Raw genomic sequence first — 51,866 nt, 5'->3', positions numbered from 1 at the left:
CGACATCGTCTTCCTGGCGGATGGCGGGGGACTCAAGCAGGCCGCCCCGACCCCCATCGTCGGCGCCGACCAGGTGGCCCACCTGCTGAGCAGGCTCGCTCCCGCGGCCTCACTGCAGCCCGCGCACGTCAACGGCCACCCCGCACTGATCATCCGGGCCGACGGCCACGTCGACACCGTCATCACCGTACGTATCGACGACGGCCTCATCACCGGCCTCTACGCCGTACGCAACCCGGAGAAACTGTCACACATGGAGCGGGAGATCACTGTCACCCGCTGAACCCGCCGCTCACGCGGGGGAGAGGACCGCACCGGTACGGCGAATCACGTCGTAAGGCTCGGTCGCCCACCCGATCAACCGCCTGACGATCTCGTTCAGGCCGCGGCCGAGCGCGTACTCGACATGCGGCGGCACCTCGGCACACGCGGCACGGCCGATCAGCCCGGGGGAGAGGTCACAGTACGTAACCGACCGGCCGGCCGCACCGCAGCGGGAGGCAGACAGAGGGAGCGGCCGGCCGGTTGCCGGGCTCGCCGTACGTCCCCGGCTTCGGCGCCACACCAGCCGACGCGGGCGCGGGCCCGCTCATCGCGAGCACGCGAGCGCGAGCACCGGTCGGATCGTGGGAGACGGCGACGCCTCGAGACGCGAACCGGAGGAACCAGAGGAGTGGCCGAACCAGCCAACTTGACATAATGTACATTATCGAGCAACGCCGGAAGGGGCTGTGGCCTGGGATTCAGGTGCGCGTGACGCCCATGCCCGCGCGGTCACCGCGGCGGAGGCCGTCAGCCGAGTTCCTCGGCCAGCGCGACGACGATTCCCTCGGGCCCGCGCAGGTAGCAGAGCCGGTACGCGTCCTCGTACTGCACGACGTCGCCGACGAGTTCGGCGCCGTGAGCACGCAGGCGCGCGATGACCTCGTCGATGTCGTCGACGGCGAACATGATGCGGCGGATGCCCAGCGTGTTCGCCGGGGCGTCCCGCGGCACACCGGCGATCGCCTCCGGCGTGTGGTATTTCGCCAGCTCGATCCGCCCGTGGCCGTCCGGGGTGCGCATCATCGCGATGTCGACGCTCTGGTCGTCGAGCCCGACGAGGCGTGCCGCCCACGGCCCTTCGATCAGCGCCTTTCCCTCCAGCTCCATGCCGAGTTCCACGAAGAAGGCAATGGCGGCCTCCAGGTCGTCGACGACGATGCCGACGTTGTCCATGCGCTGGATCGTCACGGTGGTCCCTCCTCTGTCGCGGTCACGGGCACCCCTGGGACGGAGCCGGCGCCGAATCCTCGACACCCAGATCCAAGATCTTTCCTGCCGGACGTATACGCCTCCACGGATGCGACAAATGCCTCATCTATCCCTATACCGGACAGAAGGTGAATTCTGTCCGGTATAGGGAGTGATGTCCGCTCTTTCCATCGATGGCCGGATACTGACTGATCAGCCTCATGGTCCGCTTATGGTGCGACCATGAGCACCCACGACAGCGATCCGTTGCCTCAGGGAAGAGAACCCTTCGATCTCGCCGGCTACGTCCGGCGCACCAGAGGCCGTCCGTGCTTCATCTGCGCCATCCTGGCGGGCGCGCCCGGCTACGACCTTGAGCAGATCGTCTTCGAGGACGAGCACCACGTCGCTTTCCTGGATCGCTACCCCACGATGCCCGGCAAGGTCCTGGTGGCTCCCCGCGCCCACGTGGAGCATGCCGTCCGGGACCTTGACGAAGACGCCTACCTGCGGCTGATGCGGACGGTCCGCCGAGTCGCCCTGGCGGTCGAGGCGGTCGTCCCCTCCGAACGCACCTATCTGTTGTCCTTGGGCAGCCAACAGGGAAACGCCCACCTGCACTGGCATATCGCTCCCCTGCCTCCAGGAACTCCGTATGAGCAGCAGCAGTATCACGCTCTGATGACCGAGAACGGCGTGATTCCCTGGTCGGCGCAGCAGGCGGCCGACCTTGCCGGCCGCCTGCGCGCCGTCCTGTCCGAGGCCGGCGTGGACAGGTGACGACCGGCACGCGGTTGCCCAGTGCGCGTCGCTCCCCCGCAGCCCGGCCTGCTCACACGTGACGAGGCGGTGGGTTCAGGCGAGGTGCCGTTGGAAGAAGCGCAGTGAGCTGTCGATCTCGGACTCGGGGAGCTCGCCATGCCTGCCGGGGTTGGCGTGCAGGGTCTTGTCGGCCGAGGCGAAGGCGTCGAACAGTGCGAGGCCCTGGGCCCTCGGCACCCGTTCGTCGTCCCATTGCAGCAGGAACCGCACCGGCACGGTGACCCGTGCGGCGGCCTCGGCCGGCGCCGGCGCGCCGCCCAGGCCCAGCACCGCACACCGGATCCGGGGCTCGGCGGCGACGAACGGAACGCCGAGGCCGCATCCCAGCGACACGCCCCAGTAGCCCACCGGGCCGCCGCCGACGTGGTCGAGCCGGCGGAGCGCCCGGAGCACCGCCCGCCATTCCGGGACGGTCTGGCGGGCCACGAGCGCCTGGAAGGCGGCGATCAGCGGAGCGAGCTCCTCCCCCGCCGCCACGCGAGCCTGATTCTCAGTAGCGATCTTGTCGTACCTCTCGTCCGTCGGACGGTCGCCGTGGCCGGGCACGTCCACCGCGGCGACGGCGAAGCCGCCCTCGGTGACGTAGCGGTGCGCGCGGGCGAGGATGTCGGGGTCCTTCTTGTGCCGGCCGCCACCGTGGCACATCAGGATGAGAGGACGAGCGCCTGTGGCGTTTTCCGGTGTCCAGAGCACGCCGGGGAGTTCATCGAGGGTGAAGAGTTGTTCGGTGACGCCGCCGGACGACGTGCAGGAGATGAAGCGCACAGCGTTTCACGCCTTTCGAGGATGCCTTTTCGCGGGCACTCCCCTAGGCGATGAGAAGGAGGGAGTCCCGACCTGTCACAGCGTTGATCGGTCTCACCTCCCTGGTTCGCCGCGATGCGCGGTGACGGTGAACATATCATGGCAGGACGGGCCTGTCCCCCGCCATGTTGTGAACCGGGACGGATGCGATGTTGCCGCATTCCCGAGGTGGCGATAACGTGAGCTTCGTGACTGCCGGGTCGGCCATGGGCCACAAGCGAGTGAGGCACCCGGCCACGGCGTGAGGGCCGGGCGGGCGCGAGGCCCGCCGCATCTTCGACCTCGTGATCTGAAATTCTTTCGACCGCGTATCGGCGCGGCCTGTCGCGTCGGCGCAATTCGCCGCCGCGCCGTCTCCTATGCCGCCGCGCGCGTTTCCGTCATTCCTTCACCACCGCCTGCGCTGATGCGGCGAGGCGGTCGGTTCGCCATGCCCGGAAAAGCCCCGCATCAAGAAAGTCCGGCATCAAGAAAGTCCGGAACAAGAAAGCAGACAATGCCGCACGACTTCAATCAGCAGATCATCAAGGAATTCCGCGCCAACCGTGGCAAGGTGGGCGGCCCTTTCGAGGGGGCCAGGCTGCTCCTCCTGACCACCACCGGCGCACGTTCGGGGGTCCGCCGTACGGTCCCCCTGGGCTACCTGGATGACGAGGGAGGCCGGATGCTGGTCATCGCCTCGGCAGGCGGTGCGCCGCGCCACCCGGCCTGGTATCACAACCTGCGTGCCGATTCCCGCGTCACCGTGGAGACCGGCATCCTCACGATCGAGGCGGAGGCCGCCGTTCTGGAGGGCGAGGAACGCGATCGGCTGTTCGCCCGGGCGGTCGAAGCCGATGCCGGCTGGGCCGACTATGAGGTGCGGTCGGGCCGCGTGTTGCCCGTCGTGGCGTTGACCCCGCGCTCCGTTTCCTTCTCGGACCTGCCGGAAGGCGCCCCTTCGCCGCGTGACGGGGATCGTCTGCGCGTCGCTCAGGTCCCCGCCGCCTCCGGCGACCGCGCGGCCGTGATGACCGCGATGCAGTCCCTGTTCGCCGGTGCACCGGCGCTCGGTGGCGATGTGACGCCCGCGCTGGCGCACACCGGAGGCGTTCCGGGGCTGTGGGTCAGCGCGGCGGGAGGGTCGGCTGCCGGGGACGGCGTCACGCTGTACGTGCACGGAGGCGGTTTCGAGCGTGCCCAGCCGGCGCTGGAGCCTCTCATGGCCTGGCGGCTGTCGGAGGCCACCGGGCGTCCCGTGTTCAAGGTGGACCAGCGGCTGGCGCCCGCCCATCCGTATCCCGCCGCGTTGGACGACGTGGTGGCGGTGTATCGGAGCCTTTTGGAGCAGGGGGTGCCGGCCGATCGGGTCGTCGTGTGCGGCGAGTCGTCGGGCGGGACGCTCGTCCTGTCGGCGTTGCTGGCGCTCAAGGAGGCGGGTGATCCGCTGCCCGGTGCGGCGATCGCGGTCTCCCCGCTGACCGATCTGACCTTGTCGAGCCGGTCCCTGGACGTCAACGAGGGCGGGGATGTGATCGATCGCCGGGTGGCCGAACACGTCACCGTGCAGTATCTGGCCGGAGCGCCCGCCGATCGGGCGCCCCAGTCTCCGCTCCACGGGGATCTGCGCGGCCTGCCGTCGCTGCTGCTCGTGGCCGGGACCGCCGAGGTGCTGCTGGACGACACGCGGCGCTTCGCGGCGGCCGCCGCGGCCGCTGATGTCGACGTGACCGTGGACCTGTACGAGGGCATGCCGCATGCCTTCCATGCGAGCGTGATGGCGCAGGACCCGCCTGCTGTGGCCATGACGTTCCTGCGCCGTCTCGCGGACTGGGTCGCCGGCACCCGGGCGGGGAGGGCGAGGTGACGCCGATCCGCCCGTGAAGACGCCTCTGACCGCCCGATCGGGACGAGCCGGCATCGTTCCCGGCCGATCGGGCGGCCGGGGCTCGTCTCAGCCTGTGGGCATGCCGATCTGGCCGCGTTCGAGCAGGGAGCGCAGCGTGGCGAGGACCTGCCGGGTGGCCTCCCCCGGGGAGCCGTCGAGGGTGTCTGCGACCAGGTCGGCCAGCGCGCCGGTGACGGTGGCCTCCGCCGCGTCGGCGAGCCGCGTGCCGTCGTCGGTCAGGGCCAGCAGGGAGGAGCGGCGGTCGGCCGGGTTGGGCCGGCGGACGACCCATCCGCGTTGTTCGAGGCGGTCGACGCCCTTGCTGGTCGCGCCGATGCCGACGGCGAACTCGGCGGCGAGGTCCGCGACGCGGGACCCGGGGTGGTCGCGCAGATAGCGCAGGGCCTCGAACTGGGAGGTGACGATGCCGTGCCGTTCCCGCAGCCGGTCGTTGAGGGCGTTGTAGAGGCGTGTCTCGCATCGGACGAGATCGGAGAAGAAGCTCTGGAGGCCGGCTGGGTCCCCGTTCGATTTAGATGCCACGGCATATAGTGTACGGGCATCTACTTCTGGCGGGAGCACCCATGAGCAAGCAACAACGCGCCCGGATCGACGCGATACTGCGACGGCCACGGCCCGAAGGGCCCCGGTCGGTCGAGGCCCTCCGAGCCGGCTTCACGGCGCTGATGGCGCAGATGATCGTGCCGGACGCCGTTCGCGTCACGCCGACGACGCTCGGCGACCGGCCCGCACTGCATGTCGAGCCGGACGAGGAGCGCCGCGCCGGGACGATCCTCTACTTCCACGGCGGCGGCTGGGTTTTCGGATCCCCCGAGACCGCGCTGTCGCTGACGGGAAACCTGGTGGTCAGGACCGGCTTCGCGGCCTATTCGGTGGACTACCGGCTGGCCCCCGAACATCCGTTCCCTGCCGCGATCGACGACAGCGTGAGCGCCTACCGCGCCCTTCTCGACAGCGGGGAGGACCCCTCGGCCATCGCATTCGCCGGGGACTCCGCGGGCGGCGGGCTCGCGGTCACCACCTGTCTCGCCGCGCGTGACGCGGGTCTTCCGCTGCCCGCCGCCATCGTGGCGTTCTCCCCCGGCCTCGACGCCACCCGTACGGGCGAGAGCATGGACACCAAGGAGGGCATCGACCCGATCTTCACCCGGGAGGCCCTCGAACACACGGGGGCCATGTATCTCGGCGGGGCCGACCCGCGGCAGCCTCTGCTCAGCCCGGCCGTCCTCGCCGATCTGACCGGGTTTCCCCCGATGCTGCTTCAGGTGGGCACCAACGAGGTCCTGCTGGACGACTCCACGCGCCTGGCCGCGCGGGCCCGGGCGGCGGGAGTGGACGTGATCCTGGACGTCACCGCGGGCGTGCCGCATGTGTTCCAGTCGTTCGCCGGGGTCCTGGACGAGGCGGACGAGGCACTGGACCGGGCGGCCTTCTTCCTCGGCCAGCGCATCCGCGCCGGGGGCGTGCCGCGCGTGTTCTCCCCCGCCGGGAGCCGCTCGGCCGGGTCGTGATCGGCCGGGTCGTGATCAGCCGGGTCGTGATCAGTGGGTGTTCACGCCCGGTCGGCCGTCTGCGCGGGGGCGGACGCCGGCGCGTCGCCGAGGACGGGGCGGGTGGCCCTCCGGCGGGTGGCGAGGGTGAGGAGCAGCGAGGCCGCGGTGAGCGTCACGCCGAACCAGACGACGCTCGTGACGCCGAGGTGATCGGCGAACAGACCGCCGAACAGCGCGCCGAGTGCGATGGAGGTGTTGTACGCCATGGTGTTGAGCGACATGGCGGCTTCGAAGGTGTCGGGTGCGGCGGCCTGGGTGAGGTTGACCTGGGAGAGCTGGACGACGCCGAAGGAGACGCCCCAGAGCACCAGCGTGACGACCGCTCCTGCCTGCCCGTGCGCGATTGTGAGCAGCAGGAGCAACGACGTCACGAGTCCCGCGCAGCCGGCGATGAAGCTGCCTCTGAGGCTCTTGGTCACCGTGTAGCCGGCGACGAAGTTCCCGGCCGCGCCGCCAGCGCCGTACACCATCAGCGGCGCGGTGATGAAGAAGGGCGTGGCGGACGCGCTGTCCTCCAGGTAGGGGCGGACGAACGTGTACGCGCCGAAGTGGCCGAGCACGAAGAGCACGATGGTGAACAGCACCAGGCGCAGCGGCACGTTCTTCAGCGGGAGGCCGAAGACCTCTCGTACGGAGACCGCGTTCGTCGACGGCAGTGACAGGATGACGGTGACGACGGTGAGGAGGACCAGCGCGCTGAGGCCGGCCCAGATGAGGAAGGTGGTGCGCCAGCCGGTGAGGCTTTCCAGGACGGTTCCCAGCGGGATGCCCACGACGGCGGCGATCGAGATGCCGGACATCACGATCGCGGCGGCCCTGCTCGCGTGGCGTTCGGCGACGAGGCGCATGGCCATGCTCACGCCGATGGCCCAGAACACTCCGCTGGCGAAGCCCATGACGAGCCGGGTCGTCAGGACCAGCGGATAGTTCGGGGAGATCGCGGTGATCGTGTTTCCCACGGTCAGGATCGCCAGGAGCGTGGACAGCAGGACGCGCCGGTTGACGCGCCTGGTCCACGCCACGATGAAGGGCACGCCGAGCCCGGCGGAGACGCCGTACAGGGTGACCATGAGCCCGGCGGCGCCCACGGATATGCGCAGGCTCGTGCTCATCGGGGTGAGCAGGCCGACGGGCATCAGCTCGGTGGTGAGGAAGGCGAAGAGGCTGGCGGTGATCGCCGCGACGCCGAGCCATGCTCTGGCGGTCGAGTGCGGGTGTGTGCCTTGGGTGGCCATTGGTGTTCTTTCTGGTTGGTCGATCGCCTGCCGGCCGGGTGCGTCGTTCGGCCACGCGGCGCGGCGGGAGAGGAAGTCGGCGGCGCGGGGCCCGGTGGCCGCCGCCTTCAAGGGTGCGCGATCATCGATTGATGAGTCCAACACATAGTTTTCATCGACATCGATCGTTGTTCATCATGGTCGGGTGGAGCTGCAGCAACTGAGGTATGTCGTGGCGGTCGCGGAGACCAGGAACTTCACCCGGGCGGCCGAGCGCTGCCGTGTGGTGCAGTCGGCGCTCAGTCATCAGATCGCCGCGCTTGAGCGGGAGCTGGGCGCGCGGCTGTTCGAGCGGACCAGCCGGCGGGTGCGGCTGACGCCTGCCGGGGAGGCGTTCCTCACGGCGGCACGGGAGTGCCTGGAGGCCGCGGACCGCGCGCGGGCCGAGGTGGCGTCCGCCGCCGGGGAGATCCGCGGGCGGCTCGCCGTCGGCACCATCCCCACGGTGGCGGCCGTCGATCTGCCGGTCGCCCTGCGGGAGTATCGGCGGCGTTATCCGAGGGTGCGCATCACGCTCACGGCGGCGGGCAGCGACGAGCTGGTCGAGCGGGTGCGGCAGGGCGCCGTCGACGTCGCGTTCCTCGGCCTGCCGCCGCGTGCGGAGCCCAGGGGCGTCAGGAGTCGCCGTCTCGGTGGCGGCGAGCTGGTCGCGGTGGTCGCGCCCGACTATCACCGGGTGGAGACCGAGGCGGACCTGCGGGGGCTGGCGGACGAGCCGTTCATCGACTTCCGTGTCGGCGCGGCGGGCCGGGCGCAGTCGGACGAGGCGTTCGCGGCCGCGGGGGTGCGGCGTGAGGTGCCCTTCGAGGTGTCGTCCGCCGATCTCATGGTCGATCTCGTACGGCAGGGCCTCGGCGTGGGCATGCTTCCCGCCGCATACGCGCCGCGCTTTCCCGACCTGCGCGTCATCCGCCTCCGTGACGCTCCCACGCGGGTGGAGCACATGATCTGGGACAACCGGCCGTCTCCGGCGGCCACGGCCTTCCTTGAGCTGATCGACGCCGATCACTCCGCACTTTTGCCAGTTACATGATTACGCTCGAAGGCGGAGCGGCCTCGTCCTGCCCGGCGATCCCGACTTCCGCGCCGTCTTCGCGAGTTACATCGAGTGGGGCACCCGTCTCGCCCTGGCGAACCCCCAGCCGGGCGCCCGTCCCCCGCTGGGGCTGGGGTGTGGCCCCGCCCTGCTCCCCCGCCTCCTGATCCCAACCTTCTGATCCCACGTCGTGAGATCCTCGGCGGGTCACTCGGGCGGCACGCCGAGCTGGGACAGCAGTTCCATCTGGTCGAGATAGACGCGCATGCTGACGATCAACCCGTTTTCGACCGTGCAGACGTAGCAGGAGCGGATGTTCACCGGACGGCCCGTCGGCGGGATGACCTTGCCGCCCGGCCCCCGGTAAGGCCCCTTGTGGGTGCCGACGAACACGACCTCGTCGATCGTCGTGTCGTCGGTGTCGAACGACTCCAGGACCACGGTGTGCACGTCCGGGAACGCCGCCCAGAACTCCTCCAGGTAGGAGCCGAGTTCCTCGCGGCCCTCGGCGAGGCCTTCGGGGCTGAGGATGGCCGCGTCGGGGCTGACCGTGCTGAGCAGCGCGTCAATGTCATGCGCATTGAACGCGGCGTTGTATCTGTCGCGCACCCGGCGGGCTTCACCCACGATGTCGGCCCTCCCTTATCGGTGGATGCCCTGTGAGCGCGCCGCCGCGCCCGTCTCAGCGCAGTTTTTGCCGGGCCCTGTTCACGGCTGCCACTCATCGGGATCGTCCTCGGCTCGTACGGCGAAGCCGCCGCGGCCGTCGAAGACCACCGTACGGACGACGTCGAACCCATCCGACGATCGCGGGCGGCGCAGGCGTCTCACCGTGGCGTGGATGCCGACCTCGGGGACGCGGGCACGGCCGGGCCGTAGCGCGTTGCGCTCCAGGGACGCGGCGAGGTCGGGCTCGGTGGCCTGCCAGTCCGCCGCGTCCGCGACAAGACCCAGCAGCCGGTCGGGGCGGCCGGCCTCGTCGAGGAAAGCCTTCAGTCTGCTCTCGTCGCGGCCGGTGACCGCCACGCGGTGGCCGCGGCCGAGGAGCAGCCGCGCGGTGTGGGCGCCGATACCGCTGGTCGCGCCGGTGATCCGCACCATGGGTACAGTCGAAGGAATGGAATCTCTGTCCGGAGACCACACCGGTGATCCCGCCGGCAACCGTTCGGACATTCGCGACTTCCTGACCAGGGCCTCGGTCGCGATGCTCCGCGCCGAAGCGGGACGTGCACCACACGACCGGGCCCTGCGTGAGCTCGTCGGCGAGCTGTCCACGCTCAGCCTCGACTTCCGCACCATGTGGGCCAGTCACGACGTCCGGATCCGTCTCGAAGGCGGCAAGCGGCTGGACCATCCCGAAGCCGGCCGTCTGGAGATGACCTTCCGCTCCCTGAACCTGCCCCTGCCTCAACGGGCCGTCCACGAGCTGGTCATCTACACTGCCGAGCCGGGCACCCCCTCGGAGGACCGCCTCAAACTCCTCGCCGGTTGGACGGCGCCGCAGACCTCCCCCACACGATACGTCCGGTCGGGCGGGTGAGCATGGCCGTCCCGGAGCGCGGGGAGGAGGAGCTGACCGGCGGCGGGGTCAACCGGGTCGTCCGGGTGGGGGGCACGGTGCGCCGGCCGGCCCGCAGGTGGACGCCGGTGGTGCACGCCCTGCTGGGCCATCTGGCGGCGGCCGGGTTCGGCGGCGCGCCGAGAGCGTACGGGTGTGACGGTGAGGGCCGGGAGGTGCTGGAGTTCGTCCCGGGTGAGGTGCCGGACTATCCCCTGCCGGCGTACGTGATGACCGATGAGGCGCTGGCCGGGGCGGGGACGTTGCTGCGGGACTACCACGACGCGACGGTGGGGTTCGCGCCGCCGGAGGACGCCGAGTGGTACTTCCCGCCGCGCGCTCCGGCGGAGGTGGTCTGTCACGGTGACGTGGCGCCGTACAACTGCGTCTTCCGGGAGGGGCGGCCGGTGGCGTTCATCGACTTCGACACCGCGCATCCGGGGCCGCGGGTGTGGGATGTGGCCTATGCCGCGTACCGGTTCGTGCCGTTGCACGATCCGAGTCGTGATGAGAGTGCTCCCGGGGTGGCGGAGCAGGCGCGGCGGCTGCGGGTGTTCGCCGACGCCTACGGGCTCGGCGCGGCCGGCCGGGAGGCGCTGCCGCGGACGGCGCGGGCGCGGCTGGCGCATCTGGTGGCCCACATGCGTGCGGAGGCGGCGGCGGGTCATGAGGCGTTCGCCGCGCATGTCGCCGAGGGGCACGACCTGCTGTATCTCGCCGACAGCGCGCATGTCGCGCGTCACGAGGCGCTGTTGCTGTCGGCGCTGTCGCCGGAGGGGACGGGCGGCAGGGTGGGGATGTCGGCGGGGTAGAGCGACAGCAGCAGCCCGTACGGCTCGCCGCCGGGCGGTGGGGTGCGCCCGGGAGGGGGCGGGAGGTCGCGGAGGCGGGCGATGAGCGCGTCGGCCTCCTGCCGGGTGAGCCAGAGGTGGTTGAGCTGGGTGTGCTCGGGTTGTTCCGGCCGGGCGGGGAGCATCTCGGCGAGGGCGGCCCTGATGAGGAAGCCGGGGCCGGGTTCGGCGTCCTTGTGCAGCCGGAAGCCGCGGCTGACCAGGGCGAGGGTCTGTTCGGTGCCGCCGCGTACGTGCCGGGTGCCGGCGAGGCGGACGATGCCGGCCTCGCGCAGGACGCGGACGTGGTAGGCGATGGTGCCCTTGGCGGCTCCCAGTGCGGTGGCCAGTTCTCCCAGTGTGGCGGGGCGCTGGCGGAGCAGGTTGACGATGCGGTGACGGACGGGGTGGCCGAGTGCCTTGAACTGCTCGGGGGTGCGCAGCTCCAGGAGGCCGGGTTCGCCGCCGGGGCGCTCCCCCGTCGTCTTGTCGTCGTTCACGTAAGAAAGTGTCGAGGATGGTCGACGCTTTGACAAACCGGCGAGCCGCCCACCACAATCGCCGGACCGGAAGCGTCGAAAAATATCAACGCTTGTCACATGGAGGAAGCCGATGCCTCATTCGACGGCGCACGTCGTCACCGACAGACCCGAGCGCTACATCAAGCAGCTCGTGTCGCACATGAGCCACAAGGCGCGGGCCGTGCTCGGCGGCGACGGCCGCGCGGTCATCGAGGTGCGGTCCGGGCGGTGCGTGCTGCGGCCGCACGGCGGCGGACTGGAGATGATCGCGACCGCCGCCGACGCCGAGTCGCTGCTCGGCGTGCAGGACGTCGTCGCCCGTCACCTGCTGCGGTTCGCCACCCAGGAGGATCTCGTGGCCGACTGGTCGCCCCCGGTCGCGGGCGACGCGGCGTGGCACATGTCCCCCGTCGTGGACGACTACCTGCTCACCCACTGCTCCCCCGCCGACGATGTGCTCAACGACCTGGTGGTCAGGACGCGGGAGGAGACCGGCGGCGCGGCCGGGATGCAGGTCTCGCACGACGAGGGCGCCCTGCTGACGATGCTGGTGCGCCTGTCGGGCGCCCGCCTGGCCGTGGAGGTGGGGGTGTTCACCGGCTACTCCTCCATCTGCATCGCCCGGGGGCTGCCGCCGGACGGGCGGCTGCTGGCCTGCGACGTGAGCACGGAGTGGACGTCGATCGCCAGGAACTACTGGGAGCGCGCCGGTGTGGCCGACCGCGTCGACCTGCGGATCGGTCCGGCGCTGGAGACGCTGCGCGCGCTTCCCGCCGAGCCGGCCATCGGTTTCGCCTTCATCGACGCCGACAAGCAGAGCTACCCCGACTACTACGAAGAGGTGGTCACCCGCCTCACCCCGGGCGGGCTGGTCGTGGTGGACAACGTGTTCCAGGGCGGGCGCGTGTTCGACCCTGCCTTCCAGGGGGACGCGCAGGTGGCCGTACGCCGCCTGAACGAGACGATCGCGCGGGACAGCCGGGTGGAGTCGGTGATGCTGCCGGTGCGGGACGGGATCACGATCGCCCGGCGGATCGGCTGATCCGCAAGGGCGTGTGCGGGGTCAGCCGATCACGCGGGCGAGGAACTCCTCGTAGGTCGTCGGTGTCGCGGTCTCGGCATCACGCGGCTGGGTCATGACGATCCGGCGCTCGGCGACGTCGAGGGTCATGGCGGTGGTGCCGTCCGCCATGTGCGGGGAGAACCCGGCGGCGAGAAGACGCTCGCGCATGGCGGCGGCGTCGATCCGTTCGTAGCGCGCCCCAGGTCGTCCGACCGCCTGTCCGATCGCGGCGACGATCTCGTCGAGCGTGATGTCCCGGGGGCCCTGCAGTTCGAGCGTGCGGGTGCCGGCCCTGCGGCGCCCGGTGAGAAGATCCGCGGCGACGGCGCCGATGTCGGCCGTGGCGATGGCCGGGAGAGGGAGGTCCCCGGGGATGAGCCCGTGGGCGGTGCCGGTGGCCCGCACCTCTTCGATCATCGGCAGGGTGTTCTCCATGAACCATCCGGCCCGCAGGTGGGTCACCTCCACACCGGTCAGGGTGTCGAGCGCTTCTTCGAACGGCCGCAGCCCCCACACCGGGCCACGGGCACCGGCGTAGCTCGCGGCCCAGGCGCTCAGGCCGACGATCCGGGTGAGGCCGTCGAGATCGTCGAGCGCTTGACGATAAGCGCTGATCACGCGCCGCTGGTAGGCGGGGAAGTCAGTGCTGCCGGGGATGAGGCCGGGTGCGATCATGACGAACGCCGCGCGGGCATCGGCGAAGGCCTCCCGGAGGCCGTGGGGGTCGTCGGGGCGTACTTCGGCCGCTTCGGCGCCGCGCTCCGCGAATCGCTGAAGCCGGCCGCGGTCGCGGCCCAGCACCCGGATCCGGTGTCCGGCGGCGAGCAGTGCCTCGGCGACGGCGGAACCGGTGTTGCTGGTGGCGGATGCGACGACGATCATGAGTGCTCCTCGCGTATGGGATCTTCGATGCGTCGACGACCGGCGTGCGCGCGGGCCGGCGGTCAGCCGGCGGCGCGGGCGCCGAGAAGTGCGAGCCGGGCGGCCGAGGGCGTGCCCGCCTTGGCCGCTCTCACGATCAGACGCTGCCCCGGATCGTCGGGCAGGCGGAGAATCTCCTCGATGACGACTTGCCGGCCATCACCCCTCCATCATGTCTCGTCGCCCGGTGGCCTGGTCGCGCCCGGCACCCTGCTCGGCGGGGCCCGCGCCGCTCGCGCCGCGTGCCTGTCCATGTCGTGGTCAGGCACGCGACGGCGGCACGGCCTCGGCCCTGAGACGGCCGGGAGACGGGACGGGGACGGGACGGGGACGGCCCCGAGACGAGACGGCGCTCGTCCGGAAGGGCTGACTGTTCCATGGGGCGGGGCTTACGATCATCACATGTTCGGCTTGGGCACGGTCGAGGTGTTGGTCCTCGCTGTCATCGTGATCGCGCTTCTCGGTGTGGGTCTCGCGGCGGTGCGGGCCGGCGCACGCCCCGCCGGGCCGCTGGCCTGGCGCAGCCCGGGCCTGCTGCCGCCGGTCTCGGCCGACCTGCAGCACCGGGTGCGGGAGCTGTACGGCGAGAACAAGAAGATCGAGGCGATCAAGCTGATCCGCGAGCAGACCGGGCTCGGCCTGAAGGAGGCCAAGGACCTGGCCGAGGCCCTGGCCGCCGGACGGCCGCTGCCGGTGGCGCCGGGCCAGGCGCGGCCGGACCTGGCGTCGCGGGTGCGGGAGCTGAAGGCGGCCGGGCGTGGCGAGCAGGCGGTGTTCCTGGTGCGCGGCGAGACGGGCATGGGCCAGGCGGAGGCCGAGCGGTTCGTCGACGCGATCGACGTCACCGGCGCGGCCGGCGAGGCGTAGGAGACCCGCTACAACGGTGTCCGCTGTCGGTGCGGCTCGGTACGGTGTCGATCATGCTGCCCGTACAGGTGAACAGGCTGACCGTGCAGGAGGCCGGGGACCGCTATGTGGAGCTGGTCCGCGCCAAGACGGTGACCGGTGCGCTGTCGCCCGCCACGGCCGAGGTGTACGCGCGTGACGTGGCCACGTTCGTACGGCTGGCCGGGGCGGGCCGGGTGCTGGACGACCTGACCGGTGAGGACGTCGACGCGGTGCTGCTGGCCTTCGCCCGCAAGCCCGACGAGCGCAGGAAGCATGACGGACACGAGAAGAACACCGGGCAGAGCGCGGCGTCGCAGGCGAGGTTCCGCCGGTCGGTGTCGGCGTTGTTCCGGCACGCCACGTCGGCGGGCTGGGTGCATCTGGATCCGATGGCGGCCTCGTCGGTGCGGGCGCGCGAGCGGGGCGGGCTGCGGCCGGAGCGCCGCGCGCTGACCCGGGAGCAGGCCGAGGGGCTGATCGAGGCGGCGGCCTCGCCCGCCGCACCACCCGCGAAGGCGGCCGGTTCGGGGGCGGGGCGGCGCAGGCGGGCCGACCAGCGGACGGAGGTGCGCGACGCGCTGGTGGTGCTGCTGCTGACCACGCTGGGCCCCCGGGTGTCGGAGCTGGTGCGGGCCAACGTGGAGGACTTCTACACCAACGACGGGGTGCGTTACTGGCGCATCTTCGGCAAGGGCGGGCGCACCCGGGACGTTCCGCTGCCCGAGGCCGTCGCGGCGGCGCTCGACGCCTACCTGGCGGTGCGGGCCGGCGGGGACGGTGAGAAGGCGCTGCTGCTGTCGTGGCGGGGCAGGCGGCTGGCGCGGGGCGACGTGCAGGCCGTTATCGACCGGGTGCAGCGGCAGGTGGAACCCGGGCGGCGCCGGGCGGTGACGCCGCACGGGTTACGGCACACGACGGCGACGCACCTGCTGGCCGACGGCACGGACATGGACGCGGTGCGGCGGGTGCTGGGCCACAGCGACCTGTCGACGCTCGGCCGCTACCGCGACGACCTGCCCGGGGAGCTGGAGGTGGCGATGGGGTCGCACCCCCTGCTGCGCCGCCGGCGCGGCCGGGCCGTACGGGACGACCAGGCCGGGCCGGACACCTGACGCCGGGATGGTCAGGCGGTGCGCACGGGCCGGCGCGGGATGGTGCGCAGCGCCGCGGGGTCGCTGGAGTCGCTGTCGTGGACGCCACCGAGGCGGATCGTTCATCGGTCGTCCTCCAGGCCGATCATCAGGTGGGTGACCAGCCGCTCGGGCGGGGTGGTCGCGGGGTCGGAGACGTACGCCTCGCGGAGCGGGCCGGTGGGGGCGTGCCCGCGTTCGGCGCACCAGGCGAGCAGTGCGTGGGCGGTGAGCGGGATCTGGTCGTAGGGGCCGACGTGCGCGGCGACGGCGAACGTGCCGCCAGGCAGGGTCTCGGGGGCGGCGCCGGGCACCTGCGGCAGGCCGGTGCCGGTGAGGGCGACGGCGACGGGGATCAGCTCGCCGTAGTCGAGCGGGAACAGCCCGACGAAGGCGGGTGCCGGCGGCGCGGCGGCCAGCAGGCGGGCGACGCAGGCGGAGGTGGCGCGGCCGATGTCGCCGGGGGTGGCCACCAGGTCGCGGACGACGACCGCGGGGCGCGGCGGTTCGGTGACGAGGGTGACCTCGGCGCCGGGCAGGCCGGTGGCGAGGATGCGTTCGAGGCTTTCGAGGGTGCGCCTGCGGCGGGCGAGCTCGGCCTCCTGGTCGTCCCTGACCCGGGCGAGCGCGGCGGCCGCGGAGCCCGAAACGTCCGGTCCCCCGTCGTTGCCGGACAACACCTCCGCGATGACGGGCAGGGGCACGTCGAGGGAGCGCAGCAGGCCGATGACGAGCGCGTCGCGCGCCTGGGCGGCATGGTAGTAGCGGTAGCCGCTGGCGGGGTCGATCCAGGCGGGTTCGAGCAGCCCCATGGCGGCGTAGTGGCGCAGTTGCTTGACGCTGAGCCGGGCGAGGCGGGCGAACCGCCCGATCGACAGGAGGTCGTCGTTCACGTGCCCCAGCATGGCCTGTCTCCCCGTGTGAGGGTCCACGGCCGGATATCGCGCGGAAATCGCCGTGCCGGGTGTCGAGAATGTGCTGCCGGCTCCGTCCCAGGGACAGCAGCGGCCACGACAGGGCCGCCCGACGAAGGAGAAGCACGATGAAATACCTGATCCTCAAGCACTACCGGGGCGGCCCGGCCCCCGTCGTCGACTACGGGACGATGGACACCTGGACGCCGGAGGAGGTCGACGCGCACGTGCAGTTCATGCGTGACTTCGCGGCCCGCCTGGAGGAGACGGGCGAGTTCGTCGAGGGCCAGGCCCTGTCACCCGAGGGCGCGTTCGTACGGTATGACGGCGAGGGGCGCCCGCCGGTGACCGACGGCCCGTTCGCCGAGACCAAGGACCTCATCGCAGGCTGGATGGTCATCGACGTGGACTCCTGGGACCGCGCGGTGCAGCTCGCCGGGGAGCTGTCGGCCGCCCCCGGCCCCGGCGGCAAGCCGATCCACGAGTGGCTGGAGGTCCGGCCGTTCCTCGCCGAGCCGCCCACGGTCACCGAGTGAACGAGTCGCTGCTGCGGGAGCTGGTGCCCGCGGTGATCGGTGTCCTCGTCCGGCGCGGAGCCGACTTCGCCTCGGCCGAGGACGCCGTGCAGGAGGCCCTGATCCGGGCGCTGGACACCTGGCCCGCCGATCCCCCGCGCGATCCGAAGGCCTGGCTGGTCACGACCGCCTGGCACAGGTTCGTCGACGCCGCCCGCGCCGAGGCGTCGCGGCGGGGCCGGGAGCTGGCCGTGCAGGCCGAGCCTCCGTCCGGTCCCGCGCCCGCGACGGACGACACGCTGCGGCTGTACTTCCTGTGCGCGCACCCCACGCTGCCGCACAGCTCGGCCGTCGCCCTGACGCTGCGCGCGGTCGGCGGCCTGACCACGCGGCAGATCGCGGCGGCCCACCTCGTCCCCGAGGCGACCATGGCGCAGCGGATCAGCCGGGCCAAACGGCGGATCGCCGGGCTGCCGCTCGACCAGCCCGGCGATCTCGGGACGGTGCTGCGCGTGCTCTACCTGGTGTTCAACGAGGGGTACGGCGGAGACGTCGACCTGGCGGCCGAGGCGATCCGGCTGACCCGCCAGCTCGCCGCGCTGACCGGCGAGCCCGAGGTCGCCGGGCTTCTCGCGCTCATGCTGCTGCACCACGCGCGGCGGGCGTCGCGCACCGGCCCGGGAGGCCGTCTGGTGCCCCTCGCCGAGCAGGACCGGTCGCGCTGGGACACGGGCAAGATCGCCGAGGGGGTGGCGATCCTGCAGGCCGCGCTGGCCCGCGACCGGCTGGGCGAATACCAGGCGCAGGCCGCGATCGCCGCCCTGCACGCCGACGCCCGCAGCGCCGCCGAGACCGACTGGGTGCAGATCGTGGAGTGGTACGACGAGCTGCTGCGCCTGACCGGCAGCCCGGTGGTGCGGCTCAACCGCGCGGTGGCGGTCGGCGAGGCCGACGGGCCGCACGCGGGCCTGGCGGCGCTGGACGGCGTGGATCCCGGTCTGCCGCGCTACGCCGCGGTGACGGCCTACCTGCACGAACGCGCCGGCGATCTCCCGCTGGCCGCCGAGCTGTACGCCGAGGCCGCCCGCGCCGCCACCAGCGTGCCGGAGCGCGACCACCTCACGCGGCAGGCCGCGCGGGTGCGGCGGCTGCTCCGGCAGTGAGCACCCTCGGCGAGCACCGCCGGGGGCTCCGCGCGCCCCCGGCGGCGTGTGTTCACGGTCCGGCGCCGGGCGGAGATCCGCACGAGGGAGGGGATGACCCCGGTGGCCACAGGCACGACCGCCACGGCGGGGATTCCGCGCGGCGGCGGATCCGGGTTGACCCTCACGTAACGAGAGGCCGCAGGCTTGGCCCCGGAAGGGAGGAGAGCCCATGGGCTACTCGGTCGGCCAGGTCGCCCGCTTCGCCGGGATCACCGTGCGGACGCTGCACCACTACGACGAGATCGGGCTGCTGCGGCCCAGCGAGCGCACCGCCGCCGGATACCGGCGCTACAGCGAGGCGGACCTCGACCGGCTGCAGCAGGTGCTGTTCTACCGGGAGCTCGGGTTCTCCCTGGAGGAGATCGCCGTCGTCCTCGACGACCCGGGCACCGACCCGGTGACCCACCTGCGCCGCCAGCACGAGCTGCTGCGGCGCAGGATCGGGCGGCTGGAGGCGATGGCGGCGGCGGTCGAACGTGCCATGGAGGCGAGGAAGATGGGGATTTCCCTCACGCCGGAGGAGCGGTTCGAGGTGTTCGGCGACTTCGATCCCGCGCAGTACGCCGAGGAGGCGGAGGAACGCTGGGGCGGCACCGGCGCGTTCGAGCAGAGCCGCCGCCGGACGGCCCGCTACACCAAGGACGACTGGCGGGCCATCACGGCGGAGACCGGCGAGGTGCTGCAGGCGTTCGCGGCGGCCTTCACCGAGGGAGAGCCCGCGGACGGCGAGCGCGCTATGGACCTGGCCGAACGGCACCGCGCGCACATCACCCGCTGGTTCTACGACTGCACCTACGAGATCCACAAGGGTCTCGGGGAGATGTACGTGGCCGACCCGCGGTTCGCGGCCAACTACGAACGGCTCGCCGAGGGCCTGAGCCACTGGGTCCGCGACGCCATCCACGCCAACGCGGCGCGGCACGCCTGACCCCGGGGTCCGGCCAAAAGATCCAGGGAGGGGTCGATCCAGACAGGGGTCGATTCAGGGAGGGGTCGATTCAGGGAGGGGTCGATTCAGGGAGGGGTCGATTCAGGGAGGGGTCACAGCACGGCGGCCAGCGAACCGGTCATCAGGTGGCGCCACCCGCCGTCCATGATGGAGCGGGCCCGCCGCTGCATCTCGTTGCCGGGATCGAAGCCCTCGTGCGTGAGGAACAGCCGGGTGCCCCGGCCTTCGGGTTCGAGCGTCCAGGTGATCGTCCAGTCGGCGCCGGCGGGGCTGGCCGGGTCGGCGTCGCGCCAGCCCAGGCGGAGCATGTGTTCGGGCTCGAAGGCCAGCACCTCGGCCTGGACGGTGGCGGCTGGACGGTGCCGGAGAACCCGGTGCCGGGCATGGCCGTCCCGCGCATGGCGTAGCGGTGTCCCACGCTGAGGCGGAAGTCGCCCGGCATGAACCACCGCGCGAGCAGGTCGGGGTCGGTCAGGGCCCGCCACACGCGGGCGGGCGGGTGCGCCAGGTATTCGTCCAGGCGCAGCACGGTCGGGTCGTCGGCGTCGTTCATGGCCTCTCCTCGTCGTGGTCCGCGTGGTGGCCGCCGCCGCTGCCGTACGGCGGGACGCCGGCGCTTGCCGTCGCGGTGTCCGTCGTCGTGCCGCCGGTCGTTTCGGTGTCCGAGGTCCCGGTGTCCGAGGTCCCGGTGTCCGAGGTCCCGGTGTCCGAGGTCCCGGCGTCCACGGTCTTGGTGCCGTCGGTGTCGTTGTCTGCGGTCTCGGTGTCGTCGAGCAGGTGGCGCAGAGCCGACAGCCTGTCGCGCCAGAACCGTTCGTAGGGGTCCAGCCAGTCGCGGACCCGGACGAGCGGAACGGGCTCCAGGCTGTAGAGCCGGCGCCTGCCGTCCCTGCGTTCGCTGACCAGTCCCGCCTCACGCAGCACCCGCAGGTGCTCGGAGAAGCTGGGCCGGGCCATGGCGAAGCCGGAGGCCAACTCCTGGACGGACCGGGGGCCGCGCTCGCGCAGCAGGCGCAGCACCTCGCGCCGCACCGGGCTGGCGAGCGCGGCGAAGATCTCGTCCTCCGAAGGCGGCGGCGGAGACGGCGCCGATGACGGCCGTGCCCGCGGCCCTGCGGTGGTGGGGGTGACGTCCACGGCATCATCATAGGTAGGAAATCTCCTACCTGTCATCATCGGGGCCTTCACTGACAGGAAACGCGCCGGAAACACGACCCAGTCAAGATGGGGACTCGTGATCAGGGCCATTCTGTTCGACCTCGACGAGACCCTTTTCGATCATCGCCGGGCGGTCGCGCACGCCGCGACCCGCTGGACCGAGTCGGTCTGCCCCGGTCATGAGCTGCTGCCGGAGGCGCCGGCGCTGTGGCTCGACCTGGAGGACAAGCACGTGCCCGCGTGGCACGCCGGGGAGTGCTCGTTCGCCGAGCAGCGGCGCCGGCGGCTGCGCGAGTTCTGCCGCCGCCTCGGGCTGCCCACGCCGTCCGACCCGGACGCGGCCTTCGCCGCCTTCCTGACCCACTACGAGTCGGCCTGGACCGCCTTCGCCGACGTGACCGAGGCACTGGACGCGCTGGCGGCCCTCGATGACGCCCCCACGCTGGGCGTTCTCACCAACGGCGTGGCCGTCCAGCAGGAGGCCAAGCTGCGCAGCATCGGGCTGATGGACCGCATGGAAGTGGTGCTGACCCCCGACACGCTCGGCGCGTTCAAGCCCGCCCCGCAGTGCTACCACAAGGCCGCGGCCAAACTCGGCCTGCGCCCGCAGGAGGTGCTCATGGTCGGCGACAACCTCCTGCTCGACGCGGTCGCCCCCACCCGTGCGGGCATGCACGGGGTGTGGCTCGACCGCTACCGCGCCGAGCCCGGCGCCTCCTCCCCCGGCGTCACGAGGATCACCACCCTGCGCGACCTGCCCGGCGTGCTGGCCGCGCTGCGCCCGCGCCTGCTCGGCCCGTCACGCGCCGCCTGAAAGCCCGGACAGCGCCCTCGAACCGGGCCCGCAAACCGGCTTGCCCGCACCGCGCGGGGCCCGGTCAGGTACGCAGGCCCGCGGCGGCGACACGGCGGCGGGCGAAGCCGAGCCGTTCGTAGACGACGACGGCCGCCCGGTTCCAGTCGTCCACCATCAGCGCCGCACGGCCGTGCTCCGCCAGCAGCGCGGACGCCACGAACCGGCACACCCGCTCCCCCAGCCCGCGTCCCCGGGCCGGTACGGCGGTCGCGACGCCGGCGAGCAGGCCCACCGTCGGCGCGGACCACGCGTCGGCCGCGACCGCCAGCAGGGCACCCGAGCCGTCCCATACGCCGGCCCACCGGCGTACGCGCGGCAGGCCCGGCACGGCGTAGGAGTCGGGATTGGCGGCGGCGAGCAACTCGGCCACCTCAGGGGCAGCGGACTCCGCCAGCCAGGAGGCCGTCCCCTCCTGGCCCGCCCCCTCCCGGCTCGTCGTCTCCTGGCGGGGCGGGGCGAGTTTCTCGGTGCCCATCCAGGAGAAGTGGCCGGCGAGCTCCAGCTCCGGCGTGGCCTCGACGACCTGTTGGATCAGCGCGGCGTCGCCGAGGGGCCGATACGACGGCCCGGCCTCGGCCAGAGCGTGCCGCACAAGCGGGACGACCTGGGAGGCCGTGCCCCGCACCGCCAGGCGGTCGCGCCGGGACGCCTCGGGACTGGCCACCGCCACCGCGTCCCCGTACGCCCAGGCGCGCACGCCGCGCCGCATGCCCTGCGCCGCCCACACGACGAGGTCGTCGTCTCCTGAGGCGGCGACGACCTCGGCCTCGCTCACCAGCTCACGCACGCGCGTCCCTACAGGATCGCGCCCGGCGCGTAGGCGGCGTCGTCGGGATGGCGTGCGGTGATCTCGCCGATCCGCGTGGTCACGGCCGCCACCTGACCGGCGGCCGCGCCCGCGAAGGAGGCCCGGTCGGCCAGCAGCGCGTCGAGCTCAGCCCGGCCGAGCGGGAAACGATCGTCGGCGGCCAGCCGGTCGAGCACCTCGTTGCCGGCGCCCCGCGACCGCATGGCCAGCGCCGAGGCGACCGCGTGCTCCTTGATGATCTCGTGGGCGGTCTCGCGGCCGACCCCGGCCCGCACGGCCGCCATGAGCATCTTGGTCGTGGCGAGGAACGGCAGGTAGCGGCCCAGCTCGGCCTCGATGACCGCCGGGAACGCGCCGAACTCGTCCAGCACGGTCAGCATGGTCTCCACCAGGCCGTCGAAGGCGAAGAACGCGTCGGGCAGCGCGACCCGGCGGACGACCGAGCAGGACACGTCGCCCTCGTTCCACTGGTCGCCGGCGAGCTCCCCGGCCATCGAGGCGTACCCGCGCAGGATCACCGTCAGGCCGTTGACGCGCTCGCAGGAGCGGGTGTTCATCTTGTGCGGCATCGCCGACGAGCCGACCTGGCCCTCCTTGAAGCCCTCGGTGACCAGTTCGTGCCCGGCCATCAGCCGGATGGTCTTGGCCAGGGACGACGGCGCGGCGGCCAGCTGCACCAGCGCGGTCAGCACGTCGTAGTCGAGCGAGCGGGGATAGACCTGGCCGACGCTGGTGAAGCGGCGGGCGAACCCCAGGTGCTCGGCGACGCGGTCCTCCAGCTCGGCCAGCCGGTCCTCGCCGCCGAGGAGGTCGAGCATGTCCTGCGCGGTGCCGACCGGCCCCTTGATGCCGCGCAGCGGGTAGCGCTCCAGCAGGTCCTCAAGGCGTTCGTAGGCCACCAGCAGCTCGTCGGCGGCGGTCGCGAACCGCTTGCCGAGCGTGGTCGCCTGCGCGGCGACATTGTGCGAGCGGCCCGCCATGACGGTCGAGGAGTGCTCGGTGGCCAGGCGGCCCAGGCGGGCCAGCAGCGCCACGACCCGCCCGCGCACCAGCAGCAGGCTGTCGCGGATCTGCAGCTGCTCGACGTTTTCGGTCAGGTCGCGGGAGGTCATGCCCTTGTGGACGTGCTCGTGCCCGGCCAGGGCGTTGAACTCCTCGATGCGGGCCTTCACGTCGTGCCGCGTGACCTTCTCCCGCTCGGCGATGGAGGCCAGGTCGACCTGCTCGGCCACCTTCTCGTAGTCGGCGATCGCCTGCTCGGGCACCTCGATCCCGAGGTCGGCCTGGGCCTTCAGCACGGCGAGCCAGAGCCTGCGCTCCAGCACCACCTTGTGCTCGGGGGACCACAGGCGGGCCAGCTCGGGCGAGGCGTAACGAGCGGCCAGGACATTCGGGATACGCGGCTTGGCATTCACGTTGGCCCAGTCTATTGAGGCCGCTTCCTCCGGCTGTCCGCAGGTGCCGCACACGCTCGCCGCACTCTCGGGGACGGGCACGGCGGGCGGGATCGGCGGGCGGGATCGGCTCGGCCCGCGCGCGCCGTACGGTGTGGCGGCAGGGCAGGGGAACACGCATCGGTCCCGCGCCTCACAGACCACGGCGGCCGTGGTGGTCGTGCTTGTGGGTCTTGAGGTGCTCCATGAGGTCGCTGATCCGCTTGCTCAGAAGCGCGATCTGGACCTCCGGCGACCCGGTGTCACCCTCGCTGGTGCCGTACTCGCTGATGATGGACTTGGTGGTAGCGGCACGCGACGGGCTCACGTGATGGGCTCACGTGATGGGATCGGCCGCCGGGGACCGCTGCGCGCCCCGGCCGCGCAGACGGTCCATCTCCCGCCACTGCGGCAGCAGCGCGGCCAGATTGGTGGTCAGGAAGTACGCCGCGCCGGCCGCCAGCAACACCGGCACGAGACCGGACCACGCCACCGCCGCCCCGGCGATCAGCCCACCCAGGGGGATGCCCGCCCACGCCATCGCGTCGCCCAGCGCGTTGACCCGGCCGCGCAGGCCGGGCGGCACCCGTTCGAAGGCGATCGCCCCCAGGATCGGGTTGAGGAAGCCCCCGCCTGCCCCGCTGACCACGAACACCGCCAGCACCGCCCACATCGGCACGTCGGCCGCCAGCACCAGGAACCGCGGCGCCCCGGCCAGCAGGAACCCGGCGAAGAACACGACCCGGCGCGGCATCCGGTGTGCGACGGCCGCCGCGACCAGGCTCCCCACGACCGCCGTCGCGCCCCACACGCTATTGCTCAGCCCGATCGCGGTCGGGCCGTTGCCGGACCGCTCGGCCCACACGGGCAGCAGCACGGTGCCGAACGCCGCGTCCAGCAGGTTGGTGATCCCGATCATGACGATGATGGTGAGCAGCAGCAGCTCGCCGCGCAGGAAGGCGAAGCCCTCGCCGAAACGCCGCCAGTAGCCGGACTCGGCTGCGGCCGGAGCGTCGTCGGCCGGGTGGCCCATGCCGCGCGGCAGGGCGAACGCGATGATCAGCGAGCCGAGGGCGAAGCACACGGCGTTGAGGACCAGGCCGGTCAGCGGCCCCAGCAGCGCCACCATGAAGCCGCCGGCCGCCGGGCCGAGGGTCGAGGCCAGCCGTTCGGTCACGCCGGACAGTCCGGTGGCGCGCTCCAGCGGCACCCCGGCGCGCTCGGCGGCCTCCGGGATCATGATCTCCTTCGCCAGGTCCCCCGGCCCGCGTACGGCGCCGATCACCGCGACCAAGGCCAGCAGCACGGGGAAGGTCAGCAGGCCCGCGGCGTGCAGCAGGGGGATCGCGGTGGCCGCGGCCGCGCTGATCGCGTCGGTGCTCCAGGAGACGACCCGCGGGCCGGCCCGGTCGACCAGCGGCCCGGTCAGCGCCTTGACCACCACGTACGGAGTCATCTCGCAGAAGGCCACCAGCCCGGTCTGGGTGGCGCTGCCGGTCGTGACCAGCACGAACCACGGCAGTGCGACGGCCGACACCCGGGTGCCGGTCAGCGCGACCGCCATGGCCGCCAGCAGCCCGCCGAGCGGGCGCAGCCTCCGCGCGCGGGAGCCGAAGGTCGCGCCCTTGCTCGCGCCCTTGCTCGTGTTCTCGCCGGTGTCCGTGCGCGTGCCCCTGTCCGTACGCGCGTCCTGGCCCGTCATCGGGGGTCGTCTCCCCGCGCGACGCCTTCCGGAGCGGTGTCTTCTTGAGCGGTGTCTTCCCGATTGGAGGGCGCGTCCAGTTCGGGCAGGATCTGCACGATGACCCCCACCCGTTCGGCGTCCGCCGGGGCACCGGCCGCGTCCGGGCTGTCGCGGCGGTAGCGGGCGATGACCGCCCACAGCTCCTCGCGCAGGGTGGTGGCCTCCTGCGGGGTCAGCCGCAGCGGCATGTCGCTCATGTCGGCCGCGGCGCGCCAGTCACGGGGCATCGTCTGCAGCTCGTTGATCGTCCGCTGGGTGCGCATGGCGTAGATGGCGGCGACGGACTGCAGGTAGGCCAGCGTGGCCTCGGGCTCCCGCTCGGCCAGCTCCATGTCGTCGAACTGGGTGGATCGATGGACGGCGCGCCACCAGCGTTCCCGTGCGTTGCCGCGCGTGGTGTCCTCCTCGACGAATCCCGCGGCGGCGAGCCGGCGCAGGTGATAGCTGGCCGCGCCGGAGTTGATGTCCAGCAGCTCGGCGAGGCGGGTGGCGGTCGACGGGCCGTGCTTGCGCAGCAGGCCGATCACCTGCACGCGCACCGGGTGGGCGAGGGCGCGCAGTCCTTTGGCGTCGAGGACGACCGCGTCCTCCGCGAGCGGGTTCCGGGGGGTGTCACCGTGATCGGTCATGCCGACACCATAAACCGCAAACAGTTCTTCGCAAAGACTTCTTCGCGAAGAACTGTTTGCGGTTGGTTGTGACAGGCCGGCGACGATCATCGCCGGGCGGTCGCCAGGGATGGCCGTGATCCAGCCGGAGCCGGTGAGGTCGGCTCCGGCCAGGCGGGAAGGGCCGGCCAGGCACTCGGCCCGCAGGTCCACGCTCGGATCACTGGAACTGGTTCACTGTGTCCAATCCGCTGTGTCCAATCCACTGGGCCCAATCCACTGGGCCCAATCCACTGGGCCGGTTCACTGATCCCGGTTCACTGGGGCGCGGCTCGCGCGGCCCGTTTCACCCGGCCCGTTTCACCCGGCCTGATTCACCCGGCCTGATTCACTGGGCCGGTTCGAGGGCCTCCTTGCCATACACGGTCAGCTCGTCGTCACCCGAGGCGGGCGGCTTCGGCGTACGGCGCATGCGCTCCTTGAGCCGCTCCACCATCGTGTAGAGCGTCGGCACCAGCACCAGCGTCAGCAGCGTCGAGGAGATCAGGCCGCCGATCACGACGATGGCCAGCGGCCGGGAGATGAACCCACCCGAACCGGTCACGCCCAGCGCCATCGGGGTGAGCGCGCAGATCGTCGCGATCGCGGTCATCAGGATCGGGCGAAGTCGCCGCCGGCCGCCCTCCATGACCGCCTCCACCACGCCAAGCCCCTGCTCGCGATACTGGTTGATCAGGTCGATCAGCACGATCGCGTTGGTGACGACGATGCCGATCAGCATCAGCATGCCGATCAGCGCGGGCACGCCGAGCGCCGTGTCGGTGGCCAGCAGCAGCCCGATCGCGCCGGTCGCCGCGAACGGGATCGACACCAGCAGGATCAGCGGCTGCACCAGGCTGCGGAACGTCGCCACCATGATCATGAAGACGATCGCCACCGCGAGCAGCATGGCCAGCCCCAGGTCGGCGAACGCGTCCTGCTGCTGGGAGCTCGCCCCGCCGATCTTGTACGTCACCCCGGCCGGCAGCGTCAGCGTCTTCAGCGTGTCGGTGACCTTCGTGGTGATCGCGCCGAGGTTGGACGCGTCGGCGGTGCCGGACACCGTGGCGGTGCGGTCGCCGTCCTGCCGGGTGATCTGGGTCGGGCCGTCGGCCTTCACCACGTCGGCGACGTCGCCGAGCTTCACCAGGCCCGTCGCCGTGGGGATCTCGAGCTTCCTGATCGCGGCGATGTCGTCGGGCGCGTCACCGGCGGCGCGCAGGATCACGTCGCTGGAGCGGCCGCCGACGTCGATCGAGCCGACCGGCGCGCCGCGGAACGCCTGCGCGACCAGCTGCCCGATCCCGGCCTCGGTCAGGCCCCTGGCGGCGGCCTTCTCCCGGTCCACGTGCACCTCGACCCGCGGGACGCTGTCTTCGAGGTTGGAGGCCACGTCGCGCAGTCCGTCGATCTTGGCCATGGCGTCGCGCACCGTGGTGGCCGCCGTCTTCAGCGCGGCCTGGTCCGAGCCCTGCACGATGACCTGCACCTGGTCGGAGTTGAACCCGCCGCCGCTGCCGCCGACCGTGACGTCGCCGATCCCCGTCAGGCCCTTGAGACGCTGCCGCAGCCGGTCCTCCAGCGCGGAGGTGTCCTCGCCCTCCTTCAGCGTGACGGAGAACGACGCGCGGTCCGCGCCGCCGCCCACCCCGCCGAGGAAGCGGTTGCCGCCGCCGACCGTCACCTGATAGGACTTCACGCCCCCGTCGGCCTCCAGCACCGCCTCGACCTTCTTGGCCGCCGCGTCGGTGGTCGCCAGGTCGGTGCCGGCCGGCATCCGCTGGCTGATCTGCGTGGTGTCGTTGCCCGAGTTGTCGAGGAAGTTCGTCTTCAGGTTGGGCGCCAGCGCCATCGTCGCGGCGAACACCACCACCCCGATCAGCACGGTGACCAGGCGCCGCCGCGTCGCGAACCGCAGCACCGGCAGGTAGATCCGCTGCAGCGGGCTGCGCAGCTCCTTGCGTTCGGCGTCCTCGCGTGCGGCCTGCATCTCCTGCGGGGTGAGCGACGGCGCCTTGAGGAACCAGTAGGCCAGCACCGGGATGACGGTCAGCGCCACCAGCAGCGACGCCAGCAGAGCCACGGTCACCGTGATGGCGAACGGGCTGAACAGCTGCCCCACCATCCCGCCGACGAAGGCGATCGGCAGGAACACCGCGACCGTCGTGAGCGTCGAGGCGGTCACCGCGCCGGACACCTCGCGTACCGCGCCGAGGATCGCCCGCCGCTTCTCCTCGCCGTAGGCGAGATGGCGTTTGATGTTCTCCAGCACCACGATCGAGTCGTCGACCACGCGGCCCACGGCGATCGTCAGCGCCCCCAGCGTCAGCAGGTTCAGCGAGTAGTCGCCGATCCACAGCGCGATCAGCGCGATCACCACCGACAGCGGGATCGACACGGCCGTGACCAGGGTCGAGCGGACCGACAGCAGGAACACCAGGATCACGAGCACGGCGAACGCGAGGCCCAGCAGGCCCTCGGTGGTGAGATCCTCGATGGACCGCTCGACGTACGGCGCCTGGTCGAACACCACGGTCAGCTCGGCGGTGTCGCCGAGGGCCCGGGTCAGGTCCGGCAGCGCGTCGTTCACCGCGTGGGAGATCTGCACGGCGTTGCCGTCGGGCACCATCGTGATCGACACGCCGAGGCTCGGGGTGCCGTTGGTGCGGGTGAACGTGGTCGCGGAGGCGTCCACGACCTTGATGTCGGCCACGTCCCCGAGCTTGACCGGCTTCGGCCGGGCCCCGGCGGCGCGGGCCTGCGCCGCAGCCGCTGCCGTGGACGTCCCCGGCACGGCGGCGCCGCCTTGTCCCGCGCCCTGCCCTCCGGCCCGGCCCGCCGTCTGTCCGGCGGCCTGACCCGGGGTCGCGCCGCCGCGCTGCCCGGCCGCGGCGCCCTGACCACCCGCCGCGGGCGCGAGGGGGGTCAGGTAGAGGTTCTCCAGGTCCTTCACCGTACGGACCGGGTCGCCGATCTGCACGGTCAGCGACTTGCCGTCCTCGGTCAGCGTGCCGGCCGGGATGGAGACCCCGTTGGACCGCAGGAGATCGGGAATGGCCGCGGCCGACAGCCCCAGCAGGGCGAGCCTGCCCTGGTCGGGGGTGATGACGACCTGCTGCTCGGCGGCGCCGCTGACGGTGACGTCGCGGACGCCCTCGATCGACTGCAGCTCTGGCACCATGATCTTCTCGATCTTGTCGGCCATGGCGTGCTGGTCGCCGCCGTCGCCCACCGCGATCGCCATCACCGGGATGTCGTCGGTGCTGCCCGCGACCACCTGCGGATCGACGTCGGCCGGAAGCTGCGCCTTGATGCGGCTGACGGCCTGCTGCATCTTCCCGATCATCTGGTCGATGTCGGTGCCGTACTCATACGCCACCTGCACCTGCGACATCCCTTCGCGGGATGTGGAGGTGATGTCGGTGACGCCGGCGATACCCTGGAACGCGCTCTCGATCGGCTTGGTGACCTGCTCCTCGACGATCTCGGGAGCGGCACCCGGATAACTCGCCACCGTGAACGCCGCCGGGAACTCCAGCGACGGGAAAAGCTGTTGTTTCAGCGAGGGAATCGCGAACAAGCCGAAACCCGCGAGCACCACCGCAATCATGATCACGAGAGTGCGGTTGCCAAGGCTCAGCCTGGCCAAGGAGGTCATGCGAGCTCCTGACATCGGGGGAAACTATTTTCCCAAGCCTAACACTTCGCATCATGCGAACATTCAGCGGTCGCATTAACGGCTGGTAACCTCTTGACCCGAGAGGTGACAGTGAACGACAGCCCAGCCGAGCGGCGCACCGGAACCGGTGCGGCGTCCGCCCCCCGCCCGCAGGACGCCCCCGCCACCCACGGGGAGATCGGGGAGGACGCCGAGCGCGGGTGCCTCATCACCCGCCTCGCGGAACTGCAGCGCAGCATGGGCCGCTTCTTCGCCCGCGACCGCTCGATGCCGCTGCTCGCCTCCACCCTCACGATGCAGCAGCTCAAGGTCGTCATGTTCCTGTCGTTCGCCGGATCCACCTCCGGGCAGGAGCTCGCCCGCCACCTCGGCGTCGGCCTGGCCACCGTCACCGGCATCGTCGACCGCGTGGTGGCCCAGGGCCTGGCCAGCCGGCACGAGGACCCCCACGACCGCCGCGTACGCCGGGTCGAGCTCACCGAGGCCGGGCGGCGGCTCACCAGCGAGATCGTCGAGGCCGGCACCGGAGGCTACATCCGCCTCCTGCGGCGCCTCGACACCGAGACCCTGCGCACCATGGAGACGGTGATGCGCAAGATCGAGGACGTGATGCGCGAGATGCACGCCGAAGACGCCGACCCGACCGGCCCGACCGCCTGACCTGCTCCTCGGCCTGCCTCTCGTCTCGCCCTCCGGCCCGTCCGCCGGGCCCGCCCCGGCCTGCTGGTACCTTCCGGCGACATGCCGACCTACATCGAGGAACTCTTCTCACTCACCGGCCGGGTCGCCCTCGTCACCGGAGGCAGCTCCGGCATCGGATACGCCATCGCCGAGGCGCTCGGACGCGCCGGAGCGGCCGTGGTCCTGGTCGCCAGGCGGCAGAAGGAGCTCACCGAGGCCGTCGACCGGCTCCACGGCCTCGGCGTGCGCGCCGCCGCCATCAGCGCCGACCTCGGCGACCGCGCCGGCGTCGCCCGCGTGTGCGAGGAGGCGGGCGGCTTCTTCGGCGAGATCGACATCCTCGTCAACGACGCCGCCAACAACATCAGAAAGCCCATGGCAGAGCTGACCCCCGGCGACTACGACCAGACCATCGCCGTCAACCTCACCGCGCCGTTCCTGCTCGGGCAGCACTTCGGCCCCCGCATGGCCGCCCGGGGCCGGGGCCGCATCATCAACATCGGCTCCCAGCAGTCGATCAGCGCATTCGGCGACAGCGGCGTGTACGGCACGGCCAAGGCCGGCATCTGCGGGCTGACCCGCTCCCAGGCCGAGGCGTGGTCGGCGCGCGGGGTCACCAGCAACACGCTCATCCCCGGCTTCATCCTGACCCCGCTGACCGCGCCCGCCCAGGCCGTGCCCGGACGGGTGGAGCAGATGGCCGCCCGCACCATGACCGGCCGCAACGGCGTCCCCGACGACTTCCGCGGCGTGGCCGTCTTCCTCGCCTCCGACTCCTCGTCGTACGTCACCGGCCAGGCCATCTGCGTCGACGGCGGCTTCAGCGTCCACTAGAAGCACCGTCCACCAGAAAGCACCGTCCACCAGAAAGCGCTGTCCACCGGAAGTCCGCTGGAAAGCGCGGCCCCGGTTGACCTGCGGGTTTCCGGGGCCGTGGCCGACCGCTGATCGCTACTTGGCCCCGCGCCGCAGCTACCGGGTTCCAGGCCGGGTATGAGGGTCACGTCCCGGCGCAACCGGACGAGCGACAGCGAACGCCGGGGCAGGAACAGGAAGGCACGCACCGAGATGTCCCGCTCCCGCGCGCGCGACCCGCGCGACACCAAGGTCCCCGCGCAGGTCTCCGCGCTGGGCCGCTCGACCCGGCGGCTGGTCGTGGCCGCGCTCGTGATCGCCGCGGCGGGGGTCGTGGCCGCCCAGCCGGCGACGGCCCGCGTCGCCCCGCACCACTCCCGCGCGAAGCTCGGTGTCACGCGCACGCCCGGTCCGGGCGGAGGCGGCGGGCAGATGGGCAGAAGAGGACGTACGGGCGGCGGCCAGGTCATCAGGGGCGGTCGTGCGGGCGGTGGCCAAGGGCAGTCCGGCGCGGGCCATTACAACCAGAACCTGACCGGCGTCATCAGCCCCGCCTTCGTGCGGGGCCGGGCGCAGCAGGCCATCACCGACCACGGCAGGTTCGACGTGGAGGCCGGCTTCTGCGCAACCGACCCGGACATATGCTCGATCGTCCAGGACATGCCGATCCGCCACAGCTCGTGACGCGACGGGACCGGCGCGCTATCACCGGATCGCGATCCTCGTCGCGGCGCTGATCTCCGCCGAGGCCGGGGCCGGCGCGATCACCCCGGAGGAGTACGAACAGGGCATGGAGCAGTTCCGCGTCGCGGTCCTCGGCGCCGACCCCGGACGCTTCCCGGCCCTGGCCCACTTCGCCCGCGACATCCGCCCTCTCGGGGCCGACCGCCGCGCCGCGTTCGAGGAGATCCTCGCCGCCCACCTCGCCCAGATCGAGACCCAGGTCTAGACGGGTCGAGGCGGGGATCAAGGCGCGGGCATGAGCCCGGCCTCACCGTCGGGAACGGGCTGCTATTCGGCGCGCATGCGTCCGACCTCGGATTGGAAGACCTCCTGCGTACGGCTCAGGAAGGTGGCGATCAGCTCCAGCTGCTCGTCGGTGTAGTCGTCCATCGCCCCCCGCCACGCCTGGACGAACGGCCGGAACACCGGCGCGACGTCCTGCGCCGCCTGCCGCACCTGGAGCGTGACCATGACCTTGCGGCGGTCGGAGCCGTCGCGCTCGCGCCGCACGTAGCCGGCCGCCTCCAGCCGGTCGATCACCCCGGTGACGGACGCGGTCGTGATGCCCGCGCGCCCGGCCAGTTCGCCGGCCGTCATCGGGCCGTCGCTGAGCAGGTTGAGGCAGTGCAGGTCGGTCGTGTTCACGCCGATCCGTTCGGCCGCGGCCTGGCTCATCGCGACCGACCACGCGCCCGTGCGGCGCAGCCCGTCGAGCAATTGGTCCATGAGCTCGGCGCGCCTTGACACGACCACACCAACTCCTTAGCCTTCCAAATATCTAGGAAACCTAGAGATATGACTCTCTAGTGACTAGTTTAGCGGGAGGATTCCATGATCAAAGACGTGATCAAGCGCTTCTACGACGAGGTGCTCAACGCCGACGACCTCGATGTCGCCGACGAGATCGTCGGCCCGGACTTCGCACCCCGCGCCGGTTCCGTACGCGGCCCGGAGGCGCTCAAGGAGACCGCCCGCTACCTCCGCAGCGCGGTGCCCGACCTGCACTTCGACGTCGAAGACATGATCGCCGAAGGCGACCGGGTGGCCACCCGGTGGACGCTGCGCGGCACGCACCAGGGCGACTTCTTCGGCTTCCCCGCCACCGGCGGCCCGCTGGAGGTGCACGCCTGCGTCGTCTTCCGGCTGGAGGACGGCAAGGTGGCCGAGATCTGGCCGGTCATCGACTCCAGCTCGCTCCCGCGCGCCGCGTGACGCACGTCGTGACCTGATCCCGGCCCCGGGGAGCTCCGGCCGGCCCGCCGAAGCCCCCCGGCGGGCCGGCCGGGCACTCATTGCATCCGGGGGGCGACCGATTCGGCGGAGACGGTGACCTCGACGGTGATGTACGGATTGTCCGGCCGCGGGAGCCGCAGCCCGCGTGTGAACTCCTCCACGTCGTCCGGCATCACCTTCGGCTGAACGACGACCTTGACCCGCCCGGTCTCCTCATCCGCGTACGCCGTCATCGTGGCCACCTCGGGACGGGATCCGAGCCGGGAGACGACGGCGTCCCGCACCCGCCGGAGCTCCGCGGCCGAAAATCCCTTGCCGCCGATCAGGGTGACCTCCAGTGGAAGGGTCCTGGCCAGCTCGATCGCCCGAGCCGGGATGCGGCCCTTGAAGCCGACGCGCAGCCCCCGCTGGTCGTCGACGTATCGGACGCCGGAGATCTCATCAGGGAACTGCGCGTTGAGCTTGTCGATCACCCGTTGGTTGGACGACTGCGAGCCGAACCGGTCGATGGCCTCCTCGTAGGAGATCCCCTCCGACCTGGCGATGGCGCCCAGGTCGACCAGCTCGGCGTACGGAATGCCGTCGATCGTCACCTCCGGCTCGGTCGCCGCCGGGTCGTACCCCTCGAAGTCCGTGGGCCTGGGCGACGAGGTGGCGGCCATCCGGGCCGCGTACCGCCGGACCACCTCCTCCAGAGGCCGCCCCGACTCCGCCGCCTCTCGCTTGAGCCGCTCCAGGGTGGGCCGATGCGCCGCAGGCCGGCCGGCACGCGGCAAGACGATCGTCTCGGTCCCGCCCACGGTGGACACCGGACCGGCACCGGACCGGCCGCAGGCGCACACCATCACGAGCAGTGCGATGACGGCCAAACGCGATCTCTTCATACCTCAGGGACGCGCCACCGGCCCGGCGGGTTCAACCGAGCGGTTCCCTATCAATGATAGGTAACTCTATCACTGATAAGGTCTGGCGGGGAGGTGCCGGAAATGGCTCTGGACAAGCAGCGGATCGTCGCCGAAGCGGTCGCGCTCCTCGACACGGAGGGTCTCGACGGCGTCACCACGCGCAAACTGGCCGCCCGGCTCGGCGTACAGTCGCCGACCCTCTATTGGCACTTCCCGAACAAGGCCGCGCTGGTCACCGCGATCGCCGAGGCGATCCTGGAGCAGCAGTTCCCCGAGCCGGAACCGGCCGCGCCCGAGGAGCACTGGCAGGACTGGCTGATCGGCCTGGCCGGGCGGCTGCGCCGCGCGCTGCTGGCCCACCCGGACGGAGCCCGCATCATCGCGGTCTCCCCGCTGTCCCTCAAGATGGCCGGCATCTCGGAACTGGCGATGAGCACGCTGGTCGGGCGTGGCATACCCCTGCCGCAGGCCCGCCTCATCGTCTTGACGGTGTTGCGCTTCACCGTCGGCTACGTCCTGGAGGAACAGGCCGGCCGTCCCGACGCGGAGGCCCTCGACGGCTTCGACATGGCCGCGTACGCAGCGGCGCACCCCACCGTCATGGCCGGTGTGACCGAGTATTTCCAGCCCGGCCGCACCGTCGACGACCTGTTCCGCGACTGCGTGGAGCTGATCGTCCGCGGTCCCGCCGCACAGACCGGCCCCGCGTCCTGACCTTTGAGGCGCGGGAGTCCGCGTGAAAGCCGATCCCGGCACCACGGAATTCCGCGTGAAAGTTGCACGACCCGCCTAACTCCGCCGCAGCTCAGGGCCCTGCCGAGGGGCCTCCGCTTGACCGTTTCAGTACGTCCTGATCACGATCGCACGAGCAAGATCCTCAAGAAAAAAGGGACGTAATGAGCACCCTGCGCATCGCCAGGCCGGCCATCGCATTTGTCACGGGCGCAGCGGTGGCCGCCCAGGTCCTCACCGGCGTACCCGCCGCGACCGCCGACACCACGCCCGACACCGTGCCCGGCACCACGCCCGTCACCGTCACCGTCAACACCCGCGCGGGCCTGGCCGCCGTGTCCGACACCGCCGTGGGCACCAACCACGCGATCTGGGACAGCAACCTCGGCACGAACGAGACCGCCGACCTCCTCAAGGCCGCCGGCGTGAAGATGCTGCGCTACCCGGGCGGGTCGTACTCCGACATCTACCACTGGAAGACCCACACCGCCCCCGGCGGCTACGTCGCCCCCGGCACCGACTTCGACACCTTCATCAGCGGAGCCAGGCGCACCGGCGCCCAGCCGATCATCATCGCCAACTACGGCACCGGCACCGCTCAGGAGGCCGCCGACTGGGTCGAGTACGCCAACGTCACCAAGAAGTACGGCGTGAAGTTCTGGGAGATCGGCAACGAGAACTACGGCAACGGCCATTACGGCGCCGACTGGGAGGCCGACGACCACGCCGACAAGAGCCCGGCCGAATACGCCAGGAACCTCATCGAGTATTCCGACGCCATGAAGGCCGTCGACCCCACCATCAAGATCGGCGCGGTGCTCACCACCCCCGCCAACTGGCCCGACGGCATCGTCGCCGAAGGCGACCAGGCCACCTGGAACGCCACCGTCCTGTCGATGGCCGCCTCGAAGATCGACTTCGTCATCCTGCACTGGTATCCGCCGTACAGCGACGCGGCCGACGTCCTCACCAAGACCGCCCACATCCCCGACATGATCTACCTGGTCCGCAAGCAGATCGCCAAGCACGCCGGCGCCCGCGCCGGTGACATCGGCATCGCGGTGACCGAGATCAACAGCGGGATCGCGCCGAACACCCAGCCCGGCGCGCTGTTCGCCGCCGACGCCTACGCCGGCCTCCTGGAACAGGGCGTCTTCACCGTCGACTGGTGGAACGTCCACAACGGCATCGGCACCGTCACCACCGTCGCCGGCCAGACCGACTACGGCGACTTCGGCATGCTGTCCAGCGGCGGATGCTCCGGCGACACCTGCGAACCCCCGCTGAACACGCCCTTCGCCCCCTACCACGCGCTGTCCATGATCAGCTCGTTCGCCCGCCCCGGCGACCGGTTCGTCCGCGCCGCCACCGACGAGCCGCTGGTCGCCGCGCACGCCGTACGCCGCGCCGACGGCGACCTCGCCGTCCTGCTGATCAACCGCGACCCGGACGCCGAACACCAGGTGAAGATCGACTACGCGGGATTCGCCCCCGCCGCCGGAGCGCCCACCGTGCAGACCCTCACCAACGGCGCCACCTCGATCAGCACCGGCCAGACCGGCACGGCCACCGCCCAGACACTCCCGCCGTACTCGCTGACCACGCTGGTGCTGCACCCGGCCACCGCCACCACCGGCGCCCCCACCGCCCCCGGACAGCCCGCCGCGAGCGGCGTCACCGACAAGACCGCCACGATCACCTGGCCCGCCGCCCAGCCCGGCGCGAGCCCCATCGCCAAGTATGAGATCCACCGCCAGAACGGCGCCGTCACCGAACAACTCGGCGAGACCTCCGGCACCTCCTTCACGGTCCGCAACCTCGTCCCCGGCACCCGCTACACGGTCAACGTCATCACCCGCGACACCGCCGGCCGGGTCTCCTGGGCCTCCCCGCCGCTCACCTTCGCCACCGGCAGCCCCGACGAGAGCTCCTGCTCGGTACGCCTGACCGACACCAACGACTGGGGCAACGGGTTCGTCGCCACCGTGGACGTCACCAACACCGGCACGGCCGCCATCGACGGCTGGACGCTCCACTTCACCTGGCCCACCGCCTGGCAGAGCGTCAGCAGCGGATGGAGCGCCAACTGGACGCAGACCGGGACCTCGGTGACCGTCACCAACACCCCGGACAACGGCAAGCTCGCCCCCGGCGCGAGCACCTCCATGGGCTTCGTCGGCGCCTACAGCGGCCCCAACGTGTTCCCGACCGCCTTCACCCTGAACGGCACCCTCTGCACCGCACAGTGAACCTCTCCACCGCACGTGAACACAGCCCCATGATCGCCGACTTGACTTAGAGCGCGCTCTAACTCCCAGACTGGTCCCCATGGACGAGGGCATGACCATCGCGCAGGTAGCGCAGCGTACCGGCCTTACCGCCCACACGCTGCGCTACTACGAACGCACCGGACTCATGCTGGAGCCGCCGCCGCGCGGCGGCAACGGCCACCGGCGCTACACCGAGCGGGACGCCGAATGGATCGCGCTGCTCACCCGCCTGCGGGCGAGCGGCATGCCCATCGCCGCGATGCGCCGGTACGCCGAGCTCGTCCGCAGGGGCCGGGACACGTACGTGGCCCGCAAGGAGATGCTCGAGGCCCACCGGGCCGACGTGATCGCCAAAATCGAGCAGCTTCGAAGCGATCTCGAGATCGTCGACCAGAAGATCGATCTCTACGCCGCAAAATCAGGGGAGAAGAATGAAGCAGCACACACTCGGCCAGGGCCTCCGCACCTCGGCGCTCGGCCTTGGCTGCATGGGGATGAGCGACTTCTACGGCCCGGGTGACGAGGCCGAATCGATCCGCACTCTCCACCGCGCGCTCGACCTGGGGATCACCCTCCTCGACACCTCCGACGCGTACGGGCCGTTCACCAACGAGAGGCTCGTCGGGAAGGCGATCGCCGACCGGCGCGACCAGGTCGTGCTGGCCACCAAGTTCGGCATCGAGCGCCTGCCCGACGGCACCCGCGTGGGCATCAACGGCCGCCCCGACTACGTACGCCGCTGCTGCGACGCCTCGCTGGAGCGGCTCGGAGTCGACCACATCGACCTGTACTACCAGCACCGCATCGATCCAGGCGTCCCCGTCGAGGAGACCTGGGGTGCCATGAAGGAGCTGGTCGAGGCCGGCAAGGTCCGCCACCTCGGCATCTCCGAGGCCGCGCCCGCCACCGTGCGCCGCGCGCACGCCGTCCACCCGGTCACCGCGGGACAGTACGAATACTCGCTGTTCACCCGGGACATCGAGAACGAACTGCTGCCCACGCTCCGGGAGCTCGGCATCGGCCTGGTGGCCTACAGCCCCCTCGGACGCGGCCTGCTGACCGGCGCGTTCACGAACACCGGGGAACTGTCCGGCGACGACTTCCGCCACCACAACCCCCGCTGGCAGGGCGACAACTTCGCCGCCAACCAGGCCCTCGTGGCCAAGGTCGGCGAGATCGCCGTTACGCTCGGCGCGACCCCGGCGCAGGTGGCCCTCGCCTGGGTGCTCACCAGGGCCGGGGACGACGTCGTGCCGATCCCCGGCACCAAGCGGGTCGTCCGGCTGGAGGAGAACGTCGCGGCCCTGGACGTCAAGTTCGAGCCGGAGCACCTCGACGCGCTCGACTCCCTCGCCGGTCAGGTCGCCGGTGAGCGGTACGACCCCGCCGGGATGAGCACCCTCAACCACTGACCGGCAACCGGGGAGCCCCGCGCCGGGCTCCCCGGTTGTTGAGGGCTGGTCTTTTTGGAGTTGATCTTGGTTTTCCAGCAGTCTGGCGCCTTTACAAAGTAGATCTGATCTATGCGAGCGCTCGCCGAGGCCGCACCGATGGTCAGGAGCTACTCAGTGCCCCCTCAGTCATCGGCGGCCTGCACGGCGGCGGCGATCGGTTCGAGCCCCGCGATCAGCTCGTCGAGCTCGTCCGCGCTGAGCACGTCGTACGCCGGAGCCGCCAGCTCGTCGGTGAGGGCCTCGATTCGCCGCCTGGTCTCCCTGCCGGCGTCGGTGAACCCGCCGGCGGCGTCCACGAGGCCGCGGTCGCGGAGCCCGTCGACGACGGCCGCCAGCCGCGCCTTGGGCAGGTGGTGGATCCGGCCGAAGTCCTCCGCCATCATCCCGAGGGACAGAGCCATCAGGACATGGGCCTCGGTGCCGCCGATACCGTGGGCGACGAGGGCGGCGTTGTGCCCGTCTCCGCGGTGCTCCCGCAGCAGCGTCGCCGCGTGCCACAGCCTGGCCACCGGCTCCTCGGGCACGTCGAGCGCCCGGAGCCCCGCGTACAGCGGCCTGCCCTCGGGCGGCGCGCTGACCGCTGCTCGGGTGGCGAGGTCGGCGATCCGCACCAGGGCGGGAAAGCCGGCCCACTCCCCCAGCAGTTGCCGCAGGGCGGTGGCGCTGGCCTGCTCGCGTACGGCGATCGCCTCCTCCGGAGTGATCTTCCCCCACACCCAGGGGATGTGGCGTGCCACCTCGCCCTCGGCGAAGTTGTAGAAGACCGCGTGCACCACCTCTGCCGGCGCCGCCCCCAGCGGTGCGGCCCGGCCCGCGAAATACCCGTCCCAGTAGTTGCGCATGCCGAGGGCCAGGAACGCCTCGTTCACCACCTCGGAGAAGGTGACGGTGCCGATCGGCTCGACGAGCTCGAACATGCGGTGGACCTTGGCCGGCGGGTGAGACAGCATCGGTCGGCATCTCCCTTTTGGTCGTGGCAGCACCCTCGTGGGTGACCGCTCACCCAAGCTACGAACGGCGCGGCCCGGATCCGACACCTCCGCCGGACGGCCGGTCTCGAAGACCGAGGTTTTCTGAAACCGCAGGAGGCCGGTCGTCGCTCGCGAGCTGCGTGCGGCCGAGCGCGCCGCTTTCGTTGCCGCCTTCCTGAGTTCGCCTTTCGTCGGCGGCGTCTCCATGGCCGGCCGATGCCGCGGTACAGCGCGGACGGGGGCCGGCACCGCAGAACTTGCCGCATGCGGTTGTAACATCTATGGTTACGACCAGAGTCGGGGAAAGGCGGAGTTCGACGTGAGCGCCAACAGCAGACTGACCATCGCGGCGCATGCCCTGACATGGATCGGCCTGTATCAGCGGCGTGGCCACGAAGTCGCCACCTCCGAGCAGATCGCGACGAGCGTCAACACCAATCCGGTGGTGATCCGCCGCCTGCTGGGCGAGCTGCGCAAGGCCGGTCTGGCCGAGTCACGGCGGGGGGCGGGGGCAGGCTGGGTGCTCGCGCGAGACCTGGCGGCGATCACCCTGCTCGACGTCTACCAGGCGGTCGAACCGGGACCGCTCTTCGCCCTGCATCCCGCGGCACCGGACCCCGAGTGCGTCGTGGGCCACGGCATCGGACCAGTGATGACCGCCGTGTACGACCATGTGGAGGCCGCTCTGCGCAGGGAGCTGGCCAGGACGACGCTGGAGGACGTGCTGCAGGACGTCTTGAAAGCCTCCTGATCCGGACCGCCGGCTTCCCTGACCGAAGGTGATCGCACTCCGCACATCACCGATGTAACCGAAATGGTTACATCAAGAATCGGAGCGCCTCATGGGACAGCCGGACGAGGCGCCGAATCGGCGAAGTGGCACGCCTTCGACGCTCCGGGGCGTCTGAGCCGCGCACGTGCGACCGCCACCGGCGCAACGCCTGCGACACAACGACACAGCAAGGAGTGAGTCATGAAGAGCCGAATTCGGGCTCCCGACAGTCCACCTCGGCGCGCCGCGTGAAGGCGGGGCGCTCATGCAGTGCGGCGGGCCGCTGAGCGGCACGCACTGGCTGTTCCAGGGCTGAGGCCCGACCGGCACCTCAGGCAGACGAAGAGACAGCAGACGAAGAGACAAAGGACAAGGACAACGACGATGGCGACAGATGCTCAGACCTCGCGGACCGTGGCCGAGAAGTTCCTGGAGCGCCTCGGCAGGCAGGACCCCGACGGCATCCAGGAACTGTTCGCCGAGGAGATCGACTGGCACGTCCCCGGCAGTGACGCGCTGCCCTGGACCGGGCGCCGTACGCGCCGGGAGGAGGTCGCGCCGTACTTCACCACGATGTGGCCGCACTTCGCGCACGGCAGGAGCAAGGTCGTGCTGGAGCGCGTCATCGTCGACGGTGGCGACGTGGTGCTGCTGGCGGTCTTCACGCATACCGCCGTGGCCAGCGGCAAGGAGTTCACCACACCGGTGGCCATGCACCTGGCCGTCGAGGACGGCCGGATCGTTCGCATGCACCTGTACGAGGACACGCTGACCGTCGCCGAGGCGTTCAACGCCGCCTGAGCGGGAGAGCACTCAGGTCCCCGCGGCACGGCCGGACGTGTACGTAGAGGGTCGGCCGAACACGGCCAAAACCGGATCGGACAGCAGAACTCGCCCTACGGCATGCTCCGCATCATCGTCGCGCTCATCCAGAACGGGCTGTACGCACATCAGGGATGGTCCGCGCCCAGCGCGGGCCACCCCTGAGATCGTTCGTCGCTCAGAGCCGACCAGCTGACGGTCGACCCTCGGCACTGGGCCCCGGCCCGAGGCCGGATTGTTCGCTCATGTCGAGCTCGCGCACGGTGGGGCACCACTCGGTCACCGGAAATTGGTCCTGAATACGCCCGCAGGATCGGATCTTATCGAGGGTACCGATTCCTGCCAGGCTGAGGGACATGACGACAACGGCAACGCGTTTCGACGGCCAGGTGCTCACCCCTGGCGACACCGGCTACGACACCGCCCGCACCATCTGGAACGCCATGATCGACCGGCGTCCGCGAATGATCGTCCGCGCGGCGAGCGTCGCCGACGTGGTCACCGCCGTACGGCTGGCCCGCGAGCAGGACCTCGAGATCGGCGTGCGCTGCGGCGGCCACAACGCCGCCGGCTTCGCCGTGCCCGACGGTGGTCTCATGATCGACCTCACGCCCATGGGCGGCGTGCGGGTCGATCCGGCCCGCCGCCGGGCACGGGTGCAGGGCGGCGCGCTGCTCGGTGCGCTGGACCGGGCGTCCCAGGCGTACGGCCTGGCCACCACCGCAGGCAACGTCTCCCACACCGGCGTCGGCGGGCTCACGCTCGGCGGCGGCATGGGCTGGCTGGCCCGCCAGTATGGCCTGGCCTGCGACAACGTCGCCTCCTACACGGTGGTCACCGCCGAGGGCGACGTGGTCACCGCGAGCCGCACCGAGAACCCCGACCTGTTCTGGGGCCTGCGCGGCGGTGGCGGCAACTTCGGCATCGTCACCGAATTCGAGTTCCGGTTGCACCACACCGGCACGCGGACGCTGGTCGCCGAGTCCGACTTCCGCGCCGAGGACGCCGTCCCGGTCATCGAGCGCTGGCGCGACCTGAACGCCGTCGCGCCCCGGCAGGCGACGTTCACCGCCAGCGTCGCGAGCTCTCCCGCCGGCCCGATCGCCACGCTGGGGTTCGTGTGGGTCGGCGACCCGGACGAGGGCCGCCGGCTGCTCCCCGCGATGGCCGCGCTCGGGCGTCCGATCGCCTCCCGCGTCACCACACCGTCCTACCTCGAACTGCAGCAGCGCGACGACTCCACCGGCGGCCACGCGTACCGCCGCTATTCCACGGGGCACTACCTGCGGAGCTTCCCCACCGCGGCGATCGAGGCCTCCCTGCTGCGCGGCCGCTCCGACCTGACCGCGAGCCCGGAGCTGCCGGGCGTCGGCCTGCAGGCTCACGGCGGCGCGATCAACGACGTCCCGGACGCGGACGCGGCGTTCAGCCACCGCGGCACGATGTTCGAGTTCGGCGCCGGCGCCCGCTGGACCGACCCGGCCGAGGACGACGCCAGGATGGGTGCGGCCCGCGCGGCCGGCGCCTCGCTCGAGCCGTACGCCAGCGGCGTCTACGTCAACTCGTTGTCGGCCGACGAACTGGCCGACGGGAAGCGCGGCGTGCGGCGGGCGTACTCGGCGGCGAAGCTGGCCCGGCTGACCGCTTTGAAGACCGCCTACGACCCGGCGAATGTGTTCCACCTGAACCAGAACATCCGCCCGGCCCAGTGACGGCGGCGCTGTGACGGGCCCGTCAGGATCCGTCCCGGATGGCCGCCGCCAGCAGCGCGACCCCCTCGGCGATGGCGCTCTCGCTGAGGATGGCGTAGCCGAAGATCAGGCCACCGGGCCCGCTACCGGAGATCCGGAACCGCCCGACGCCCTGGATGCGGAGCCCGCGCCGGGCGGCGGCCGCCACCACCGCCACCTCGTCGAGGCCGGGCGGGAGCCAGGCGACCACGTGCTGCCCGGCGGCGATCCCGGCCGGTCGCAGATCCGGCAGCTGCGTGCGCAGCGCGTCCAGCAGCGCGTCACGCCGGCGCCGGTAGACCGGACGCATCCGGCGCAGGTGACGGTCGAACTCGCCGCGGCCGAGAAAGTCGGCGAACGTCAGCTGGTCGATGACCGACGAACCCCGGTCGGCGAGCAGCTTCGCCGACGCGACGTCGGCGACCAGGTGAGCGGGCACCACCATCCAGCCGAGCCGCAACCCCGGCGCGAGCGTCTTGCTGGCCGTGCCGCAGTAGACGACATGCTCGGGCGCCAGGCCCTGCATGGCGCCCACCGGAGACCGGTCGTAGCGGTACTCCGCGTCGTAGTCGTCCTCGATCACGATCGCGCCGCGGCGTCTCGCCCAGCGGATCACCTCGGCCCTGGCCGCAGACGACAGCACCCCGCCGGTCGGCCACTGGTGCGACGGCGTGAGGACCAGCGCGTCGGCGTCGACCAGGTCGAGGGCCTCGACCTGAACGCCGTCCGGGCCCACCGGGATGCCGACCACGTCCAGACCCGCGGCCGCTGCGAGCACCCGGGCGTCGTCGTCGGACGACGGGTCCTCCAGGGCGATCCGCCTGGCGCCGCGCCGCGCGAGCACCTGGATCAGCAGCGAGATGCCCTGCCCATAGCCGTTGCAGACGACCACGTTGCCGGGGTCGGCCAGCGTGCCGCGCACCCGGTTGAGGTAGTCGCACAGGGCCTGCCGCAGTTCCGGCACCCCGCGCCCGTCGAGGTAGACGAACCGGTCGTTGGGTGTGGTGGTGAGCACGGTGCGCACCGAGCGCAGCCAGGCGGCCCGCGGAAACTGCGACACGTCGGTGCGCCCGTATCCGAAGTCGATCCTGAAGCCGGCACCACGGGGGTCCGGCTGCGCCGTCGCCGCCCCAGTGCCTGCGTCGGCTTCGGTAGCGGCCGGCGGCATCGACACGGCGACCTGGGTGTAACCCCCCGATCGGCTGGCGAGGTAGCCCTCGGCCACGAGCTGCTGGTAGGCCTCCACGACCACCCCGCGAGAAACCCCGAGCCCGGCCGCGAGCGTGCGGGTGGGAGGCAGCGACGCGCCCGCACGCAACCGGCCGGCCCGGATGCTCGCGCGGATGGACGCCTCGATCTGCCGGTGCAGTGGCACCCCGGCGTTGCGGTCCAGTTCGATGAGCAGGTCCTCGGCCGGGCCGGAGCCGGTCCTCAATCGCCCCACGGGATCGGACCCTACCGGGCCGGCGCTGTCGGGGCTCGTGGCGGATGTGTTCGTTTTGTGAGGTTGTTCGACAGCCGAGCGCCTTTACAAAGTAGATCAGGAGAGGAACTCGCCGAGCAGACGGGTGACCTCGTCGGGGCGCTCCAGGCTCGGCAGGTGACCGGCCCAGTCGAGTTCGAGCAGTGTGGCGTCCGGCAGCCTCTCGGCCAGGTGACGCCCGCTCTCCCGGAAGTACGGCAGGTCGTGCCCGCCGGTGACCACCAGCGTGGGCGTGGTGACCACCGTCAGGTCGATCGGGTCCCTGCCCCGTTCGGGCTCGGGATCGGCGGCGAGCTGTACCTCGAACGCGTGCCGCTGCATCGCGGCCAGCCGCGTCCTGACCGGCTCGTCCGCCTCGGGACCCAGCCACGTGCGGACGTTGAGGTCCACCGCTCCTCCAACGTCGCCCGCCTCTATCAGCCGGTCCTCCTCCGTCCCGAACGCTTCCAGGTCGGGGGTCGGAGGCAGGCCGCAGCCCGCGTTCAGCAGCACGAGCCGCGAGACGAGGCCGGGATGCCCGGTCGCGAGCTCAAGCGCGACCCGCCCGCCGTACGACGATCCGACGAGCCCGACCTGGCGCAGCCCGAGGGCGGCGAGCAGGTCCGCCACGTCGCCGGCGTCCGTGTAGGGCCCGTCGGCGACGCACGGCGTGCGCCCGTGCCCCCGGAAGTCGAGCCGGATGACGCGGAACCGCTCGCCCAGCGGCTTCCACTGGGGATCCCACATGCCCGAGTCGGCGACGCCGGAGTGCAGCAGGACGACGGGCTCGCCGGAGCCGCTTTCCTCGTGCCAGACGGTCATCGGGCCTCCAAAGCGACGCGGACGCCGAGGGCGACCAGGACCGTCCCCGACACCTGTTCCAAACGGCGGCGGACCGCGGGCCTGCCGAGCACGGCGCCGGCCTGGCCGATCAGCCAGATCACCCCGACGTACCAGGCGACGTCCACGACCACCCAGATCACCGCGAGCATGGTCAGGGTCAGCGGCACATTGGCGCCCTGGGGCACGAACTGCGGCAGGAACGACATCGCGAACACGGCCGCCTTGGGATTGGCGCCGCAGGTGGCGAGCCCCAGGCCGTACGAGCGGCGCCATCCGCCGCGCGCCTCTCCCCCACCGTACGGCACGCCCGGGTCGAGCGCCTCCGGCGCCCGCCGGGCCTTCCACAGCGACTGCACGCCCATCACGATCAGCAGCGCGGCGCCCACCGCCTTCATGACGCCGTAGGCGACCTCCGAGGCCAGGACCAGCGCGGACAGACCGAACACGGCGGCCATCGCCCACAGGAAGATGCCCGTTTCGTTGCCGAGGAGCGCCGCCACACCGGACGAGCGCCCGGCCCTGAGCGTCTGTCTCAAGATCACCGCGGTGCTGACACCCGGGATCATCGCGAGCAGGAAACACGAACCGACGAAAGCGATCCAGATCATGCGCTCATGGTTTCGGCCGGGCTCCGAGCCCCGCAACCGCATTACCAGCCGGTGCACCGCTCCGTGAGGTGGCTGTGCCTCCCCGGCGCGAGAAGGAGAAAAGGGGACTGTCCATCCCTTTCCACCTTCAACGTATAGCGTCCAGGGGGGCTTGCGGCAAGGCCCCTGCCGTGCCCCACAATCATCGGCCGGAAGCAGCGCCTGCGGAAAACGGGGGACGCGACGTGCGCGTTGCCGTCGACGCATGGGCCGCGCGGGGACTTCGTCACGCCGGTTCGGGCGCCTTGGTGCGTTGAACGGTCGCTAGCGACCCAGATCGGAGCTGATGACGTGAACCCGCTGCCCACCAGCGCGTTCGACCTTCCCGGCCACCTCTCCCACAAGGCCGATCCGAAGTTGGTCGCCGCCGACGAGCGGCACTTCGCGGCCATCGCGGAGAGCCTCGAACAGTCGATCGCCGACCTGGCCGGTCGCCTCGACGCCGAGCTCAAGGCGCCCGGCGGCAAGGGCAGGCAGGCGATGGACCGGGACTTGGAGGTCCATCGCCTGACCGCCCGCCTGCGCGTGCTGCGTCGTTTCGGTCTCGACCTGTGCCTCGGACACATGGTCGGCGAGGACGATCCCGAGCCCGTGTACATCGGACGGCTCGGCCTCACCGACAGCGCCGGTCGCCGGCTGCTGCTCGACTGGCGCTCCCCCGCGGCCGAGCCGTTCTTCGGCGCCACACACGCCAATCCGATGGGTCTGGCCAGCCGCCGCAGGTATCGCTGGACCCGGGGCCGGATCAGCGACTACTGGGACGAGGTGTTCACCCCGGACGGGTTCGAAGGGCACGCCGCGCTCGACGACCAGTCCGCTTTCATCGCGAGCCTGGGCGGCAGCCGGTCACCGCGGATGCGCGACGTGCTCGGCACCATCCAGGCCGACCAGGACGCCGTCATCCGCGCCGGGTCCCGGGGCGCCCTCGTCGTCGACGGCGGTCCGGGCACGGGGAAGACCGTCGTCGCCCTGCACCGCTCCGCCTATCTCCTCTACTCCGACCCTCGCGTCGGCCACCGCCGGGGCGGCGTACTGTTCGTCGGCCCGCACCAGCCCTACCTGGCGTACGTCGCCGACGTCCTGCCCAGCCTCGGCGAGGAGGGTGTGCAGACCTGCACCCTGCGGGACCTCGTCCCCGAGGGAGCGGCCGCGACGGTGGAGACCGACCCGGATGTGGCCCGCCTGAAGTCGTCCGCGGACCTGGTAAAGGCGATCGAGCCTGCCGTCAGGTTCTACGAGAATCCGCCCACCACGCCGATGACGGTCACGACCCCCTGGTCAAGCATCCCGGTCAGCGCCGACGACTGGGCCGAGGCGTTCGACGCACCCGACCCGGGCACTCCCCACAACGAGGCGCGTGACCAGATCTGGGCGGAACTGCTCACCATCCTGGTGGACAAGCACGACGGCGACGCGCCGGCCGACCTGGTCCGCAAGTCGCTGCTGCGCGACAGGGAACTGCTCACGACCTTCAACCGCGCCTGGCCGCTGATCGAGCCGGCCGACCTCGTCGGAGACCTGTGGTCGGTGCCCGCCTACCTGCGGTTGTGCGCACCGTGGCTCAGCCCCGACGAGGTGCGGAAGCTGTAGCGCGCGGACGCCCAGGCCTGGACGGTGTCCGACCTGCCGCTCCTCGACGCGGCGCGGCAGCGGCTCGGCGACCCGGAGGCGTCGCGACGCAGGCGACGCAGGGAGGCCACGCTCGCCGCCCAGCGCGAGCACATGGCGCAGGTCGTCGAGAACCTGATCGAAGCCGACGACGACGGCGAGGGCCTGGTGACGCAGCTGCGCCGGGAGGACCTGCAGCGCAATCTGGTCGACGAGTCCGAGCTGCCCGCGCCCGACCCGGACCGGCTCGCCGGACCGTTCGCGCACGTCGTCGTGGACGAGGCGCAGGAGCTCACCGATGCGGAGTGGCAGATGCTGCTGCTCCGCTGCCCGTCCCGGAGCTTCACGATCGTCGGAGATCGCGCACAGGCCAGGCACGGGTTCACCGAGTCGTGGCAGGAACGGCTCAAGCGGATCGGGCTCGATCGGATCGAACTCGCCTCCCTGAGCATCAACTACCGGACGCCGGAAGAGGTCATGGCGGAGGCCGAGCCGGTCATCCGGGCCATGCTCCCGGACGCCAACGTGCCGGTCTCCGTCCGCAGCAGCGGCGTCCCCGTCAAGTACGGCTCGCTTTCGGAGCTGCGCTCGATCTTCGACAGTTGGCTCGCCGCCAATGCCGAGGGGACCGCCTGCGTCATCGGCCATCCCGCGTTCCAGGGCAGCGCGCGCGTCCGTTCGCTGTCCCCGGAACTGTCGAAGGGGCTCGAGTTCGACCTGGTCGTCCTCGTCGACCCGGAGAAGTTCGGCGAAGGCATCGAAGGGGCGGTCGACCGCTATGTCGCCATGACCAGGGCGACCCAGCGGCTCGTCATCCTCACGAGCTGACGTCTCGCCCGCGTACGGCGTCGATGCCGCGATGCCCGGGCTCCGACGACGGTGCCGCGCCCGCCCCTCCCGCTTGCCGCCACCGCCGGTCGCGCGGGCTCAGAACCGATAGCGGAGAATGCGTGCCCCTTGCCGGGACAAGGCCGTGCTGCGGGCCATGAGACGGCTCAGCGCGCGCAGGGGTTGCGGGAACAGGGCCGTTTCCGGTGCGCGGGTGACGAACTGCTCCTCGACCAGTTCGAGGCCGGCGTGCCAGGACTCCGGTTCGTGCGGGTCGTCGAAGCCCTGGGCGGCCTTGACGCCGAGCGCCTTGATCGTCGGGTGATATTTCATCGTCCAGGCGGCGAATCGCGTGTAGCCGTTGAGCGCGAGCTCGCCCGAAGGGAAGTGGCCGGTCAGCGCCCGGGTCAGCGACTGGAAGGAGTCGCCGGTCATGAAGGGGAACACCCCCTCGGCGACGATCATCGCCGGGCGGTCGCCGGGGACGGCTGTGATCCAGTCTGTACTGGTGAGGTCGGCTCCGACCAGGTGGGAAGGGCCGGGCAGGCACTCGGCCCGCAGGTCCACCACTTCCGGGAAGTCGATGTCGTACCAGTCGACGCCGGGCGGCGGAGCACAGCGGAACACCCGGGTGTCCAGGCCGCAGCCCAGGTCGAGCACCACGCATCCGGGATGAGCGGCCATGAAGGCGCGGACGACGTCGTCGAGCTTCTTGGTGCGCAGTGCCGTGCTGACGACGAGGCTGGGCTTGACCTTCAGCTTGCCGAAGTCGTAGTCGATGGTGTCTGCCAGGTCGGCGGCGAGCGTGTCGCCGAGGATCGGGCTGGGCCGTACGGCGTCCAGGGCCTTGGCGTAGAGAGTGAGGAGCGACGTTTCCTGGATCAGCCCGAGCTGGGGGTGCAGGCGGTGCATGGGGATTCCTTAACGGTGTAACGGATGACGGGCTGCGAGGTCCTGCAGCCACGTCAGGGAGTCGTGGGCGGCCTTGATGCGCTCGGTGCGGTGCCCCTCGCCGCCCACGATGTCGAGCCCTTCGTCGGCGATCTCGCCGAACGCGCTCAGGCTTTCGAGCTTGCGCTGGATGACCTTCTGCCAGGCGTCGTCTTCGATGCGGTAGTAGGAGACGCGATCGCCGGGCCTTCTCACCTTCTTGACCAGGCCGATGGCCGTGAGGAAACGCATGTTCGAGGTGAGCGAAGCCCGGCTGGCCTGGATGACGTCCGCGATCTGGCCGGCGGACTGCTCGGCCGGATCGCAGATCATGAGCCAGCCGAGGATGCGCCCGGTGATGGGCGGCAGCCCCCACTCCTCGACGCAGAAGGCCGCCACCCGCTCCACCCAGCGGAGCAGCCGGTCCTGCTGTGCCTCAGTGCTCATCGTCGCGTCCTCCCTTGTCGATCGCGTGCCGGTTCCGTGTGCCGGTTCACTGTGCCATGGCGGCCACCGTCTCGGAGGTGGGTGTCGGGGTGATGTCCGCGAGGCACTTGGGCTCGCCCGCGCAGCGGGTGACGAGGCCGTTGAAGGCCACGCGTTCCATGGCGTGCTCCATAACTGGTTGCTAGTTGTTTCAACTCTGACTGAAATGTCTATCAATGTCAATCTTTGCTTGGAACGACCCTCGATCGCCCGCGGCGGCGACCGCGCGGACTCCGACCCGAATCCGGCCTGACGCGTCCGCACACAGGTTTGGAGCATTGCTCCACATGGAGTACGGTTCCAGTGTTGGAGCGATGTTCCAAACGCTGCCCTCTGAGAGCCTCCGCCGGGCGGCCCTGGTCGAAGGAGCCTCGACGTGTACGACGTGGTGATCGTGGGGGCCGGCCCGGTGGGCCTGTTCCTCGCCGGTGAGCTGGCGCTGGCGGACTGCTCGGTCCTGGTGCTGGAGCGGGACGAGGAGCCGTCCACACCGTGGAAGACGCTCCCGCTGGGGATGCGGGGCCTGAACCCCGGATCGATGGAGACGTTCTACCGCCGCGGGATGCTGGGAGAGCTACTGAAAGGCTCGGGCGCCGACGGGGCGCAGGTCGGCGCGGACCCCGGCGCGCGGGAGGCGCCCGCGCCTCGTGCCGTGAGCCATTTCGCGGGCATGCCGCTCGACCCGGCCGGCATCGACACCGCCGCCCTTCCGTTCCGGCTGCCCGGCCCGGCGATGGAGGGCATCATGACCAGCCTCGACGCGGTCTGCACGGTGCTGGCCGAGCGGGCGGCCCGGCTCGGCGTACAGGTCGTGCGGGGTGCTGCCGTCGAGGCCGTGGCCCAGGACGGCGACACCGTCGTCGCCCGCGCAGGCGGGCGCGACCACCCGGCGCGCTGGCTCGTGGGATGCGACGGCGGGCGCAGCACGGTGCGCGAGCTCGCGGGCTTCCGCTTCGCCGGCACGCCGCCGCTGTTCACCGGCTACGTCGCCCACGTCACCTTCGCCGATCCGCATGCGCTGCGCCTGGGCTTCACCCTGACGCCGACCGGCATGTATCTGCGGACGCCCTTCGATGGACATCTGGGCATGATGGATTTCGACGGCGGCGCCTTCGATCGCTCGCAGCCGTTGACGCGCGAGCACCTTCAGACGGTCCTGCGCCGGGTCTCCGGCACCGACGCGACCATCACCGAGGTGCATCTCGCCTCCAGCTTCACCGACCGCGCGATGCAGGCCACGACCTACCGGCACGGCCGCGTCCTGCTCGCCGGCGACGCCGCCCACATCCACTCCCCGCTCGGCGGCCAGGGCCTCAACCTCGGCATCGGCGACGCCGTGAACCTCGGATGGAAGCTCGCCGCTACCGTCCACGGCACCGCGCCGGACGGCCTGCTCGACACCTACACCTCCGAACGCCACCCCGTCGGCGCGGCGATCCTCGACTGGTCACGCGCCCAGGTCGCGACCATGAACCCCGGCCCCAACGCCCCGGCCCTGCGACGCCTCGTCCACGATCTGCTCGCCACCCGCGACGGCACCACTCACGTGTTCCGCAGCACCTCGGGACTGTTCCATCGCTACGACCTGGGCGATGAGCACCCACTCGTCGGCCGGACCGCCCCGGACTTCCACTTCGCCGACGGCACCCGCCTCGGCGACCTGCTGCGCGAAGGACAGGGCGTCGCGCTCGACTTCACCACCGGCCAGTGCCTGCACGACGCGGCGACGAGCTGGAAGGACCGGATCCGCTACGCGGCCGGGCCGGTGCGCGACGACCTCGGATTCGGCGCCCTACTGATCCGGCCCGACGGCGTCGTCGCTTGGACCGGCGGACGCGACCCCGACCGCGAGGCGTTCCGGCACGCTGCGGCCCGCTGGTTCGGCGACCCGACCCTCATCGCGGCTTAGGAAGGGCTCGGCGCGGCCGAGGAGGCCCTGCAGACGAAGGCGCTACAGACGAAGGTTCTACGGACGAAGGTTCTACGGACCAAGGCACTGCAGAGCAAGGGCAGGTGACCCTGGCGCTCAAGAAGCGCCGCCTAACCCTGGCACTCCAAGAAACTCCGCGGGTCGATCCGCGGCGTCGGCGAGCGGGCTGATCCGCAATCGGGCGGCCGAAGTGGCGCGCCAATGGAACAGCGATGGAACAACGGCACGCTGTGAAGCGACCGTCAGGAACCGGTACTCCCCGCGCACGCTTCTTCCATGAACGGTTTCTCCCTTGAACCCGTGCCGAGCGAGGCGTCGTCAAGTCGTCAAAAGGGCGGTGTCTCGAGGTCGCGCTGGATGAAACTTGCTCCCGATTCGTCCTGTGATGTGCCGTTGTCCTGCGCTTCCCTGCCGCGACTGTCGGCATCGGCTGTCCGCTTTGTCTGCCTGCCCGCTGCTTGTGCCGGGGTTTCTGCGGGGGTTTGTGCTGGTGGGGTGGTGGGAGGGCATGGTGGGGCCATGATCGTGTCTGGTGCTCCGGGGAGGTCGGCGGGC

50 protein-coding genes and 3 pseudogenes are annotated in these 51,866 nt (G+C 71.3%); 28 read left to right on the top strand and 25 right to left on the bottom strand.

Going from position 1 to position 51,866, the window contains the following annotated elements:
* Positions 1-283, top strand: a pseudogene (locus HCK04_RS35565) (RNA polymerase subunit sigma-24); the annotation flags it as partial.
* A 509-nt stretch (positions 284-792) separates the two neighbouring features.
* Here HCK04_RS35565 and HCK04_RS35560 read toward each other — a convergent pair.
* The gene (locus HCK04_RS35560) at positions 793-1,218 is read right to left on the bottom strand and encodes a VOC family protein (RefSeq protein WP_168066530.1); all 426 of its coding nucleotides are present in this window, start codon (positions 1,216-1,218) and stop codon (positions 793-795) included.
* Positions 1,219-1,476: 258 nt separating this feature from the next.
* On the opposite strand from HCK04_RS35560, the gene HCK04_RS35555 reads away from it, so the two are divergent.
* Entirely contained in the window at positions 1,477-2,013 is a 537-nt protein-coding gene (locus tag HCK04_RS35555; RefSeq protein ID WP_142651736.1) for an HIT family protein, read from the top strand.
* 75 nt (positions 2,014-2,088) lie between these two features.
* Here the strand turns inward: HCK04_RS35555 and HCK04_RS35550 are convergent, their stop codons facing one another.
* Complete coding sequence (locus HCK04_RS35550) at positions 2,089-2,820, bottom strand: alpha/beta fold hydrolase (RefSeq protein ID WP_142651735.1); 732 nt, start codon at positions 2,818-2,820, stop codon at positions 2,089-2,091.
* Positions 2,821-3,289: 469 nt separating this feature from the next.
* Here HCK04_RS35550 and HCK04_RS35545 point away from each other — a divergent pair, with 469 nt between their 5' ends.
* The gene (locus HCK04_RS35545; RefSeq protein ID WP_240972123.1) at positions 3,290-4,705 is read left to right on the top strand and encodes a nitroreductase/quinone reductase family protein; all 1,416 of its coding nucleotides are present in this window, start codon (positions 3,290-3,292) and stop codon (positions 4,703-4,705) included.
* An 87-nt stretch (positions 4,706-4,792) separates the two neighbouring features.
* Here HCK04_RS35545 and HCK04_RS35540 read toward each other — a convergent pair whose 3' ends face one another.
* Positions 4,793-5,269 carry a MarR family winged helix-turn-helix transcriptional regulator gene (locus HCK04_RS35540; RefSeq protein ID WP_142651733.1) on the bottom strand — a complete coding sequence of 159 codons (477 nt, stop codon included), beginning with the start codon at positions 5,267-5,269 and terminating at the stop codon, positions 4,793-4,795.
* Positions 5,270-5,310: 41 nt separating this feature from the next.
* Between HCK04_RS35540 and HCK04_RS35535 the strand changes: the two genes are divergently transcribed.
* Positions 5,311-6,258, top strand: coding sequence for an alpha/beta hydrolase (locus HCK04_RS35535; protein WP_142651732.1), 948 nt, complete (start codon positions 5,311-5,313; stop codon positions 6,256-6,258).
* A 41-nt stretch (positions 6,259-6,299) separates the two neighbouring features.
* On the opposite strand, the gene HCK04_RS35530 is transcribed toward HCK04_RS35535, so the two are convergent.
* The gene (locus HCK04_RS35530; protein WP_142651731.1) at positions 6,300-7,535 is read right to left on the bottom strand and encodes an MFS transporter; all 1,236 of its coding nucleotides are present in this window, start codon (positions 7,533-7,535) and stop codon (positions 6,300-6,302) included.
* Positions 7,536-7,719: 184 nt separating this feature from the next.
* On the opposite strand from HCK04_RS35530, the gene HCK04_RS35525 reads away from it, so the two are divergent.
* On the top strand, positions 7,720-8,607 hold the full coding sequence (locus HCK04_RS35525; protein ID WP_142651730.1) for a LysR family transcriptional regulator: 888 nt from the start codon (positions 7,720-7,722) through the stop codon (positions 8,605-8,607).
* A 210-nt stretch (positions 8,608-8,817) separates the two neighbouring features.
* Here HCK04_RS35525 and HCK04_RS35515 read toward each other — a convergent pair whose 3' ends face one another.
* Together HCK04_RS35515 and HCK04_RS43120 are read right to left on the bottom strand one after the other, a co-directional pair.
* Positions 8,818-9,237: an ester cyclase gene (locus tag HCK04_RS35515; RefSeq protein ID WP_168066528.1), complete on the bottom strand. Its 420-nt coding sequence runs from the start codon at positions 9,235-9,237 to the stop codon at positions 8,818-8,820.
* Positions 9,238-9,318: 81 nt separating this feature from the next.
* Positions 9,319-9,711, bottom strand: a complete 393-nt coding sequence (locus tag HCK04_RS43120) for an SDR family NAD(P)-dependent oxidoreductase (protein ID WP_240972122.1) — start codon at positions 9,709-9,711, stop codon at positions 9,319-9,321.
* A 16-nt stretch (positions 9,712-9,727) separates the two neighbouring features.
* Here HCK04_RS43120 and HCK04_RS35500 point away from each other — a divergent pair, with 16 nt between their 5' ends.
* Positions 9,728-10,150, top strand: a complete 423-nt coding sequence (locus tag HCK04_RS35500) for a hypothetical protein (protein WP_240972121.1) — start codon at positions 9,728-9,730, stop codon at positions 10,148-10,150.
* Positions 10,151-10,152: 2 nt separating this feature from the next.
* A complete protein-coding gene (locus HCK04_RS35495) occupies positions 10,153-10,980 on the top strand; it encodes an aminoglycoside phosphotransferase family protein (RefSeq protein WP_185949100.1) in 828 nt (275 codons plus the stop codon).
* On the opposite strand, the gene HCK04_RS35490 is transcribed toward HCK04_RS35495, so the two are convergent.
* Entirely contained in the window at positions 10,908-11,498 is a 591-nt protein-coding gene (locus tag HCK04_RS35490) for a transcriptional regulator (RefSeq protein ID WP_185949099.1), read from the bottom strand. The genes HCK04_RS35495 and HCK04_RS35490 overlap by 73 nt on opposite strands.
* A gap of 112 nt (positions 11,499-11,610) precedes the next feature.
* Between HCK04_RS35490 and HCK04_RS35485 the strand changes: the two genes are divergently transcribed.
* A complete protein-coding gene (locus HCK04_RS35485) occupies positions 11,611-12,561 on the top strand; it encodes a DUF2218 domain-containing protein (RefSeq protein ID WP_142651728.1) in 951 nt (316 codons plus the stop codon).
* 21 nt (positions 12,562-12,582) lie between these two features.
* On the opposite strand, the gene HCK04_RS35480 is transcribed toward HCK04_RS35485, so the two are convergent.
* Positions 12,583-13,464 carry an NmrA family NAD(P)-binding protein gene (locus tag HCK04_RS35480; protein ID WP_142651727.1) on the bottom strand — a complete coding sequence of 294 codons (882 nt, stop codon included), beginning with the start codon at positions 13,462-13,464 and terminating at the stop codon, positions 12,583-12,585.
* A gap of 441 nt (positions 13,465-13,905) precedes the next feature.
* Between HCK04_RS35480 and HCK04_RS35475 the strand changes: the two genes are divergently transcribed.
* Positions 13,906-14,370 carry a ribosomal protein L7/L12 gene (locus tag HCK04_RS35475; RefSeq protein ID WP_142651726.1) on the top strand — a complete coding sequence of 155 codons (465 nt, stop codon included), beginning with the start codon at positions 13,906-13,908 and terminating at the stop codon, positions 14,368-14,370.
* 53 nt (positions 14,371-14,423) lie between these two features.
* Entirely contained in the window at positions 14,424-15,503 is a 1,080-nt protein-coding gene (locus tag HCK04_RS35470) for a tyrosine-type recombinase/integrase (protein ID WP_142651725.1), read from the top strand.
* A gap of 101 nt (positions 15,504-15,604) precedes the next feature.
* On the opposite strand, the gene HCK04_RS43920 is transcribed toward HCK04_RS35470, so the two are convergent.
* A complete protein-coding gene (locus tag HCK04_RS43920) occupies positions 15,605-16,414 on the bottom strand; it encodes a MerR family transcriptional regulator (protein ID WP_261985984.1) in 810 nt (269 codons plus the stop codon).
* 149 nt (positions 16,415-16,563) lie between these two features.
* Here HCK04_RS43920 and HCK04_RS35460 point away from each other — a divergent pair, with 149 nt between their 5' ends.
* From HCK04_RS35460 to HCK04_RS35450, 3 genes are all read left to right on the top strand, one after another.
* Positions 16,564-16,971: a YciI family protein gene (locus HCK04_RS35460; protein WP_142651723.1), complete on the top strand. Its 408-nt coding sequence runs from the start codon at positions 16,564-16,566 to the stop codon at positions 16,969-16,971.
* Entirely contained in the window at positions 16,968-18,113 is a 1,146-nt protein-coding gene (locus HCK04_RS35455; protein ID WP_142651722.1) for a DUF6596 domain-containing protein, read from the top strand. Before HCK04_RS35460 ends, HCK04_RS35455 begins: the two co-directional genes overlap by 4 nt.
* Positions 18,114-18,324: 211 nt before the next feature.
* Positions 18,325-19,083 (top strand): MerR family transcriptional regulator, encoded by a 759-nt coding sequence (locus HCK04_RS35450; protein WP_142651721.1) that lies wholly within the window; start codon positions 18,325-18,327, stop codon positions 19,081-19,083.
* Between the two features lie 113 nt (positions 19,084-19,196).
* Here HCK04_RS35450 and HCK04_RS43915 read toward each other — a convergent pair whose 3' ends face one another.
* Together HCK04_RS43915 and HCK04_RS35440 are read right to left on the bottom strand one after the other, a co-directional pair.
* Entirely contained in the window at positions 19,197-19,412 is a 216-nt protein-coding gene (locus tag HCK04_RS43915) for an SRPBCC domain-containing protein (RefSeq protein WP_260617525.1), read from the bottom strand.
* Between the two features lie 241 nt (positions 19,413-19,653).
* The gene (locus HCK04_RS35440; protein ID WP_260617524.1) at positions 19,654-20,241 is read right to left on the bottom strand and encodes a metalloregulator ArsR/SmtB family transcription factor; all 588 of its coding nucleotides are present in this window, start codon (positions 20,239-20,241) and stop codon (positions 19,654-19,656) included.
* 97 nt (positions 20,242-20,338) lie between these two features.
* Between HCK04_RS35440 and HCK04_RS35435 the strand changes: the two genes are divergently transcribed.
* Positions 20,339-21,076 (top strand): HAD family hydrolase, encoded by a 738-nt coding sequence (locus HCK04_RS35435; RefSeq protein ID WP_168066524.1) that lies wholly within the window; start codon positions 20,339-20,341, stop codon positions 21,074-21,076.
* 64 nt (positions 21,077-21,140) lie between these two features.
* On the opposite strand, the gene HCK04_RS35430 is transcribed toward HCK04_RS35435, so the two are convergent.
* The 6 genes and pseudogenes from HCK04_RS35430 to HCK04_RS35405 form a co-directional block, all read right to left on the bottom strand.
* Positions 21,141-21,905, bottom strand: a complete 765-nt coding sequence (locus HCK04_RS35430; RefSeq protein ID WP_205831115.1) for a GNAT family N-acetyltransferase — start codon at positions 21,903-21,905, stop codon at positions 21,141-21,143.
* 8 nt (positions 21,906-21,913) lie between these two features.
* The gene (purB, locus tag HCK04_RS35425) at positions 21,914-23,341 is read right to left on the bottom strand and encodes an adenylosuccinate lyase (protein ID WP_142651719.1); all 1,428 of its coding nucleotides are present in this window, start codon (positions 23,339-23,341) and stop codon (positions 21,914-21,916) included.
* A 175-nt stretch (positions 23,342-23,516) separates the two neighbouring features.
* Positions 23,517-23,687 (bottom strand): annotated as a pseudogene (rpsO, locus tag HCK04_RS35420) (30S ribosomal protein S15); the annotation flags it as partial.
* A gap of 9 nt (positions 23,688-23,696) precedes the next feature.
* Complete coding sequence (locus tag HCK04_RS35415) at positions 23,697-25,061, bottom strand: MFS transporter (RefSeq protein ID WP_142651717.1); 1,365 nt, start codon at positions 25,059-25,061, stop codon at positions 23,697-23,699.
* The gene (locus HCK04_RS35410) at positions 25,058-25,732 is read right to left on the bottom strand and encodes a helix-turn-helix domain-containing protein (RefSeq protein ID WP_142651716.1); all 675 of its coding nucleotides are present in this window, start codon (positions 25,730-25,732) and stop codon (positions 25,058-25,060) included. The genes HCK04_RS35415 and HCK04_RS35410 overlap by 4 nt, the downstream gene beginning before the upstream one ends.
* 367 nt (positions 25,733-26,099) lie before the next feature.
* On the bottom strand, positions 26,100-29,408 hold the full coding sequence (locus HCK04_RS35405; protein ID WP_142651715.1) for an efflux RND transporter permease subunit: 3,309 nt from the start codon (positions 29,406-29,408) through the stop codon (positions 26,100-26,102).
* Positions 29,409-29,519: 111 nt separating this feature from the next.
* On the opposite strand from HCK04_RS35405, the gene HCK04_RS35400 reads away from it, so the two are divergent.
* The 4 genes from HCK04_RS35400 to HCK04_RS41575 all read left to right on the top strand — a co-directional run bounded on the left by HCK04_RS35400 (position 29,520) and on the right by HCK04_RS41575 (position 31,914).
* Entirely contained in the window at positions 29,520-30,089 is a 570-nt protein-coding gene (locus tag HCK04_RS35400; RefSeq protein ID WP_260617523.1) for a MarR family transcriptional regulator, read from the top strand.
* A gap of 81 nt (positions 30,090-30,170) precedes the next feature.
* Positions 30,171-30,944: an SDR family oxidoreductase gene (locus tag HCK04_RS35395; RefSeq protein WP_142651714.1), complete on the top strand. Its 774-nt coding sequence runs from the start codon at positions 30,171-30,173 to the stop codon at positions 30,942-30,944.
* A gap of 159 nt (positions 30,945-31,103) precedes the next feature.
* Positions 31,104-31,649: a hypothetical protein gene (locus HCK04_RS35390; protein ID WP_142651713.1), complete on the top strand. Its 546-nt coding sequence runs from the start codon at positions 31,104-31,106 to the stop codon at positions 31,647-31,649.
* A 106-nt stretch (positions 31,650-31,755) separates the two neighbouring features.
* Positions 31,756-31,914 (top strand): hypothetical protein, encoded by a 159-nt coding sequence (locus HCK04_RS41575; RefSeq protein ID WP_205831114.1) that lies wholly within the window; start codon positions 31,756-31,758, stop codon positions 31,912-31,914.
* 62 nt (positions 31,915-31,976) lie between these two features.
* On the opposite strand, the gene HCK04_RS35380 is transcribed toward HCK04_RS41575, so the two are convergent.
* Positions 31,977-32,441 (bottom strand): MarR family transcriptional regulator, encoded by a 465-nt coding sequence (locus tag HCK04_RS35380; protein WP_142651712.1) that lies wholly within the window; start codon positions 32,439-32,441, stop codon positions 31,977-31,979.
* Positions 32,442-32,519: 78 nt separating this feature from the next.
* On the opposite strand from HCK04_RS35380, the gene HCK04_RS35375 reads away from it, so the two are divergent.
* Positions 32,520-32,900, top strand: a complete 381-nt coding sequence (locus tag HCK04_RS35375; RefSeq protein ID WP_142651711.1) for an ester cyclase — start codon at positions 32,520-32,522, stop codon at positions 32,898-32,900.
* Between the two features lie 77 nt (positions 32,901-32,977).
* Here HCK04_RS35375 and HCK04_RS35370 read toward each other — a convergent pair whose 3' ends face one another.
* A complete protein-coding gene (locus HCK04_RS35370; RefSeq protein WP_142651710.1) occupies positions 32,978-33,790 on the bottom strand; it encodes a hypothetical protein in 813 nt (270 codons plus the stop codon).
* A 117-nt stretch (positions 33,791-33,907) separates the two neighbouring features.
* Here HCK04_RS35370 and HCK04_RS35365 point away from each other — a divergent pair, with 117 nt between their 5' ends.
* From HCK04_RS35365 to HCK04_RS35350, 4 genes are all read left to right on the top strand, one after another.
* Positions 33,908-34,540, top strand: a complete 633-nt coding sequence (locus HCK04_RS35365) for a TetR/AcrR family transcriptional regulator C-terminal domain-containing protein (protein ID WP_142651709.1) — start codon at positions 33,908-33,910, stop codon at positions 34,538-34,540.
* 182 nt (positions 34,541-34,722) lie between these two features.
* Complete coding sequence (locus HCK04_RS35360; protein ID WP_142651708.1) at positions 34,723-36,807, top strand: cellulose binding domain-containing protein; 2,085 nt, start codon at positions 34,723-34,725, stop codon at positions 36,805-36,807.
* Positions 36,808-36,886: 79 nt separating this feature from the next.
* Positions 36,887-37,348, top strand: a complete 462-nt coding sequence (locus tag HCK04_RS35355) for a MerR family transcriptional regulator (protein WP_142651707.1) — start codon at positions 36,887-36,889, stop codon at positions 37,346-37,348.
* The gene (locus HCK04_RS35350) at positions 37,260-38,240 is read left to right on the top strand and encodes an aldo/keto reductase (RefSeq protein ID WP_142651706.1); all 981 of its coding nucleotides are present in this window, start codon (positions 37,260-37,262) and stop codon (positions 38,238-38,240) included. The genes HCK04_RS35355 and HCK04_RS35350 overlap by 89 nt, the downstream gene beginning before the upstream one ends.
* Positions 38,241-38,404: 164 nt before the next feature.
* On the opposite strand, the gene HCK04_RS35345 is transcribed toward HCK04_RS35350, so the two are convergent.
* Positions 38,405-39,232 (bottom strand): hypothetical protein, encoded by an 828-nt coding sequence (locus tag HCK04_RS35345; protein WP_205831113.1) that lies wholly within the window; start codon positions 39,230-39,232, stop codon positions 38,405-38,407.
* A 340-nt stretch (positions 39,233-39,572) separates the two neighbouring features.
* On the opposite strand from HCK04_RS35345, the gene HCK04_RS35340 reads away from it, so the two are divergent.
* The 3 genes from HCK04_RS35340 to HCK04_RS35330 all read left to right on the top strand — a co-directional run bounded on the left by HCK04_RS35340 (position 39,573) and on the right by HCK04_RS35330 (position 42,559).
* Complete coding sequence (locus tag HCK04_RS35340) at positions 39,573-40,004, top strand: Rrf2 family transcriptional regulator (protein ID WP_142651705.1); 432 nt, start codon at positions 39,573-39,575, stop codon at positions 40,002-40,004.
* A 405-nt stretch (positions 40,005-40,409) separates the two neighbouring features.
* Positions 40,410-40,826, top strand: coding sequence for a nuclear transport factor 2 family protein (locus tag HCK04_RS35335; protein ID WP_142651704.1), 417 nt, complete (start codon positions 40,410-40,412; stop codon positions 40,824-40,826).
* Between the two features lie 377 nt (positions 40,827-41,203).
* Positions 41,204-42,559, top strand: a complete 1,356-nt coding sequence (locus tag HCK04_RS35330) for an FAD-binding oxidoreductase (RefSeq protein ID WP_142651703.1) — start codon at positions 41,204-41,206, stop codon at positions 42,557-42,559.
* 22 nt (positions 42,560-42,581) lie between these two features.
* Here HCK04_RS35330 and HCK04_RS35325 read toward each other — a convergent pair whose 3' ends face one another.
* The 3 genes from HCK04_RS35325 to HCK04_RS35315 all read right to left on the bottom strand — a co-directional run bounded on the left by HCK04_RS35325 (position 42,582) and on the right by HCK04_RS35315 (position 45,490).
* Positions 42,582-44,021 (bottom strand): PLP-dependent aminotransferase family protein, encoded by a 1,440-nt coding sequence (locus HCK04_RS35325; RefSeq protein WP_142651702.1) that lies wholly within the window; start codon positions 44,019-44,021, stop codon positions 42,582-42,584.
* A gap of 96 nt (positions 44,022-44,117) precedes the next feature.
* Positions 44,118-44,861, bottom strand: a complete 744-nt coding sequence (locus HCK04_RS35320; RefSeq protein WP_142651701.1) for an alpha/beta hydrolase — start codon at positions 44,859-44,861, stop codon at positions 44,118-44,120.
* Positions 44,858-45,490, bottom strand: a complete 633-nt coding sequence (locus tag HCK04_RS35315) for a LysE family translocator (protein ID WP_142651700.1) — start codon at positions 45,488-45,490, stop codon at positions 44,858-44,860. The genes HCK04_RS35320 and HCK04_RS35315 overlap by 4 nt, the downstream gene beginning before the upstream one ends.
* A gap of 330 nt (positions 45,491-45,820) precedes the next feature.
* On the opposite strand from HCK04_RS35315, the pseudogene helR reads away from it, so the two are divergent.
* A pseudogene (gene helR, locus HCK04_RS35310) lies at positions 45,821-47,965 on the top strand (RNA polymerase recycling motor ATPase HelR).
* A gap of 99 nt (positions 47,966-48,064) precedes the next feature.
* On the opposite strand, the gene HCK04_RS35305 reads toward helR, so the two are convergent.
* Both HCK04_RS35305 and HCK04_RS35300 read right to left on the bottom strand, forming a co-directional pair.
* Entirely contained in the window at positions 48,065-48,877 is an 813-nt protein-coding gene (locus HCK04_RS35305) for a class I SAM-dependent methyltransferase (protein WP_142651699.1), read from the bottom strand.
* A gap of 9 nt (positions 48,878-48,886) precedes the next feature.
* Entirely contained in the window at positions 48,887-49,342 is a 456-nt protein-coding gene (locus HCK04_RS35300; protein WP_142651698.1) for a transcriptional regulator, read from the bottom strand.
* Positions 49,343-49,757: 415 nt separating this feature from the next.
* Here HCK04_RS35300 and HCK04_RS35295 point away from each other — a divergent pair, with 415 nt between their 5' ends.
* Complete coding sequence (locus tag HCK04_RS35295) at positions 49,758-51,290, top strand: FAD-dependent oxidoreductase (protein WP_142651697.1); 1,533 nt, start codon at positions 49,758-49,760, stop codon at positions 51,288-51,290.
* The last annotated feature ends 576 nt before the right edge of the window (positions 51,291-51,866 follow it).

It is taken from the genome of Microbispora sp. CL1-1 (assembly GCF_012034195.1).
In the GTDB taxonomy this organism is placed as follows: Bacteria; Actinomycetota; Actinomycetes; order Streptosporangiales; family Streptosporangiaceae; genus Microbispora.
This window is presented reverse-complemented; position numbering and strand designations above follow the sequence as displayed.

Bases quoted from the DNA above. Each gene is read 5' to 3' on its own strand.
- HCK04_RS35560 (WP_168066530.1), bottom strand. From the start codon at position 1,218: ATGGACAACGTCGGCATCGTCGTCGACGACCTGGAGGCCGCCATTGCC.
- HCK04_RS35555 (WP_142651736.1), top strand. From the start codon at position 1,477: ATGAGCACCCACGACAGCGATCCGTTGCCTCAGGGAAGAGAACCCTTC.
- HCK04_RS35545 (WP_240972123.1), top strand. From the start codon at position 3,290: ATGCCCGGAAAAGCCCCGCATCAAGAAAGTCCGGCATCAAGAAAGTCC.
- HCK04_RS35535 (WP_142651732.1), top strand. From the start codon at position 5,311: ATGAGCAAGCAACAACGCGCCCGGATCGACGCGATACTGCGACGGCCA.
- HCK04_RS35530 (WP_142651731.1), bottom strand. From the start codon at position 7,535: ATGGCCACCCAAGGCACACACCCGCACTCGACCGCCAGAGCATGGCTC.
- HCK04_RS43120 (WP_240972122.1), bottom strand. From the start codon at position 9,711: ATGGTGCGGATCACCGGCGCGACCAGCGGTATCGGCGCCCACACCGCG.
- HCK04_RS35500 (WP_240972121.1), top strand. From the start codon at position 9,728: ATGGAATCTCTGTCCGGAGACCACACCGGTGATCCCGCCGGCAACCGT.
- HCK04_RS35495 (WP_185949100.1), top strand. From the start codon at position 10,153: ATGGCCGTCCCGGAGCGCGGGGAGGAGGAGCTGACCGGCGGCGGGGTC.
- HCK04_RS35485 (WP_142651728.1), top strand. From the start codon at position 11,611: ATGCCTCATTCGACGGCGCACGTCGTCACCGACAGACCCGAGCGCTAC.
- HCK04_RS35480 (WP_142651727.1), bottom strand. From the start codon at position 13,464: ATGATCGTCGTCGCATCCGCCACCAGCAACACCGGTTCCGCCGTCGCC.
- HCK04_RS35475 (WP_142651726.1), top strand. From the start codon at position 13,906: ATGTTCGGCTTGGGCACGGTCGAGGTGTTGGTCCTCGCTGTCATCGTG.
- HCK04_RS35470 (WP_142651725.1), top strand. From the start codon at position 14,424: ATGCTGCCCGTACAGGTGAACAGGCTGACCGTGCAGGAGGCCGGGGAC.
- HCK04_RS35460 (WP_142651723.1), top strand. From the start codon at position 16,564: ATGAAATACCTGATCCTCAAGCACTACCGGGGCGGCCCGGCCCCCGTC.
- HCK04_RS35450 (WP_142651721.1), top strand. From the start codon at position 18,325: ATGGGCTACTCGGTCGGCCAGGTCGCCCGCTTCGCCGGGATCACCGTG.
- HCK04_RS43915 (WP_260617525.1), bottom strand. From the start codon at position 19,412: ATGCTCCGCCTGGGCTGGCGCGACGCCGACCCGGCCAGCCCCGCCGGC.
- HCK04_RS35415 (WP_142651717.1), bottom strand. From the start codon at position 25,061: ATGACGGGCCAGGACGCGCGTACGGACAGGGGCACGCGCACGGACACC.
- HCK04_RS35410 (WP_142651716.1), bottom strand. From the start codon at position 25,732: ATGACCGATCACGGTGACACCCCCCGGAACCCGCTCGCGGAGGACGCG.
- HCK04_RS35405 (WP_142651715.1), bottom strand. From the start codon at position 29,408: ATGACCTCCTTGGCCAGGCTGAGCCTTGGCAACCGCACTCTCGTGATC.
- HCK04_RS35395 (WP_142651714.1), top strand. From the start codon at position 30,171: ATGCCGACCTACATCGAGGAACTCTTCTCACTCACCGGCCGGGTCGCC.
- HCK04_RS35390 (WP_142651713.1), top strand. From the start codon at position 31,104: ATGAGGGTCACGTCCCGGCGCAACCGGACGAGCGACAGCGAACGCCGG.
- HCK04_RS41575 (WP_205831114.1), top strand. From the start codon at position 31,756: ATGGAGCAGTTCCGCGTCGCGGTCCTCGGCGCCGACCCCGGACGCTTC.
- HCK04_RS35375 (WP_142651711.1), top strand. From the start codon at position 32,520: ATGATCAAAGACGTGATCAAGCGCTTCTACGACGAGGTGCTCAACGCC.
- HCK04_RS35365 (WP_142651709.1), top strand. From the start codon at position 33,908: ATGGCTCTGGACAAGCAGCGGATCGTCGCCGAAGCGGTCGCGCTCCTC.
- HCK04_RS35360 (WP_142651708.1), top strand. From the start codon at position 34,723: ATGAGCACCCTGCGCATCGCCAGGCCGGCCATCGCATTTGTCACGGGC.
- HCK04_RS35355 (WP_142651707.1), top strand. From the start codon at position 36,887: ATGGACGAGGGCATGACCATCGCGCAGGTAGCGCAGCGTACCGGCCTT.
- HCK04_RS35350 (WP_142651706.1), top strand. From the start codon at position 37,260: ATGAAGCAGCACACACTCGGCCAGGGCCTCCGCACCTCGGCGCTCGGC.
- HCK04_RS35345 (WP_205831113.1), bottom strand. From the start codon at position 39,232: ATGCTGTCTCACCCGCCGGCCAAGGTCCACCGCATGTTCGAGCTCGTC.
- HCK04_RS35335 (WP_142651704.1), top strand. From the start codon at position 40,410: ATGGCGACAGATGCTCAGACCTCGCGGACCGTGGCCGAGAAGTTCCTG.
- HCK04_RS35330 (WP_142651703.1), top strand. From the start codon at position 41,204: ATGACGACAACGGCAACGCGTTTCGACGGCCAGGTGCTCACCCCTGGC.
- HCK04_RS35320 (WP_142651701.1), bottom strand. From the start codon at position 44,861: ATGACCGTCTGGCACGAGGAAAGCGGCTCCGGCGAGCCCGTCGTCCTG.
- HCK04_RS35315 (WP_142651700.1), bottom strand. From the start codon at position 45,490: ATGATCTGGATCGCTTTCGTCGGTTCGTGTTTCCTGCTCGCGATGATC.
- HCK04_RS35305 (WP_142651699.1), bottom strand. From the start codon at position 48,877: ATGCACCGCCTGCACCCCCAGCTCGGGCTGATCCAGGAAACGTCGCTC.
- HCK04_RS35300 (WP_142651698.1), bottom strand. From the start codon at position 49,342: ATGAGCACTGAGGCACAGCAGGACCGGCTGCTCCGCTGGGTGGAGCGG.